This is a genomic window from Parcubacteria group bacterium, assembly GCA_016181765.1.
GTDB lineage: Bacteria > Patescibacteriota > Patescibacteriia > UBA2169 > UBA2169 > CG10-46-32.
The window spans coordinates 228,147-281,724 of the sequence record JACOYR010000001.1 but is presented as its reverse complement, the minus strand read 5'-3'; the positions used below and the strand labels follow the sequence as shown (position 1 = coordinate 281,724).

The window sequence follows — 53,578 nt, the reverse complement described above, 5'->3', positions numbered from 1 at the left end:
ACGGAAAAAACCAAATACACGGTGAACGCTTCCACATTCGTGCACAAGAACAGCCGGGACCAGTACGAGATGCGCGTGCACAAGCGCTTGGTTGACATCCTGGATCCGACTCCCAAAACCGTTGATTCACTCATGAATCTCAACCTGCCCTCTGGGGTAGACATTGAAATCAAGATGTAGATGGTGCGTGCGACCAATGATGTCCCTTCGCCTCATCGGCGAATTCAGAAGGGTGACAGTTGGTACAACGCAATCTGCGCAGGAGTTCAGACTTTTCTCTCATACAAGCATCCTCTCAAGAATCAACGTTGATTCAGCGATGTATTTGTCTTATAGAGAAGTTTGGGCTTGTGTGCCCAAACTTTTTTCATGGGATTATGAAGCTTTTCATCGGCAGAAAACTCAACATGACTCAAGCGTACGACGAGCACGGAGACGTGGTCCCGATTACCAGGATTCAAGTGGGTAACGCGGTCGTGACCCAGGTCAAGGATAAAAAGCGGGATGGCTATTCCGCGGTTCAGCTTGGGTTTAATGAGGGCCCAAAGCACACGAGCAAGCCAGTTGCCGGGCACGTTGCGGGCCGTGTTGAGCGGCCTGTGCTGCGCGAGATGCGCACTGGCGGCGCCGAGGCGTTTGAGGCTGGGCAGTCCTATGACCTTTCAAATTTTTCAGTAGGAGAGAAAGTGGCGGTTGCGGGAATTTCTAAAGGCCGCGGCTTTGCGGGCGTGGTCAAGCGCCACCATTTTGCAGGCTCCCCGAAAACGCACGGCCACAAGCACGACTTGCGCGCCCCGGGCTCCATCGGCTCAACAGACGCGCAGCGCGTGTTTCCGGGCAAGCGCATGGCGGGCCGCATGGGGGGTACGCGCGTTTCAGTCACCAACCTTGAGATTGCGGGCATTGACTTGGTATCCGGCATCCTCTCCATCCGCGGCGCGGTCCCGGGTTCGCGGAACGGCTTGGTTGAGATCCGGGCCCAGGGCGAGATGAAGCCTCCCGCGCGAGCCGAGAAGAGCGTTCCAAAAGAAGCGCCAGTTTCAGAGGAGCCCAAACAGTAAGTATGGCAACGGTCAACGTGTACAATATAAGCGGAGCGCACGCCGGAACCATGGAGCTTCCTGATGCCGTATTCGGCACGGAGGCGAACAAGGCGCTTTTGTACCAGGCAGCGCGCGTTGCGACCATCAATAAGCGGAAACCCCTCGCGCAGACAAAGGACCGGAGCGAAGTGCGGGGCGGCGGCAAAAAGCCCTGGGCGCAGAAAGGAACCGGCCGGGCGCGCCACGGCTCCATCCGTTCGCCGCTGTGGAAAGGCGGGGGCGTGACGTTCGGGCCGCGCATTGAGTCCATTACCAAGCGGGCCATTCCCTCAAAGATGCGCAAAAAAGCGCTGTGCGCCGTATTTTCAGACCGCGTGCGGGAGAATAAATTTTTTGTGGTTGAAGGTTTTGACGCGCTGGGAGCGCCTTCCACAAAAACAATGTCTTCGTTTTTCAAAACACTCAAGCTCGCATCCAAAAAAGTGCTTTTCATTTCTGACGCGGGGTTTGAGAAGGCCATACTCTCCCTGCGCAACCTTCCGCGCGCCAAGTCAATCAGGCTTGAGAATATAAACATTCTGGATCTGCTCTCGTACGGGACTGTCATGGTGGGCAGGGGATCTGTGGAAAAGCTTATCAAGCAGCTCTCATAGGCGCTATGTGGAATTTTTTGAAAAATCCATTCGCAGAAAGCGATACCAAAGCGCCCCGCAAATCGGCGCAGAAAGAGGCGGAAGCCCAGCAGAAAGTGCAGGCAGCCCGCGAGGAGCCCAAGCTTCCGAAGAAAACAGCCCGGCCCCATGCACCTGCGGTCAAACCAGGCCATGAAAAATCCGGCCATGAAAAGACGAATTTTGAAGCGGGTTTTGGCATCATAGTAAAGCCTCTTGTTTCCGAGAAAACAGCCGCCGCAGGCTCGCACGATACCTATGCGTTTTCAGTGCACCCAGGCGCCAATAAGATTGAGATCAAGAAAGCGTTTACCAAGATGTACGGCGTTCGCCCGGAAAGCATCCAGATTGCGAACGTAGGAGCGCGCGCCACGTACTTTCGGAGGATCCCGGGCGCCAAATCAGCGTGGAAAAAAGCATACATCCGCGTTCCAAAGGGAAGCACCATAGCAGTCTACGAGGGAGTGTAAATATTATGCCACTTAAGCGTTACAAACCAACTACTCCGAGCAGGCGCCACTCAAGCGTTTTGAAGCACGCGCAGGAAGGCATACAAAAGCCGGAACGCAGCCTGCTTGCGAGGCGGGCCATCCACGCCGGCCGCAATGCGAGCGGGCGCATCACGGTGCGCCACAAAGGAGGGGGCCACAAGCGCAAGTACCGCATGGTTGATTTTGTGAACCCCGTTACCGAGCGTCCGGGAACCGTGGTGGGCATCCAGTACGATCCCAACCGGAGCGCGGCCATTGCCCTCCTTGAGTACGAAGACAAATCCCGGGCGTATACGCTTGCCGTGGATAAGCTCGCCGTCGGCGACCAGCTCACGGCGAGCCGCGGCAAACAGCTTGAAATCAAACCCGGCAACCGTATGGCCTTGCGCTATATTCCGGCAGGCATTACTATCTGCAACATAGAGCTCTCTCCCGAGCGCGCCGCGACCATAGCGCGTTCGGCCGGCTCAAGCGCCACCGTGCTCTCCACGGAAGGCAACCGCGTGCAGATTAAAATGCCGAGCGGAGAGGTGCGCATATTCAGCGGCGACTGCCTTGCGACCATCGGCCAGGTGGGCAACAGCGAGTGGAATCTGGTGCGGCTCGGCAAAGCGGGCAGAATGCGCCACCGCGGCGTGCGGCCGCGGGTGCGCGGAAAAGCCATGAACGTCGTGGACCACCCGCACGGCGGCGGAGAAGGCCGCTCGCCGATCGGTATGAAGCGCGCCAAGACCGCGTGGGGCAAGCCGGCCCGCGGCGTGCCAACGCGCAAGAAGCACAAGGCGAGCAACGCGGTTATCATACGCAGACGCAAGAAATAATAACAGCAGCATATGGGAAGAAGCGCAAAAAAGGGGCCATACATAGATGAACGCCTCATAAAGAAAGTACTCGCAGCAGCCGACAAAAAGGCGGTTATTATCACCTGGGCGCGGCGGGCGACCATTACCCCGGACATGGTGGGCCGCACCTTTGGGGTGCACAACGGCAGAGCGCACGTTCCGGTTGTCGTGGTTGAGAACATGGTCGGCCATAAGCTGGGCGAGTTTTCACCCACGCGCAAGTTTACCAAACACGGCGGCCGCATGCAGAAAGAGCAGGAACAAGCTGCCGCACAGAAGGCGGCCCCGGCTCCCGCAGCAAAAGCGTAAGGCTATTGCACTTGTATGGCAGAAGTTAAAGCACAAGCAAAGTTCCAGCGAATTGCTCCCCGCAAGGTAAGGCTCGTGGTTGGCTTGCTTAAAAATTTGAGCATTGCCGAAGCCCAAAACCAGCTTAAGTCACTCCCGAAGCGCAGCGCCGGTACGGTGCTCAAGGTGTTGAACAGCGCAGTCGCCAATGCCAAAAATAACAATAAGATGAATGTTGATGATTTAGTGGTCACCCGGGCATTTGTTGATGGGGGGCCTACCTTGAAGCGGTGGATGCCGCGCGCGTTCGGCAGAGCGAGCCAGATTATGAAGCGCACGAGCCACATCACCATTATGGTGGGAGAGAAGAAAAAATTGAAGTAAGCACTCATATGGGACAAAAGATTCATCCGAAAAATCATCGCCTGGGCATCATTGAGGACTGGCAGTCCAAGTGGTTTGCGCCGCGCAATAAGTTCAGGGCTACCCTGAAACAGGACATCCAGATCCGGCAATTTTTGTCCAAAAAGCTTAAGGATGCGCGCGTTGACCTGATCGGCGTGGAGCGGAGCGGCAAGGGTCCCGAGATCATTGTCAACATCTCTACCGCCAAGCCGGGCATGGTGATAGGCCGCGGGGGAGAGGGCGCGGAAACGCTCAAAAAAGAGCTTGAACAGCACCTGGTGCTTGGATCGGGCAAGGTAAAAATCAACATCCACGAGGTGCGCCAGAGTTCTCTTTCGGCCGCGGTCATCGCGCAAAACATCGCCGCTGACCTTGAGCGCCGCATCGCATACCGCAGAGCGTGCAAGCAGTCCTTGGAGAACGTAAAGAAAGCGGGCGCAAAAGGCGTCAAGATCCGCGTGAAAGGCCGTTTGAACGGGGCGGAAATTGCGCGCAACGAAACCATCGGCTGGGGGTCTGTTCCGCTGCACACCCTGCGCGCAAACATTGATTACGCCCAGGCCACGGCAGCCACCACCTATGGGGCCATCGGCGTTACCGTATGGATATACAAAGGCGAGGTGCTCGCTCCCGAAGACAAGGCCGCCGCAAGCGGGGGCACGGATACCATTTTAAGGCAAATCAAGAAGATAACCGATAAGAAGGCTGAATCAGAATCGGGATTAGAATCAGAATCATTAGAGCCAGAATCAGAGGAATAATATGTTGGTGCCAAGAAAGGTAAAATACCGAAAATCCCAGAAACGCAGGCTACGCGGGGCTGCGGTGCGCAAGATTGAGCTCTCGTTCGGTTCGTACGGGTTGCGAGCGGTTACGTCTGCATGGGTTTCCAGCCGGCAGATTGAGGCTGCCCGCCGCGCCATGACGCGCTACGTTGCCCGCGGCGGAAAAATTTGGATCAGGATTTTCCCGGATAAGCCGGTTACCGCAAAGGGGGCCGAGGTGCCCATGGGCGCGGGCAAGGGCGCGGTTGACCGCTACGTTTCTCCGGTTAAGCGCGGCACCGTGCTGTTTGAAATGGATGGAGTGAGCCGCGAAATCGCGCAAAAGGCCATGATCCTCGCTTCCCACAAGCTTCCTCTCCGGACCCGATTTGTTGAGGCAGAAGAATAAGCAGAAGAATAATATGAAGTGGGCCGAACTAAAGAACAAGCCAAAAGAAGAGCTTCTCCATGATTTGTCCGAAACACGGGCGCGATTGGTTGATATGCGCTTTAAGGCGCACGCCGGCAGCCTCAAGCAGGTGCACCTGATTCGGCAAGCGAAGAGCGATGCAAGCCGCATCTTGACACGGCTCTCCCAATTAGTGCATACTGATGGTTCGCCGCATACTCCCGAGGTGCCGAAAGAATAAGCCGAAAGAATAATATTTCCCTATGGAAGAGACTACGCAAAAGATTACCCGCAAACGCCGCCTGAACGGAATTGTTGCATCCACCAAGATGCAGCATACGGTTGTCGTCGTCGTGAACCGCGTGAAAACCCATCCCCAGTACCATAAGCGCTACACCACAAGCAAGCACTACATCTGCGACTGGCGGGGCGCGGTGCTCGCGGCCGGTACCCTGGTCACCATAGAAGAGACCAGGCCCCTGTCCAAGACAAAGCGCTGGCGCGTTATTGCAAAGGAAGGGAGTACCTTATGATCCAGTTTATGACCATGGCGCATTCAGCGGACAATACCGGCGCGAAAAAGCTCCGGTGTATCACCGTGCTCGGCGGAAACCGCAAGCGGTACGCCCGCATCGGGGATGTCATGACCTTGGTGGTTAAAGAAGCGCAGCCCCACTCAATGGTAAAAAAGGGCGACGTGGTGACCGGGGTCCTGGTCCGCAGCAAAAAAGAACTCCGCCGGGCTGACGGATCGTACGTTCGGTTTGATGAAAACGCGGTCGTGATTTTGGCGGATAAGAAATCAAAAGAGCCGCGGGGCACCCGCATTTTCGGGCCGGTCGCGCGGGAATTGCGCCAAAAAGGGTTTACTAAAATTATTTCACTGGCGCCGGAAGTGCTTTAGCGCCGCTTTCCGCTGGCATCAACTATGAAGATCAAGAAAGGCGATACTATTAAAGTGATTGCAGGCAAAGACCGCGGGAAGTCGGGAAAAGTTCTGCAGGTTCTGCCCGCGCTCAACCGCGTGTCGGTTCTTGGCGTTAACGTGCTCACCAAGCACTTGCGTTCCAATAAGCGCGGGGTAGCGGGCCAGAAGATTGAATTTTCTTCCCCGATTGAAGCGTCAAACGTCATGCTCGTGTGCCCGCAGTGCGGAAAAGCCACCCGTGTCGGGGCGAGCGCCCGAACTACTTCAACCGCATCGCCCGCGGCAAAAATGCGCGCGTGCAAAAAGTGCAAAGCAGCCCTGTAACCCCCTATGTTCACCTCCATTGCCGCAACCTACCAAAAGAGCGTGCTTCCCAACCGGAAAGAGCTGTTTGGCGCGCACAACATCCACGCCGCTCCGCGCATTGAGAAAGTGGTGATAAACAGCCGTGTCTCGAGGGGTGGGGCGGTTGACGAAGCAAAGATTATGGACACGCTCTCGCGCATCACGGGCCAGCGCGCCATTGCCACGCGGGCCCGGCTCTCCATTTCAAATTTTAAAATCAGGGAAGGCCAGGTGGTGGGAGGGAAGGTCACGCTGCGCGGCACGCGCGCCATTGATTTCTTGGACCGCCTTCTCCACGTGACCTTGCCGCGCGTGCGCGATTTCAGCGGGCTCTCCACCAAGGGGTTTGACGGGCACGGGAACTTCACCGTTGGGTTTTCCGAGCACAACGTGTTTCCGGAGGTTGCCGGGGATGATATCGCAAAGCTGCACGGAATTGAAATTACAGTGGTCACGAGCGCCGCAAACGACCACGACGGGCTTACCCTCCTTAAGGCGCTCGGATTTCCATTCAAAAAGTAACCACACTATTACCAGAGGTACCCATATGGCACGAACCGCATTAAAAGTAAAAGCATCCCGCTCCCCGAAGTTTTCCACCCGGAAGATTCGGAGGTGTTGGAAGTGCGGCAGGAACCGGGGGTACATGCGTGATTTTGACCTCTGCCGGATCTGCTTCCGCGAGCTTGCGCGGAACGGAGAGATCCCTGGTGTGCGCAAATCAAGCTGGTAGGGAACCTCACTCCGATATTCATATAATCATATGATGACTGATCCAATCGCAGACATGTTAACCCGAATACGGAACGCAACGCGCGCCCGGCACGAGGCCGTGGTTGTTCCGTTTTCCAAGCTCAAGTTCAGGTTGGCGCAGCTGCTCTCGCGCGAAAAGTACGTTGGCGCGGTTACCGAGGCCGCGGATAGCGCCGGCAAGCCAGCCATCAGCATCAGCCTTGCGTACGATAAGGAAGGAAAATCCGCGCTTGAGCGCTTGGTCCGCATAAGCAAACCCGGACTTCGGGTGTACGCACAGTCCGACAAACTGCCCGTGGTGCTCTCCGGGTACGGCATTGCAATCATTTCCACTCCCCGGGGGCTTATGACCAGCAGAGAAGCCAAGCGGGCCGGTCTCGGCGGAGAAGTGTTGTGCGAGATTTACTAATACGAGTATGTCAAGAATCGGCAAACAACCCATTGTACTGCCCCCGGGCGTGACCAGCGCCCTGCACCGCGATTCGGTTACCGTCGCGGGCCCCAGAGGCACGCTCTCGGTAGCGCTTCCGCCCAAGGCAAAAGTAGAAGAGCGGGAGGGCGCCTTGCACGTTTCGGTTCCCAATCCCGAGGACGGCCGCCAAGCCGCGTTTTGGGGGCTTGCGCGCAGCCTGGTTGCGAACGCCGTTACCGGAGTTACGGATGGGTACGAGAAAAAACTTGAGGTGAACGGAATTGGGTTTAAGGTCCAGCTTAAAGGGAACCTCTTGGTGTTGAACGTGGGGTTTTCCCACCCGGTTGAGTTTGAGATTCCGGAAGGCATCCAGGCGCGAGTGGAAGGCAATGCGATTACGCTTTCCGGCATCCACAAGGAACTTCTGGGCGAGACAGCCGCCAGCATCAGAAAAATTAAAAAACCCGAGCCGTACAAAGGCAAGGGCATTAAGTACGCAGACGAAGTCATCCGCCGCAAGGAGGGCAAGGTGATGAAGGGATCAGAAGGATAATATGCACGCGACTAAAAAACAACTGAACGCCACGCGCCGCGCCCGCCGCGTCCGCAGCCGTTTGGGCGGCCGGAGCGCGCGCATCCGCGTTTCGCTTGCGCTTTCCGCGTCCGGCATGTTTGTCCAGTTTATTGACGATGCAAAAGGCACAACCCTCGTTTCCGGCCGCGATAAAGGCTTTTCGGGAACCAAAACCGAGCGCGCTTCTCTCTTGGGAGAGGCGCTGGGCAAAAAAGCCCTTGCCGAGGGAATCAAACAGGCAGCGCTTGACCGCGGCAGCAAAAAGTACCACGGCCGCGTGAAAGCGTTTACCGAGGCACTGCGCGCGGCAGGAGTAATTGTATAACACTATGGCACAAGAGAGACCACAGCGCTCAAGGAGAGGGGGTCCGCGCTCACCGCGCAAAGACCAGGCCCGTGATGAGTTTGACCAGGTCATTCTGGATTTGGCGCGCGTCACGCGCGTTATGGCAGGCGGCAAACGCATGCGCTTTCGGGCGTGCATCGTGATTGGCGACCGGAAGGGCAAAGTTGGCGTGGGCATCGCAAAGGGGGCGGACGTGCAGCTTGCCATCAGCAAGGCGGCCAATGACGCCAAAAAGCACTTAGTGCGGGTTGAGACCACGGACACCGGAACCATTCCGCACGAAATCCGCATCAAGGACCGCAGTTCCCAGCTTTTCCTGAAGCCGGCCCCGCCCGGAACAGGAGTGATTGCGGGCAGCGTGGTCCGCCAGATTTTTGAGTTGGCCGGAGTCCGCGACGTAGTGGCCAAGATCATGGGGACGAACAATAAGGTGAATAACGCCCAGACCCTGATGGATGCGCTCGGACGGCTGCGGAAGCCGCGGGCCCGAAAAACCGCTCTAAAGCAGGAGGCCAAGCCGGGGGAGGGATCCGAAGAGCCGACAGAAGAAAAAGGAACAGCATAGCATATGGCAGAACTTTCTCTCCACAACCTGCCGCGCCCGGCTGGACAGAAGAAGCGCAAAAAGCGCGTTGGCCGCGGCAATGCTTCGGGCAAGGGCACGTATTCGGCCCGAGGCTTAAAGGGCCAGACCGCGCGTTCGGGCGGGACGCGGGGCATCAAGCGGCGCAGCGCGTTCCAGCAGTTTTTGATCCGCACGCCCAAGCTGCGGGGTTTTAAGCGTTTCTCGCCCGAAATTGCGATTGTCAACCTCTCACAGCTCTCCCTACGCTTTAAGGACGGCGAAACCGTCAGCCAGAAATCCCTGGTAAGCCGCGGCGTGGTGCGCCGGACTCCGGGTGGCGTAAAGGTGCTCGGAAATGGTACACTGGAAAAGAAGCTTAGCGTTACCGTGCACTACGTATCGCGGTCCGCGCGCGCGGCCATTGAAAAGGCGGGCGGAAGCGTCACTATCGCGCGTAAGTAACCCATGTTTGTACAGAAGCTCAAACAGATCGTAGCCACGCGGGATATCAGGAATGATATACTGTTTGTGCTCGGCGTCTTTGTCATCTTCCGCGTGCTCGCGCACATCCCGGTCCCCGGGGTTGACGTTTCCGGGCTGCAGGCTTTTTTTAATTCCAACCAGATTCTCGGGCTCCTCAACATCCTCACCGGAGGCGGCTTGGAGAACTTTTCCGTGGTCATGCTCGGCGTGGGGCCGTACATCACCTCATCCATCATCTTCCAGCTCCTCGGCATGATCGTGCCCCAGCTTGAGGAGATGCAAAAGGAGAGCGAGGCCGGAAGGCAGAAAATCGGCCAGTGGACCAGGCTTGCCACGGTTCCCTTTGCCCTGATCCAGGCGTACGGCACCATCGTGTTCCTGCAGCGCGCGGGCACCTCCGCTGGCGCGTCCCTCTTGGGCTCCATTTCTTTTGCCCAGATGGCTATGGTGATGGCGGTGGTGACTGCAGGCACCTTGTTTTTGATGTGGCTCGGGGAGCTCGCGAGCGAACGCAAGGTGGGCAACGGCATCTCGCTCCTCATTTTCGCGGGCATTGTTGCCGGGCTGCCCACAGCGCTCTTGCGGGTGTTTTCAACCTACGACGCGTCCCAGCTCATCAACGTCATCCTGTTTGTGATTATCGCGCTCGCGACAGTCGCGGGCGTGGTGTTCATCACCGAAGGCCAGCGCAACATTCCGGTGACCTACGCCAAGTTTGCGCGCGGAGGCGCATCCGGCGGGGGTGTGCACAGCCACCTGCCCTTGCGCGTGAACCAGGCAGGCGTGATTCCCATCATCTTCGCGATTTCCATTGTGCTGTTCCCGCCTCTTGTCGCCCAGTTTTTTTCGGAGTCATCGGTTGCGCTCCTGCGGCAGGCCGCGAACCTGGTGATTGAGTTGTTCAATCCCAACGGCATAGTGTACGCGGTGGTGTACTTTTTGCTGGTGTTCGGATTCACCTACTTTTACACGGCGGTCATTTTCAAGCCGGATCAGATTGCCGAAAACCTCCAGCGCCAGGGCGGGTTTATCCCGGGGATTCGGCCCGGGCACGAAACCAGCCGCTACCTTTCCCAGGTTTCAAACCGCATCTTGTTCGCGGAATTTGGTCATCGGCGGCACCTCTCTTTTGATCGTGGTGTCTGTGGTGATTGAGACGGTCAAGCAAATCAATTCCCAGCTCATCATGAGGGACTACGAACGCTTCTAACGTTCATGCAAAAAAACAAACCAGTCATCATCCTGCTCGGGCCCCAAGGGTCGGGCAAGGGAACCCAGGGCAAGCGGCTAGCGCAAAAGCTTGAAATCCCGTATCTTGAGACGGGCAAGCTCTTGCGCGATGAAATCGCGTCCAAAAGCGCGCGCGGCAATCAGTTTGCAGAAACCGTCAATTCCGGCGGCCATCTGGCGGACCAGGACATCAGCGCGTTCATGAAAGCAAAGATGGAACAGGCGCTCTCCTCATCCGGAGGTTTTGTGATGGACGGATTTCCCCGGAGCCAGGGCCAGGCAGAGGCTTCTGACGCGGTTGCCGCGCCCTCGCACGTTATTTTGATTGACATTCCGGACCAGGAGTCAATCAGAAGGCTTTCCGCCCGCAGAGAGTGCCCGAAAGACGGGAGGGTCTATAACATGCTTACCAATCCGCCAAAGAGCGATGAGCTCTGTGATGATTGCAACACGAAACTTGTGCAGCGTGCAGATGATACGCCCGCGGGGATCCAGAAGCGCCTTGACTGGTACCACAAAGATACCAAACCCATGCTTGATCGCTACGAAGCGCAAGGCATTCTCCACCGCATAGACGGCACGCCGTCCATTGATGAAGTTGAAAAATCAGTGGGGGAGATATTTGCATGAAGCCGAAAACCGCCAAAGAAATAGAACTGCTGGCGGAAGGCGGGCATATCCTTGCCTGCATTATGAAAGATTTGGTTGCGCGGTGCGTTGCGGGCGCCAACGCATCTGATTTGGACGCGTTGGCAGAAGAGGAAATCCGCAAAGCAGGGGGCAGCCCGTCATTCAAGGGATTTGGCAAGCCTGGCGAAGAGTTCCCGAACGTGTTGTGCGTTTCCCCGAACGACATGCTGGTGCACGGCATTCCGCACAAGGATTTGGCATTCAGAGAAGGGGATTTGATCGGCCTGGACCTCGGTCTAGAGTACAAAGGTTTGTACACGGACCATGCCGTAACCGTTCCCATTGGCGATATTTCGGAAGAAGACGAGCGCCTGCTCGCGGTAACGCGCGAGTGTTTGGAACGCGGCATTGCCCAGGCTGTAGCGGGCAACCATCTCGGCGATATCGGGCACGCGGTCCAGGAGTATGCGGAAAAGCTTGGATATGGGGTCATCCGCAAGCTCACCGGCCATGCCGTGGGCTACAGCGTGCACGAAGAGCCGCGTATTCCCAATTTTGGAAAAGCCGGAAGCGGCGAAAAAATCATGGCAGGGGCAGTGCTTGCCATTGAGCCCATGATTGCCATTGGAGGCGCAGACGTCAAAACAGCGGATGACGGCTGGGGCGTGGTGACTGCTGATGGCGCGCGCGCCGCGCACTTTGAGCACACGGTCGTGGCCGCCACGAACGGGCCGCGAATATTAACCCAGTAAACTCCCCTCCTGTATTCAGGAGCGGGCTCGACCATATAATATTCCCCCTCCTGTATTCAGGAGGGGGCGAGGGGGTGGTTATGAACTACTTAGGCATTGATTACGGCGAATCCAAAATCGGGCTTGCCAAAGCCTCGGACGAGGCTCGGGTCGCGGTGCCGTTCCGGACCGTGCTGAACGACTCCGGCGCCATCCTTGAGCTGGAGCGGATTATTCTGGTTGAGGGCTTCCAGCACATTGTGATCGGGTACCCGCTCACGCTTGCCGGGGAAGAGGGGGCAGCCACCCGCGCCGTGGACGAATTCATCAAAAAACTTTCAACGCTCTCCTTGCCTATCACCAAGCAGGATGAGCGGTTCTCAACCACTGCATCAGATGATGCAGCCGAGCGCAACCATGCCCAGGCAGCGGCCTTGATCCTCGGGACCTACCTTGAGGCGCACCCAGTATAGCTATGCGGTACGTAGGGATTTTTTTGGCGGCAGCGGCGCTGGCCTTCCTTGCAACCACAGTAGTGCGCCGCGTTGCCGCGAGGCTTAACATTATTGACCGCCCGGGCGAGCCGCGCAAAATCCACTCAAAGCCCATTCCGCTCCTCGGCGGAGCGGCTATTTTCGCATCGTTCTGGCTGGTGATTGGGTCAATTATCCTGTTTTCGGATCTCTTGCCGGCGCGGTACGTAAGCGAGCAATTTTTGCTCGGGCTCTTCATCGCGGGGTTTGCGCTTATGGTCGGCGGTTTTTTGGATGACCGCTACCGCTTGCGGGCGCGGTTCCAGCTGGTTGCTCCCATCATCGCAATTTTAGTGGTCATCGGAAGCGGCATGGGCATTGCGTTCGTGAGCAATCCCTTGGGCCCCGGGCTGTGGCACTTGGACACTCTCCAGTGGGACCTGTTTGAAGCGGGCGGCCGGACCATCCAGTTCGTGCTGCTCGCTGACTTCTTCACCGTCATCTGGCTCTTGGGAATGATGTTCACCACCAAGCTCCTGGACGGGCTTGACGGCCTCGTATCGGGCATTACCGCCATCGGCGCGTTCATTTTATTCGCGCTCTCTTTGTCCGATAAGACGTTCCAGCCGGACGTGGCCTTGCTCGCCGTATCTCTCGCCGGAGCCACCCTCGGCTTTTTGTTCTGGAACGCGCACCCGGCCAAGATATTCTTGGGCGAAGGGGGGAGCGTCTGGCTTGGATTCATGCTGGGGGTGCTCGCAATCATTTCCGGCGGGAAAGTCGCCACCGCGCTTTTAGTGATGGGTGTTCCTATCCTTGACGTGGGGTGGGTCATTGTGCGCCGCGTGTTTTTGGAAAAAAAATCACCCGCAATCGGGGACTCAAAGCACCTGCACTTTCGGCTCTTGACCGCGGGGCTCTCGCACCGGCAGAGCGTGCTGCTCTTGTGGGGAGTGGCCGCGCTTTTCGGGGTTGCATCGCTGTTCGTCCAGACCCGGGGCAAGGTGTACCTCTTGACCGCGCTCGTTGCGGTCATGATTCTTTTGGGACTATGGTCGCGAAAACGCTCACATTCACTCTCATCGCCATTGCCCTAGCGGCAATGGCCGCGCTTGCGGCAAATCGGTATATGCGTGATCCATCCGCACTGCTTGAAATGTCTTCCCTGCGAGTCGGCCGCGCAACCGTGTCCGTGGAAATTGCGGATACGCGGCCGAGCCAGGTTCAGGGTCTTTCCGGGCGCTCATCACTGCCGCCGGGCCGCGGCATGCTGTTTGTGTACGGTGATGCGCGACCCAGGAATTTTTGGATGAAGGATATGCGTTTTCCCCTTGACGCGATTTGGATCGCAGGCCGCACAGTCATAGGCATACAGGAAAACATTCCCTACCAATCAGAAGACGGCTCCATAGCGCGCTTTCAATCACACAAGCCCGCTGACATGGTTCTGGAAGTGAACGCGGGCTGGGTGGCTGGGAATGGCGTCAAAACAGGGGATGTAGTGGAGCTTGACAAGGCAGGCAATTGAGCGTATACTTTTCCAATAAACGACGTAGAGCGAGAGCAGTGAAAAAGCAAGCTTTTTCACTGCAGAGCCGAGGAGTTAATGCGTAACCGTATATGATTGCAGTCATCAAAACAGGCGGAAAGCAGTACAAGGTGGCGGAGGGCGACACCATCAAAGTGGAAAAACTTGACGTGGAAGCCGGAAAAAACGTTGATTTTAACGAGGTGCTTTTGGTTGGCGAGGCAGATGGCGCCAATCTCACCATCGGGGCTCCGCTCGTTCCTGGCGCCAAAGTCACTGCTCTCGTGTTGGCGCAGGGGCGCGCCAAGAAGATTGACGTCATCAAGTACAAGCGCAAGGTGCGCTACCGCAAGAAGTACGGCCATCGCCAGGCGTACACCCAGGTCAAGATAGAAAAAATTACCGCGTAAAAACAGCCCACCGCTACCCGCGGGGCTGTTTTAGATTTCGCGCCGGCCGAGAAGCGCGTTGCTCAACGTCACGGAGTCCGCATACTCCATGTCGCTTCCCTGGGGCAATCCCTTGCCGATGCGGGTTACCTTTACGGGGTACTGTTTCAAAAGCCGAGCCAGGTACAAGGACGTGGTTTCGCCCTCATTGTTCGCATCAAGCCCGAGAATCACTTCGGTAATCGGGGGGTTTGCTTTTTCTATGCGCAGAACCAGCTCGCGGATTCTAATGTCATTGGGGGTGATGCCTTCCAGGGGGTTGATGTTGTGCCCGAGCACATGGTAGACTCCGCGGAACGCGTGCGCTTCTTCAAGCGCGATCAAGTCCAAGGGGTCGGCAACCACGCAGACGGTTCCCTGGTCCCGCCGGGGATTTGCGCAGATGGCGCAGAGTTCCGCATCCGTAAAGTTCTGGCACGCGCGGCAAAGGCTTAAGTTGTCGGCAATGCTCGCGAGCGCCTCTCCAAAATCGTGCAGCTCTTTTGCCGGAGTGCGCAATAAAAAAAACACCAGCTTTTCAGCGGTCTTGGGCCCGATGCCCGGCAGGGTCGTAAAGTGGCCCACCAGGTTCTGGATTGACGGGGGAAGGGAACTCATGGATGAAAATGGGTCATGTCCCTATTTTTTTGTCGCCCAAGCCAAACTGGTCAAACCCTCCCATGGACTGCATTTTTCTTGCCATGATGCGCTTGGTCTTTTCTATGGCAGCGGCATTCGCATCTCTGATGGCATTCTCCAGATCGCGCTTCCGGCCCAAAGAGAGCAAATCAGGCCGCACCAGAACGGCCGTGATGTCCTGGTTGCCGTCCATGGTGATGGTGACTCCGCCTTTTTCGCAGGTGACGGTTTCTTCTTTGAGCGCGGTTTGGAGAGTTTTAGCCTGGCTTCGGAGCTCTTTGAATTGTTTGAGTTTGTTGAACATACCGTGATTCTACCCTTTAGAAGGGAGGCACGTCAACTTCGTCAACAGGCGCGGCCCGGGGAGGTTCCGGAGCATGCGCGTACCCTGGGTCCGCGTGTTTTCCGGCTTTTGCGAGGTTCTGGAAGCTGACCAGCTGCTCGTTAAAGAAGAGCTTGATCACCCCGGTCGGGCCGTTGCGGTGCTTTGCGATGTGGATTTCGGCAAGGTGCCGCTCTTCGGCCGAGAGCTCCTCCGGGCGGTACTTGCGGTCCGCTGACTTGCGGTAGATGAAGAGCACCACGTCCGCGTCCTGCTCAATGGTGCCGGATTCGCGCAAATGCGCGAGGCGCGGGATTGCCGCGCCCTGCTGCTGCTCCACGGCCCGTGAGAGCTGGGAGAGCGCCACCACCGGGATGTTGAGCTCGCGGGCAATGGACTTAAGGGCGCGGGTGATTTCCGCAACCTCCTGCACGCGGTTGTCGCCGTTCCGGTTGGAGCGGCCCTCCATCAATTGCAAGTAGTCCACGATGATGCAGTCAACTCCCTGCTCCGCGGCGAGGCGGCGCGCCTTGGTGCGGATTTCCATGATGTTTACGTTTGCGCCGTCATCAATGAAGATGTTGGCCTCAGAGAGCTCTCCCATGGCGTGCCCGATGCGGGGGAAGTCGTCGTGCTCCGGTGACTGGGAGAGCTTGCCCGTGCGCATGCGCCACAATTCAACTCCTGCCTGGGTGCACAGCAGGCGGTCCACGAGCTGCTCTTTGGACATTTCCAAGCTGAAGATGCCCACACTCTTTTTTTCAACCACCGCCATGTGGCGCGCCAGGTCCATGGCAAGCGAGGTTTTCCCGACCGAAGGCCGTGCCGCGATCACCACCAAATCCGAGGCCTGCAAGCCCGAGAGCTTGTCATCCAAATCAAAAAACCCGGTGGAGATGCCGCGCAGCCTGCCGTCCCCCTGGTGCAGCTTTTCAATGCGCTCAAACGTGTCATGCAGGACGGACTTGATGCTGATGAAGTTCTGGCGCAAGGAGCGCTGGGAAATGGCGAAGAGCTTTTGCTCTGCTTGGTCCAGCACTGCGTCCACGTCATCGGATTCGTCGTACCCGAGCTGGGTGATTTGGTGGGACGCGTACAGGAGGTTGCGCAGGGTTGATTTCTTGCGCACAATGGTTGCATAGTGCCCCACGTTTGCCGCGCTCGGCACCGCGTTCGTCAAATCCATCAAATACTCCCTGCCCCCCACGAGCTCAAGCTGCTTCCGTTCGTTCAGGATGTTCGTCAAGGACAGCAAGTCAATGGGTTCCCTGCGCTCAAACAGAGAAAGCATTGCCTGGTAAATCACCTTGTGCGTTTCTTTGTAAAAATCTTCGGGTTTCAGAGCATCGCCGATGCTGATGACGGCGTTTTGGTCCAACAGCAGGGAGCCGAGCACGGATTGCTCGGCTTCCAGGTTCTGCGGGGGCAGTTTTTCGGCGGTATTGGTGGTTAGTCTTTGTTCTGCCATGTATGTATTGTATCTGTTTTGGCGTGATAGGGGAATTCACGGCCTATGCACAGTAAGTGCACATTTGTGTCGGAGCCACATATGCTCCCGATTCAGCAGGGAACCCCCGTCTATCCGACATTGCTGTCGGCCAGGCGTACCCTGGGTGAATCGTACGCATATATGGCTCCTCCTTAAATTGTCCCCAGAATCCGGTCCCGCTCCTGCTCTATCAGTGGACCTTCATATTCGCCTGAATGCGCGGTATGGCCCTCATAGGAGGGCCGCTTTTCATCCAAGTGCAAAGAGAGCTCCATGGAGATGCCCGGCTTTTCGTCATTCACGTACAGATGGAAGCGGGGATACTCATCCCCGTGGATCCGTTTGACATAGCTCACTTTTCCCTCGCGGGTCGCGTGCAGGGCATAGCCTGCTCTTCGCAGGAGGTTGCGGGAGTGGGTGGATGGGTTTTGGATGGTGAAGTTCATAATCCTGGTTCTCCCCCCTGTATTCAGGGGGGAGCTAGAGGGGGGTCATCATCCTAGTTTCTCCCCCTTTACTCGGGGTCCCCAGAAACTGCCGAAGGCATTTCTGGGGTGATATATAAGGGGGAGACTAAGAGGGGGTTGGGATTAGTATTGTATCACGTAATAAAAAAGAGGGCACGCAGCGGGATGTTGCTGCGCGCCCAGGTACCGACCAGGCATAGTGCCCGGCAGTGTCAAAACATGAACGGCGTGATTGCCTCCTCGATTCGTTCCCTTATTGACATATCCGCGTCCGGCGGAACGAACGTTTCGCCGGTTATGCGTTCAAAGAGCGCGATGTACCGTTGGGCCATCTCGATCCGAATGTCGTCGGTCAGTTCTGGCACATGGTCGTCCGAGATGCCTTGCTCTTTGAGCCAAATGCGGAGCGGCTCCTTGTCCAAGCTCTCGGGCTCCTCGTCCCTCCGGAGTCGTTCTTCGTAGGTTGCCCGCACCCAGTAGCGCGACGAATCCGGGGTGTGGATCTCGTCCGCGATCATGATGAGGCCGTCTGCAGTCTCGCCGAATTCGTACTTGGTGTCCACCAGGATGAGCCCGCGCTCCTCGGCGAGCTTCTGGCCGCGCGCGAACAGCGCGAGCGCCATTGCGGCGAGCTGATCCCAGGTATCCGGATCAACCAGGCCGTGCGCGAGCACCTCTTCGTCGGAGATGGACTTATCGTGCCCGTCCTCTGCCTTGGTGCTCGGGGTGATGATGCTGCCCATGGGCAGGGGCTGGTTCTTTACCATGCCGTCGGGCAGGCGGTGACCGCAGAAGATACGCTCGCCGTTGTTGTAGTGGGTCCAGATGGCCGTGCTTGAGCTGCCCGTGAGGCATGCCCGCACCACCATCTCCACCGGGAACATGATCAACTCCTCCATGACCACTACGTTCTCATCCGGTGCCGCGAGCACGGCGTTGGGCACGATGTCGTCGGTGCGGCTGAACCACCACAGCGCGATTTGGTTCCGGACCTGTCCGTAGAAGGGAATAGTGCCGACAATGTGGTCGTGCGCACTCTGCCGGTCTGTGGCGATGATGACGCGCCGTTCAGGCATATCCTGGCTTGCCGGCAGAGGATACATGTCGCGCACCTTGCCGCGGGTATAGTGCGTTGTCCAGCGAAACCAGGCATCTTCCAGGCAGTTCCCGAGCTGGGCTCGGATGACATCTCGTGAGATCACGGTGCGGTTCTCCTCTGGTTGGGTGCGGGACTACACGGCAGTTGCGAACGCTTCTGCCGCATCTGCGATTTGGAGCGCTTTTTCAGCGGCGCTGCCGGTGTAGGTTTCGGGGCTGCGGAACATGTCAAGCGAGCCGGCTGGGAATTCCTCTACCGCCCGCGCGAGCGCTTCATCGCCCTGTGCCCGTTCCAGAACAACATCAATGAGCGCTCGGTTCGATTGGAAGGCGATCGGCACGAGTTCGTCATTCAGAAGCCCGTGCGCGTCACCCTGGTAGCCGCCGATGAGCAGGGCCACGTAGAGCGGCTCGGCGAGTATCACATTACTCCGCAGATGCAGATTGCGCGCGCATGCTTCGGCGTCTATCGTGAGGCGCGTGATGAACGGTCGCTTGGTCGCGCGGTCCTTGCGGATCAGCGTGCTGAGCTGGTGCATGAGATTGACGAGGATGGCCGGGAAATCGCGGGCCGGGCCGCTGTTCACCAGGTCGCGCTGGTGTTCGCTGATCATGGCACTGCAGAACACCACGAGTTGCCCGATGGTCTTGAGCCACATCCCCTCGCAGTTTTCGTAGCTGATGGGATTTGTCTTGTGCGGCATGGACGAAGACCCGACTGTGCCGGCTTCCTTACGTTCCGTGATCTCACCGATTTCGGTTCGCATCAGCTGCCTGCAGTCCCTGCCAAACTGGGCGATGTTCTGCGTCACGAGCGCTGCAGAGAAAAGGAAGTAGGCGAGCGGATCCGGCGGCGCGATCTGCGTGCTGATGGGAGCGGGTTTCAGCCCAAGTTTACCCAACACCCGTTCCTCAAACGTCTGTTGGCCGCATCGCTCGGCAATGCCGAGGTGTGCCTGGGCGTTGTACGCGCCGACCGGGCCGGAAATCTTTCCGACCAGCTCGCTGGCATGCAGGTCCAGCTTCTGCGCGTTGTACACTATACGGTGGAGGATGGTCGCGAGCCAGAACCCTACGGTAATAGGCAGCGCGTGCTGGCCGTGGGTTCTGCCGATCTGGACCTGGTTCGCCAGTTCGCGGGTTCGGGCGGCAAACAGGCGGATGACTTCCAGGAGCGCGGGCCGGATTGCCTCGGCGTGCGCTTTTCGGTAGAGCCACGCCCGGCCCGTGTCCAGGGGGTCATAGCTGGTCATGGGAACATGCACCCAACGCCCTATGTTCGGATGCAAGATTTTCTGTGCCAGGCGCACCCAGGCGCGGACGTCGTGGCGCGTTTTGCGCTCCTCTTCATCCACTGCAGTGGTGGTGATGGCGCGGAGCCCGTCGCGGGCGGGAGCAGTGAGGTGCGCGTAGTCGCTATCCGGAATCACGCCAATCTCGTGCAGCACGTCCAGGGCTGCGAGTTCAACTTCAGCCAGTCCCCAGTAGAGCTTGTCGTAGCCCAGAATGGGCTGGAGTTCTGCTGGCTGGTACCGGTGATTGCCGGGGAGCTCCAGGTCAAGCCCTTCTACGTCGGTCATTTCGCTGCTCCTTTAGAGGGTTGTTGGGGTGTGAGATGGGGTTCTGTTGTCAAAGAACCAAAACAGCCTGCGCGGTCCCTCCGGCGAGCTATTGCAGGCCTTTTTTTCGGCACAGTCATCCTACCTAAAATATCCAGATAAATCAATCAAACCAGCTTGCCAAAGTCGTATTTATCTGGTATCGTAATTACGTCTTAAATTACAATAGTCCCGACTCTGACGCGCGCCCATAGCTCAGTTGGTAGAGCAGCTCCCTTTTAAGGAGATGGTCGGGGGTCCGAATCCCTCTGGGCGCACCATCGGGTCATACAAAACTCCACCTTTCATGCCCTCGCTGCGCGAGGCCATTCCAGGTTCCGTTTTGTTGCCCCTCTCAAATTTTCGCTTAACTTCACTTCGCTTAGCCCAAGCAAAAATTTGTAAAAAAAGAGAACATACAGATGCCGGAAAAAGAAATCAAAAAGATTGAGGACGTAAAAATAGTGCCACCCCCCCGCCACAAGGAGGAGTGGTACTGCCTTGGCATTGAGAGCGCCCTGGACAAGCTCGGTTCCGCAAAGCACGGGCTCACCCAAAAGCAGGTTTTAGAGCGGCAAGAAAAGCACGGAGAGAACGCGCTTCCGGAGGAGCCGCCTGTGCCGCTCCTCGTGGTTTTTATCCGGCAGTTCAAGAGCTCGCTTACGTACATCCTGCTCGCGGCGGCCGCGGCGAGCCTGGCCCTCGGAGACCGCATTGATTCGTACGTTATTTTTGCGGCAGTCGCCATAAACGTCATTGTCGGATTTTTCCAGGAGTACAAAGCGCAGCGCGCTTTGGCAAGCCTTAAAAAAATCGTCACGCACGAGGTGTGGGTGATCCGCGACAGCCAGGAGCGCAAAATTTTCTCGGCCGAGCTCGTGCCCGGGGACATTGTGGTGCTCTCGGCAGGGGATAAAATTACCGCGGACGGCAGGCTCCTGTCCGCCGAGCACCTCAAAATAAGCGAAGCCGCGTTAACCGGGGAGAGCGAGGCGGTTGAAAAAGTTGACCGCGCACTCGCGGGCGAGCTCTCGCTCGCGGACCAGCACAACATGGTGTTTGCGGGAACCGTGGTCACCGAAGGGCACGGTCGGTTCGCGGTGGCCGCAATCGGCAAAGCGACTGAAATCGGCAAAATCGCTTCCCTGGTCAAAGAAACAAAAGAGGTGCGCACTCCGCTGCAGGAGCGTTTTGATTCGTTCAGCCGCAGGCTTGGCCTCTTGGTGCTCGGACTTTCCGCCTTGTTGCTCGGCGTGGGGCTTGCCTATGAGTACAGTTTTACGGAGATGTTCGTGATTGCCGTGGCCGTGGCAGTTGCCGTGATTCCCGAAGGCTTGGTGGTTGAAGTGACAGTCATCTTGACCATCGGCATGCAGCGCATCCTCAAGAAGGGGTCGCTCGTGCGCAAGCTGGTTGCCGCGGAAACGCTCGGATCAACCAATGTCATCTGCGCGGACAAAACCGGCACCGTCACCGTGGGGGAGATGCGCGTGGTGCACACAGAAACCGAGAACCACGACGGCGTGGGCGGCACGAAAGCGGCTGATCCCAAGCGGCTCCAGGCCGGCGCGCTTGAGATCAAGCGCCTCAACCAGATTGCGGTGTACTGCAACAACGCGGTGGTCGCAAGCGCGGAGAGCGAGAAGGCGACCCAAGAGGAAGAACTGCGCGAGCAAATCGTGGTGGGCAGCCCCACGGAGCGCGCCATCCTGCTTTCCGCGGTTGACGGGGATTTCCAGGAAGCGGACCTGCACGAACCCCGGCCACGGTTTGACGAGGTTCCGTTTGATTCCCGCAAAAAGTACATGGCAACGCTCAACGCATGGACGAGCAAGCAGCGCTTGGTGTACCTCAAGGGCGCTCCCGAGCGGATCCTCTCCATGTGCGAGCGCTACCAGGACGGAGCATCAGCCAAGAAGATAACGCCCCGGAAGCGCAAGGCGTTGCTCGCGCTCTACGAGAAGCTTTCCGGGGACGGCCTGCGGCTCCTTGCCGGAGCCTACAAGGCAGTTCCGGCGGCTGTATCCACGTTTGATGAACTGCCGCGGTACAACACGGCTGCCGTGTTTACCGGATTTTGGGGGATCAAAGACCCCCTGCGCCCGGAAGCGGAAGAGACCATCAGGCGCACGGCCGCGGCTGGCATCCAAACCATCATCATCACGGGCGACAACCGGCACACGGCGCTCGCAATCGCCCGCGAGCTCGGATTCAAACCCGCGGAAGATGAGGTGATTGACGGCGAGCGGCTGGCGAGTATTTCGGATTCGGAACTTGCGCGCCTCGTAAAAAAAGCCAAAGTGTTCTCGCGCGCCACGCCCACGGACAAGCTTCGCATCATCGCGGCTCTGCAGAAGAACGGGCAGACTGTTGCCATGACCGGAGACGGGGTCAACGACGCGCCCGCGCTCGCGAAAGCGGACATCGGGGTTGCGCTCGGCAGCGGCACGGACGTCGCCAAGGAAACCGCGGACCTGGTGCTCTTGGACAATAATTTTGCCACCATTGTGGCGGCCGTGCGGGAGGGCAGGGTGATTTTTGACAACATCCGCAAAGTTACGCTCTACCTGCTCTCAAACAGCTTTACGGAGATGGCGGTCATTGTGTTCGGCATGCTCGCGGGCTGGCCTCTGCCCATTCTCGCGGCCCAGATTTTGTGGATCAACCTGGTGACGGACGGGTTTCCGGATCTCGCGCTCACCCTTGAGCCCGAAGAGCCCGAAATCATGGATGAGCCGCCGCGCGAACGGAATGAGCCGATCCTGGATTTTGAGCGCACGTTTCTCATCTTTTTCATCAGCGCCATTACGTCAGTTGCGACCCTGGGGCTCTTCTACCTCATCTGGAAGACGACCAAGGACCTGGACCGGGCGCGCACGGTGGCGTTTACGGCAATCGGGGTTGAGTCGCTCTTGTACGTGTTCTCGGTGAGGAGCCTGCGGCATTCCATTTTTGAAACAGATTTCTTCACCAACCGTTGGCTCATCGCGGCCGTGGGCGCCGGATTCGCGGTCCAGTTCATCGGCATCTATGCGCCGTTTTTCCAAACCTTTCTGCGCACGGTTCCGCTCGGGCTTTCGGACTGGCTGCTCATTCTGTTCGCGTGCGCGTGGGTTATCGCGTTGATAGAAATTGCGAAACACTGCTTTATCGCCCAGCGCCGCAGCTCGCCCAACCTATGGCAGACCAGCTGATTATTTTCGGAAGCGCGTATCTTTTTTTGTTCATTCCCGCGCTCGGGCTGTTGTTTTTCGCAACACAGCCCCGGAGCGTCCAAAAGCGCATGCTGCTGTTCGGCGGCATGCTCCTGCCAACCGCGTACCTGGTTGGCCGACTGCTGCAGCGCTTCTACTATAATCCCCGGCCGTTCGTACAGAACGATGTTGTCCCGCTTATACCGCATGCGCCGGACAATGGCTTCCCGTCGGACCATACGCTGTTCGCCGCCGCCATTGCGGCCGCGGTATTTCCGTTTAATAAAAAGCTCGGTACCGCGCTCGCGCTCATAACCGCGGTCTCGGGCGCATCGCGCGTGCTTGCCGGAGTTCACCACGGCATTGATGTTCTCGGGAGCATGGTGATTGCCGCTTTCGCGGGGTTGATGATATACTATGCAATCAAACGCTATGGAAAAGCGCGCCTATAAGCACAAGTCAGTTGAGCTTCCCTACTATGTCCGAGGGGAAAACCCCGGTCTGTTACTGCTCTCCGGCGCGCACGGGGATGAGTTTGAGGTGATTGATTCGGTGCATAAGGCCATTGACTCACTGGAACAGGCATTGCCGGATTTTTTGTACATTCCCGAGGTGAGCCCGTCCTCGGTCGCTTCGCGATCTCGGGCCAACTACCGCGACAAAGACATCAACCGGCAGTTCATTGATGGAACCGATTGCCAGGAGGCGCAGGCAGTCATGGCCCTGCTCAACCAATGCAAGATGGATACGTGCATCTCTTTCCATGAGGATCCCAGCCAAGAGCAGTTCTATTTGTACGATACAGGCGCGTTTTCGGATTTGGAGCTCTCGGCCATGCGGGATGCGGTTACCTCATGCGGCGTTGAGCTCTTTTCCGGCATTGATGATCCGGAAGACGAGTACCTCGGTTTTGAGTTTGTTGACGGGTACCGGCCGCGCACGGGTTCAGACGGCACGCCGGTGGGCCCGCTTGAGACATGGCTGATACGTCAAGGAGTGGTCAAAAGAGTGTTCGGGGTTGAGGTGCCCGGCAAAATTGATGCGCAAAAGAAAGATGAGATTGTGCGGTGTTTGTTTGAGCGCCTGGGTGTGGCATAGCGTATGCCTCGGTTCACACGGTCCAGAGACCGCGCGCACTACCATAAGCACCGCGAACAGGCGCGGCAGTTCATCAACGAAACGCTTGAGCGCGTTAATCGGCAGTACGGCTTTGCCTATAACCGCGTATCCATCCGCAACCAACAAACGCGGTGGGGGAGCTGCTCCGCGGACGGCAACCTCAACTTCAGCTACAAACTCCTGTTCCTGCCCCTTGCGCACGCGGAGTATGTGGTGGCGCATGAGCTGTGCCATCTCAAAGAGCTGAATCATTCCCCTGCGTTTTGGAAACTGGTGGAGCAAACAATTCCGGACTATTGCGCCATCAGGCGCACGCTTAAGCGCCACGTAGCCTAAATTATATGCATATCGCCAAACTCGGGCACTGTTGCCTCATCATAGAAGTAAACGGGCTTCGGATTTTAACGGATCCGGGCATGTGGACCATTGGCGAACACTCATCCGTCAGCAATGTTGACGTCATCCTCATCACGCACGACCACTCGGACCACATGCATGCTGATTCCATCAAAACGATTTTAGCAAACAACCCAAACGCGAAAGTGTACGCCAACAGCGGCACGGGCCAGTCGTTGTCAAAAGCGGGATTGTTATATGAGGCGCTTGAGGGCACATCAAAGCTATCAGTCAAAGGCGTGGAACTGGAGGCGTTTGATTGCATACATGAATCTATTTACCAGGGAATTGCAATGCCCCAGAATACGGGTTACTGGATTGGCGGTGATTTGTTTTATCCCGGAGATTCACTCACGCATCCGGGCCGTCCGGTCAACATACTCGCGCTCCCGGTGAGCGGGCCGTGGATGATGATAGGCCAGGGCATTGATTACGCCAAAAACGTCAGACCCAAAAAATGCTTTCCCGTGCATGATGGGTTTTTGAAAGACGAAATCATTGAGCTGTTCCACGGCCTGCCGCAGAAGATGCTCGCAGACGCAGGAATTGCGTTCACCCCGCTTAAAGCCGGTGAGTCAGCAGAATTTTAAGGTGCGTTTGTTGTGCAATCGTGGCTGGTGTGGTATACTGCGTGTTGCAGTAACATTGACGCTATGTTTAAGCCAGCAAAAGAAGATTTGGAGCGCCCAGTTAAAGTCAGGGATTTGATTGAGTTTAAAGATGAGCTCGGCGATTTTTTGGATGAAAAAATGGCAACGAAACAGGACTTGGTAGCATACAAAGACGAGATTATGATGGGCCAAGACAAAATTTCAAAGAAACTTGACCAAGTACTGACCGAACAGGCGTCAATCGGAGGCCGTTTGGATGAGCACGGAGAGCGGATTGAACGATTGGAGGCTCGCGCAAGCGCCTAACAACGCGCCTGTTTGATATTCGCATACCCCCCATCCGCCCATTAAGGCGGTTTTTTTGTTGGGGCCTCGTTGCAATTTTTCCCTAAAATTGGTATTCTAGAGTACATAACCACCCCCAACCCCCTCCTTATCAAGGAGGGGGAATCATCAAAATATGTACCGAACACACACATGCGGAGAACTCCGGCCGCAAGACAAAGGAAAAGAGGTAAAACTGGCTGGCTGGGTGCAGTCCCGCCGGGACCACGGGGGCGTTATTTTTATAGACCTGCGCGATAGGTACGGGCTCACGCAAGTTGCGTTTGATCCCAAGCGGTCCAAGGACGCCTGGAAAGAAGCAAACAAGCTCCGCAGCGAGTTTGTGGTGCAAGTTCAGGGCACGGTCAACGAGCGGCCCAAGGCAATGGCAAACAAAAAGCTTGATACCGGGGAGATTGAGATTGACGGGCAAGAACTGGTTATTTTGAATGAGTCCGAGACGCCTCCGTTTGAGCTTGATAAGCCCGAATTTGAGGCGAACGAGAACACGCGCCTCAAGTACCGCTTCATAGACCTGCGCCGCCCCAAACTGCAGAACATGCTTGCGCTCAAGGATAAAATGATCCGCATGATTAGGCAGTACTTCCAGGAGCGCGGCTTTATTGAAGTGCAGACCCCGATTCTCGCCAACTCTTCGCCGGAGGGCGCGCGCGACTGGCTCGTGCCTTCGCGTTTGTACCCGGGCAAGTTTTACGCGCTTCCGCAGGCGCCCCAGCAGTTCAAACAGTTGTTGATGGTCGGCGGCTTGGACCGGTATTTCCAGATTGCCCCGTGCTTCCGCGACGAAGACCCCCGGGCTGACCGCGCGTTCGGCGAGTTCTACCAGCTGGACATGGAAATGTCGTTTGTGGAGCAGGAAGACATTTTTGAGATCATGGACCCTTTGATGGTCAAACTCACGGAAGAATTATCTCAAAAAACCATCATCACAAAACCGTTCCCGCGCATTCCGTGGCGCGAGGCCATGGAAAAGTACGGAACTGACAAGCCTGACTTGCGTTTTGATTTTGAAATCAAGCCCATTACGAGTGTTGTTAAAAATTCAGGATTCAAGGTGTTTAGCGATGCCATCAAGAAAAAAGGCGTGGTGCACGCTCTGAATGTTACGGCAGGAGCCAAGTTCTCAAGAAAAGACATTGACGAGATCACGGAAGCCGCAAAAGAAAAAGGAGCCCAGGGGCTCGCGTACATTATTATAGACAAAGAACCCAAGTCGCCGATCCTCAAATTTTTGAGCGAGCCGGAAGTCAAAAGCATCATCAAAGAAGCCAAAGCCAAAGAGGGCGATATCATCTTTTTCGGGGCAGGCGAGTGGCGGACCGTGTGCGAGGCGCTGGGCGCGGTGAGAAATATGTGCGGCGCAAAATTGGGCCTCAAAGACAACACTAAAGCCGCGTGGTGCTGGATTACGGATTTCCCCATGTACGCGTACTCGGAAATAGAGGAGGGCAAAATTGATTTTGGCCACAACCCGTTTTCCATGCCCCAGGGCGGTTTGGAAGCCCTGGAAACCAAAGATCCGCTGGATGTTTTGGCTTATCAATATGACTACGTGCTCAACGGGTACGAGATTACGAGCGGAGCCATACGCAACCATCGGCCGGACATTATGTACAAGGCTTTCGCCATTGCTGGTTATTCTAAGAAAGAAGTGGACGCCAAGTTCGGCCATATGATCCGCGCTTTTGAGTTTGGCGCCCCGCCGCACGGCGGTAATGCCCCGGGCATAGACCGGTTGCTCATGGTGCTTTTGGACGCGGAATCCATCCGCGACATTTACGCGTTCCCCAAAGACGGGGCCGGCCGCGACGTGATGCTGGATAGCCCGAGCGAGGTTCTGCCGAAGCAGTTGAGGGAGTTGCAGATTAAGATCATGGGGGATTAAGACAGGGGAAACGGCGGCTGGGTGATAAAGAAGCATGTTAAAACGAAAATATGAAAGCCAAAAAATTAGCCATTTTTGAGGGCAAAAAAATTCGCCGAGTTTATGACGAAACACAAGAAAAGTGGTATTTTTCCGTGGTAGATATTATCGCAGTATTAACAGATCAGATTGATCATAAAAAAGCCAAAAGTTACTGGACGACCCTTAAAAACCGTCTAAAAGAGGAGGGAAGCGAGGTGGTCACAAAATGTGACCACCTGAAAATGCAGGCCTCTGACGGTAAATTTTACCAAACTGACGCAGCTGATGTGGAAACATTATTGCGCCTTATCCAGTCTGTTCCCAGCCCCAAAGCCGAGCCCATAAAACTCTGGCTGGCCAAGGTTGGTTATGAACGGATACAAGAAACAACGGATCCGGAAAAATCCATCAATCGCGGCCGCGTGAATTGGCAAAGAATGGGCCGGAGCGAGAAATGGATCCAGCAGAGAATGATGGGGCAGGAAATCAGGAACAAATTGACGGATTATTGGAAAAACAATGAAGTTAAAGAACAGGATGAATACGCGATTTTAACCAATATTATTCATCAAGAATGGAGCGATTTGTCGGTGAAAGAGCATAAAAGTTTGAAGAAATTAAAAACCGAGCATTTACGCGACCATATGTCGGACGCGGAACTGGTGTTTACGGCCTTGGCCGAACTTTCTACCCGCCAGATTGCCGAGACAATGGAAGCCAGGGGCTTGGAGGAAAATAAAGTACCGGCCAAGAAAGGCGGGCGGATAGCGAAAAACGCGCGTTTGGAATTGGAGCAAAAAACCGGCAGAAAAGTGGTGAGCGGGAATAATTTTAGAGCCCTAACTTGATTTTTTTTATGCTTTCCAAACTCCAGCAATTTATCCTGGAAGCGTGCGTGGAGGGAGGGGGCGCTATTGGGCGCAGCGTGGTTGACAAGAACCCGGACAAGAGCTCGTCAAAAGCCCAGGCCGAGCACTACAAGCAGGTTATCACGGCGAGCATTGAGCGTTTGATTGATCGGGGCCTGCTCATTGGCTATGGCGCCAAAACAGCGGAGAAGCTGTTTATCACCAGAATCAGATTAACGCCCGCGGGAAAGCGCGAAGCGCTTGCGGCGCGGAAAACGAAACAGCAAAAAATTCCATATGTACGAAATAAAAACAGAAGCGTTTGAAGGCCCGCTCTCGCTGCTCTTGGAGCTCATTGAACAGGAAAAACTTGACATCACGAACGTTTCGCTCGCCCAGGTCACGGAGCAGTATCTCTCTCGCGTGGAAGCGCTCGGCGAAAACCTTGCCGCGAGCGAGCTTGCTGATTTTTTGGTGGTGGCGTCCCGTTTGCTGTTCATCAAGTCCTGCATGCTCTTGCCTTCACTCCAGAACGAGGACGCGGATCCCGATTATCTGGAAGAGCAGCTCAAGATATACAAGGTGTATCGCGATGCTTCCGAGAGCGTGCGCGCAATTATCGCCAAAAAGCGCTTCAGTTTTTCGCGCCAGCCGCTCAAAATGGCGAGTGTTGAGTTTTCGCCCCCTCCCAAGCTTGCACCCCGCGATCTCGGGCTGCGGCTTTCCCGCTTGATAGCCGAGCTTGAGAAGACGTTCGTCAAAATTCCCAAGCGAACCTTAGGCCGCGTGGTTTCAATCGGCGAGCGCATTCTGCACCTCAAAGCCCTGTTTGCGTCTGTTGAGAAAACGGGATTCAGCGAATTCCTGAAATCCGCAAAGAATAAATCAGAGATTGTCGTGAGCTTTTTGGCGCTTCTGGAGCTCATCAAACAGCGCCACCTCCTGGCCGACCAGGAGCCGCACCAGGACATTGTCATTCAGAGAATCTAACATGCCGCTCGCATCAAAAATAGAGAGCCTGCTGTTCGTATCAAGCCAGCCCATCTCCATCACCCAGCTTAAGAAGCTCACGGGCGCGAAAAAGGGGGAAGTTGAGGCCGCTCTCCGCGAACTCAAATCGTCATACGGCGGAAAAAAGGGCAGCGGCATCATACTCGCGGTTTCGGGCGATGCCTACCAGCTCGTAAGCCATCCCGACAACGCAGCGCTCGTCAAGTCATTCTTGAAATCAGACGTTACGGGCGAGCTTACGGATCCCGGCCTTGAGACGCTCACCATTATTGCGTACCGCGGCCTTGTCACCAAGCCGGAGCTGGAGCAGATCCGGGGAGTGAACTGCGGATTGATTCTGCGCAACCTTCTCATCCGCGGGCTCATTGAGCGGACCTCGGAAAAGAAAGAAATGCTTCCCAAGTATCGGGTCACGCACGATTTTCTCAAGTTTCTCGGCGTTTCGTCCGCCTCCGAGCTCCCTGATTACGAGAAGCTTTCCCGGCACGAAACCTTGGATGAGGTTTTAAGATCAACCGAGGAAGAAGAGGAGTAGCATGTCGTTTGTGAGCGTGCTGTTTGCCATTGCGAGCCTGCTTTTTCCTCCGTTCCCGTTTTCGGATGCGGACGGCGCGTACGTTTCCAACGGGAGTGTCCGGGCTGACCGCGTGCGCACAACGGACGATGCCTCGCGGCCGCCGGTAAAAATTGACCGTGCATCCCTGGGCCCCCGCATAAGCGCCCGGAGCGCGATTGTGGTTGACGCTAAAAGCGGGGCTGTCTTGTACGAAAAGGACGCGTCCGCGCTGTGGCCCGTTGCGAGCATTGCCAAGCTCATGGCTGCGGTGGTGTTCCTTGAGAGCGGACCCAATCTCGGGGAGCGGCTCACCATGGTTCCGGAGGATGACCGGGAGGGGGGCAATGAATTTATCCGCCCGGGCCAATCCGCAACCGCGCGCGATTTTTTGGTGGCGAGCTTGCTTGGGAGCGCCAATAATGCGACAATAACTTTGGCGCGCAGCGCCCCTGCAGAGGCGGGCGCGTTTGTGGAGCGCATGAATGTCCGCGCCCGCGAGCTCGGCATGCGCAACACAGTGTTCACCGAGCCGAGCGGGCTTGAACCGGAAAACACGAGCACCGCAGAGGACCTGGTGAGGCTGCTTGCGGAAGCAGGGAAGCACCCGGCAATCACGGACATTATCGGCACGCACCGTGACACCATCCGCGTGTTCCCGGAGGGCGCTGCCAAGGCCGTGCTCACCACCAACCATTTGCTGGGAACCATCGTGCTTGTTGCGTACGGAAAAACCGGGCATCTGGACGAGTCCGGCTTTAACCTCGCAACCGCAGTGGACACGGCCGGCGGACACAGGCTCTACATCGTAACCCTGGGCTCCCAAACCAACGAGGATAGGGTGCAGGACGCAAAGAGCCTCGCGGTGTGGGCGCAGAACACGTATCAATGGTAATGCCATGAAAAACCCGCTTGTCATCGCAAACTGGAAAATGAAACTCGCTCCGAGCGAGGCATTGGCGCTGGCCAAAAAAGTTGCCAAGGCGTCCGCAAAATTCAAGGGTGCGGACGTGGTGCTGTGCCCGAGCTTTACGGAGCTTGCCGCGGTGTCGGACATCGTGCGCGAAAGCGGCATCCAGATGGGCGCGCAGAACTGCTTCTGGGAAGAGCAGGGCGCGTTCACGGGCGAAGTGTCCCCAAAGCAGCTTGCCTCATACGGCGTAACCACGGTCATTGTCGGGCACTCGGAGCGCCGGGCGCACTTGTTTGAGTCCGGCGAGATGATACACAAAAAAATCAGGATGCTGCTTTCGCTCGGGCTGCGCCCGGTGCTGTGCGTTGGCGAGCAGTTTGACGATAGGGCAGAGGGCCAAAAAGAGGCGGTGCTCTTGCGCCAGCTGCACGACGCGCTCAACGGCCTGTGGCTCACTCAAGCGTGCGAGCTCATCGTCGCCTACGAGCCGGTGTGGGTCATCGGGAGCGGCCAGGACATTGACCCGAACGAAATTGAGCACACGCACCAGGTGATTGAGCAATCCCTGTACGATTTATTCTCCCACCAGGCAGTTGACGAACACGTCAAAATCATCTATGGTGGGAGCGTTGATCCGGAGAACGTAGGCCGCTACACCGCCCAACCTACGGTAGACGGGGTGCTGGTGGGCACGGCTTCCCTGGACGCAACCCAGTTCTCCGCCATTATCGCCGGAGCCCTAAAAGCGCACTAACATGCTTACGATCATTCCACTTGCAGTCATTATCGCGAGCATCGGAACCATCCTCATCATTGCCTCGCGCCACCTCAAGAAAGCGGCGAGCCTGGACGTATCCAAGATCCCGGAGGAGCGCGACGCCGTGCTTAAGGCCTCGCTCTTGGAGCACCGGCTCCTGCGCAAACTGGAGGGCGTGTTCAAGTTCGCCTCGGGCATACTGCAGCCGGGCAAGGCGCTCGCAGGCTCCCTGTTCCAGAGTACACTGGAGCGCGTGCGCAAGCTGGAGCGCGCGTATCGGTTCCAGGGCACGCTTCCGGATTCAAGCAAAAAAGCGCAGTCCAAAGTCCGTGAACTTTTGGAAGAGGCGGAAGAAGCCCGGCGCGCAAAAAAGTTTTCCCAGGCAGAGTCCAAATACCTTTCAGCCATTAAAGTGGATCCGGAATCAACGGACGCCTACCAGGGATTGGGGGAGACGTACCGCGAAATGGGCGAGCTCGCCCAGGCCATAGAGACCTTTGAGTACGCAACCAGGCAGTGGCCCCAGGAGGACCGGGGGTTCGCGTCGCTCGCGCGCACGCTCCGGGAGCAGGGGAAGCTGGAAGCGGCCAAGGACCACTTTTTGCACGCGCTCTCCATCAACAACGAGGTCGTGGATTACCACCTGGATTTGGCTGACGTGTACTTGCAGCTGAATGACGCGGAAAAAGCGTTCTCAAGCCTGCAGAAGGCCCAAGCCCTGGAACCGAATAACCCCAAGGTCCTGGATCGGCTGTTCACGGTTGCGGTGCTCCTTAAGAATAAGCCCCTTGCCAAGGAGGCGCTGGAAAAAATCAAAAAGATAAACCCGGACCACGGCAGGCTTGCGGAGTTTGAAAAGAAGGTGAAGGGATTGAAATAAATATATTTAGGACTTACGCGTTTGACAAAAATAGCCGTCATTCTGGAGGCTTTGTACTCAAAGCCGATAGAATCTCCGTGAAAAACGCATAGATTCTATCGCTCAAGAGTACTTTCGCTCCAGAATGACGGCAAACGCGTAAGTCCTAATATTTTACAATCAAGCCGTTGTAGCTCAGCTGGTAGAGCAACTCCATGGTAAGGAGTAGGTCCGCGGTTCAATTCCGCGCAACGGCTCCAGTTTTCCACAGTGTGCCATTGCGCGTTGCGTTGAGCCCAAAAATGTGGTATACTAACATTAAGTCGGCTTCTTATCAAACAAAATAATATAACAAAACATGAAAGCACTTCACATGGTTGCCTTTGTCCTGGTGGTAGTCGGAGCCCTCAACTGGGGAGTCCTTACGCTTACCGGCTGGGAAGTAGGCCAGATCTTCGGCGGCATGGATGCCACGGTCTCCCGGGTCATCTACGTGCTGGTGGGGCTCTCGGGCCTCTACCTGCTCGTGAGCCACAAGGGCGACTGCAAGGCCTGCGGCAAGTAATTTTTAAGATTCTCTGGTACGCAAAAGGCCCGCCTGGCGGGTCTTTTGTATGTTAAGGGGCGGAATGGTATGCTGTGGTTATGGAAGCCCAAAAATTATCAGAACGCACCAGGCGCGCACAAAAAATGTCAGCTACTCTGAAAAAGCTGTTCCCCAGAGCGCGAATCGCGCTTGCCTACCGCACCACCTGGGAGCTTTTGGTTGCAGTCGTGTTATCTGCGCAGTGCACGGACAAGCGCGTGAACCTCGTCACCAAAGATTTATTTAAGAAGTACAAAAAGCTTGATGACTATGTGGCTGCTGATTTGCATGAATTTGAGCGGGACATTAAATCAACTGGATTTTTCCGCAATAAAGCAAAGAACATTTTGGCGGTCAGCCGCATGGTCAAAAAAGATTTCAATGGCCGCGTGCCCGGCGCCATGGAAGAGCTTTTGAAGCTGCCGGGTGTGGCGCGCAAGACCGCGAACGTCATCCTGGGCAATGCGTTCCATCATGTGGAAGGGATTGCGGTTGATACGCACGTGCGCAGGTTTGCGTTAAAATTTGATTTGACGGATTCGCGGGATCCCAAAAAGATAGAACAGGATTTGATGGAGATTCTGCCGAAGAAAGAGTGGTTCAACTGGACCTACCGCGTGATAGAATACGGCCGCCAAATCTGCCCAGCGCATCGCCATGAGTGTGTGAATCATCCCTTGTCAAAACTATATCCCAAAGCCGCGCATACCTGGCCGCGGGCGAGGTAACAAAAATATCCGCCTCAAGGCGGATATTTTTGGTGGGCCGGGAGGGATTCGAACCCCCGAAGGCACGAGGCCATCTGATTTACAGTCAGACGCGTTTGACCGCTTCGCTACCGACCCGCATCAGCACGAATGGAATAATACCAAAATAAAGGCATTTTAGCAAGCATCGTGCACTCTGTGCAAAACTCACATTGCGGAAAATCGCGGGATATGCTATGGTGTTTTATATGATGGTTGCACGAATTAAGAATCTTAACCTCTTTTCCGTTAACAGGCAATAGCCCGAGGTTTTTGATTCGTTCAATCATTCCACACAAAGACCTCGGCGCAACCGGGGTCTTTGAGTTCATTCCACGCCACACCATGGGGAGATGTGGTATGCACCTTAGCGATGCGCAGGCTGGCCTTGCGGAACAGCTCAACACTGTTACGGAGGACGTTTTGCTGCTTCAGCGGAAGATAGCCGAGCGGCAAGCACGCGGGGATGATGTGCGCGGATTCCAGCAGGCATTGGCCGCCCAGAGGCGGAAGATGGATGGGGTCCAGGAGCAACTGCGCGCAATCGTCTAGGACAGAGCCTGTCCGGACGCGGAGCCCGCCCACACTGTGGAGCGGGCTCTATCTTTTTTTCATCAGAGCTTTCCGGTGTCGCGCCGCATAAAGAGCTGGATGGTCCAGTCAATTGCCACAGCCACCCGCTTGCGCCACGTGAGGAGCTTTCCGAGGTACACGGTGCGCCACAGCCACCAGGCAAAGCGCCCGCTCAATGCAATGCCCGCAATCTCGCCGACCGCGCGCCACCTGCCCAGGGAAACCAAATCTCCCGTGTGATGGTAGCGGAACGCCTTGAGCGGCTGTTTTTTAATTGAGCGGATAATATTTTCCGCAACGCACGTGGCTTCTGCGACCGCGGTTTGCGCGTGCTGGGGCACGGGCTTTATTTCACCCGGATTGGTGAAAGACGCAACATCTCCGAGGGCAAAGATATTTTTGTAGTTGGCCAGCTGCAGATACTCATTTACCGCGTATGCCCCGTTTTTGGCGAGCGCAACGTTGCCGGCAAACGGAATGGCGTTTGGAGAAACGCCCGCGGTCCAGATCACGGCATTGGCTGGGATGCGCTCTCCGTTAGTAAGGGCGGCTGAATCAGCGGACACGCTGGCGACTCCGGTCCCGAGCCGCACGTCAATGCCTTTTTTGCGCAGGACCTTGAGCGCTTCTTTTCGGAGGCGGCTGCCAAATTGCGGAATCAGATCCGTGCCCAGCTCCACCAGCGTCACGGCTGTGTCTTTTCTGCGGAGCGCATTGCGCGTAAATTCAACCAGCTCCGCGGAAAGCTCAACTCCGGTGGCGCCTCCGCCCACCACCACAAAGCCCAGGGCGCCCGGCCTTTTCGCACTATCGGTTACAAAGTTCTTGAGCCGTACAGCGTCTTCCAGAGATTTGAGCGCAAAGCAGTGCTCTTGCGCTCCGGGAATTCCAAAAAAGTTCGCGCGAGAGCCGGTTGCGAGCGCCAGATAGTCGTAGGGGATGTCCCCGCCTGCAGTCGCGACTATGCCGCGAGCCGGATCAACCCTGGTGGCGCGGGTTATGCGGAAGAGAGTGCCAGAGCCCAGTGCGCGGTACAGGGGCTCAATAATATTCTCCTGCCTTTGGCCTCCGGTTGCGACCTCGTGCAAGAGCGGCGTGAACAGGAAGCAATCGCGTTCATTGATGACGGTCATGGATATATCCCGATCCTTTCGGAATGCGCTTTGCAGGCGTTTGTGCACATACACGCCCCCAAACCCGGCTCCCAGAATCACGATGCTTTGTTTTTTGCTTGCCATGGCTTGAGTGTACCATTTAGTTGACTTTTTGGCGATTTTTGGGTAGTATGATTAAGTATCCAGCCACCCATACCGAGCCACCCTAGCTCAGCTGGTTAGAGCAACTGTTTTGTAAACAGTAGGTCGTCGGTTCGAATCCGACGGGTGGCTCCAGCCCGGCTTTACTTTCAATCACTAACACTACCTCTATGTCCCAAGAACGATTGGCCCGGCTTGAGTGCACGGTCTGCAAGCGCGTCACGGCCGACACCCAGAAGAACAAGAAAAAGCTCACCAACCGGCTTGAGCTCAAGAAGTTCTGCAAGTGGTGCAAAAAGCACACCCTGCACAAGGAGACCAAGTAGGTATGCCCCGCATGAGGCTCCTTATCCTGCTTGCGGCCATTCCGCTCTTGGGCGTAGGCTGCTCCGAGTTTCTGGTTACGAATGCAAAAAACACGCTTTTCCGGGCCGCTGATTCCGGCTTCCGCATTATCCGCGAATCCGGGGAGGGGTTTACCCGCAATTTGACCCAAGAGCAGAAAGCCGCGGTTGATGAGTGGCTTTCCTCAAACAGACTCAACGAGTTCGGGGACGCGCAAGGCACGTTCTATGCGGGCGGGACGCCGCTCTTCAATGAGGCAACCGGGGAAACTCTTGACCGGTTCAAATACCTCTTTGAAAAGTTTCCGGAGCTCAAGCGGGTGATTGAAATGGAACTTAAAAAACAGGCCGACCAATACTAGAGCAAGTTTTTTCTTGGGCCGACCCGCCGGCTCTGACGAGGGGGCGTAGTTAAATGGTATAACTTCGGTCTCCAAAACCGATATCGTAGGTTCGATTCCTACCGCCCCTGCCAGTTGAGCAGGCTTCTAACAAACAAATCATATGCAATTCACACTCACCGAACGCGCACAACCGCTCCTCGTATGGAGCATTTGCCTGGCAGTCTTTTGGGTGGTATTTTTGTGGGGATTTTTTGAACGCGGCCCCTCTGCCTTGGGCATGAATGCCGCGGTTTTTTTGGCGCTCCTGCTCGGGCCTTTGGGAAACGTTTTTCCGGCCGAGCGCCCGATGTGGAGCAAGCAACAGTGGACATGGCTTGTTCCGTTTGTCGCCATTGCCGTAAGTTATGCGCTCTACGGAAGCCCAATCATTAAGGCGATTACCATTCCCGTTGCCCCGTTGCTGTTCGTGGTTTTTGTGACGTATGCCCTGCTCGGGGACCGTGCCGCGAGATGGGGATGGGGATTTGCGCAAACATTCGCGGGGCGCGCGTTTGCGTGGCTCGGGACCCTGGGAGCCGCAATCCGCGAGTACAGCCGGGTGTTGTTCGGCAAGGGAAGCTCAAACACGGCTCGCCGCGCAATTGCGGGCGTTATACTTTTATTAGTGATTGTGGTTATGGTGATACTGCCCCTGCTTTCCAGCGCTGACCCGCAATTCAAAGCCCTGGTCAAGCCGTTGCTTGATTTCCTGGGCCGCTTGGCTGAAATTGAAACGCTGTGGCGCGTGGTGGTTGGCGTGGTCATCGCATTGTTCTCTCTGGCGCTCGGGCTTGCATGGCGCTCACGGCCCGAGGTGCGCGAATCGCATGAAAACAAGCGCGTTGACGCGATTGTGTCGGGCATTGTGGTTGGGGGCATATTCCTGGTGTACGCGCTGTTCCTCATCATCCAGATTAAGCGCTTGTGGGTTTCCGAGCTGCCCATTGATTTTTCAGAAACCGAAATCCTCGTCAAGAGCGGGTTCTGGCAGTTGCTTGCCCTCTCAATCATCAACGCCCTTATTTTCCTGGCCACATACGCAAGAACGAACACGTTGGTCCAGCGCTTGCTCGCGGCGTTTGCCATTGCATCCTTGCTTTTGGTGTTTTCCGCGGCATGGCGCATGGCGCTGTATGTAACGCTCTATGGATTCAGCTATGAGAAGTTTTTCGCGGCATACACCGTGCTCTTCTCAATTATTTTGTTCGGGTGGCTCGTGTTCCAGTTTTTCGGCAGCAAGCGGCGCGATTTGGTGAAGTTTGCGGCATTCCTGTTCCTCTGGATGTATGCCGCATTGTGCCTGTTCCCGGTTGAGCAGTTTATTATGCGCGCGAACGTTTCCCTCGCGCAGCGTCTTGATTCGCGCATAGCGCTCCCGGAACTGAAAATGCTCTCCACGGACGTGCTGGGCTACGTTGAAGAGCGCAGTGATGACCCGCGATTTGAGGAGTGGGGTGAATGGCTTGAAGAGAACCGCGGGATTGTTGCGGAAAAGCCGTGGTACGAGTTCACGGTTTCGGATCTTGTGTACCGGGCCGGGCAATGACTTTGATGCACGAATTGGGTCAGCAGGCTTGACACGCCGTATTTTTCGTGCTATCATAGGTACTTAATCAACGTTTATGCCGCTTTTAGGCATAAACAGACTCGAACTCTTTTGTGTCATACCATAAGTGACCACCAGATTCATCGGGTCACTTAATTCAGTTATGACACAACACGACACTGTTGAACTCTCGTTCAACAACCTGGGGATTGCCCCAAAACTGCTTGCGATTCTCGCGAGCAAAAAATTCATCACCCCAACCCCCATCCAGCACCAGTGCATTCCGCACGCAATCGCCGGAAAAGACGTGGTGGGCATCGCGCAGACCGGGACCGGCAAGACCTTGGCGTTCGGCGTGCCCATGCTCCAGCGGCTTGCCGAGGAAAAAGGCCAGGCCCTGATTTTGATTCCCACGCGCGAGCTCGCCATCCAAGTGGATGAGACGCTCCATAAAATCGGCGTTTCCCTGGGCCTTAAAACCGCGGTCATCATTGGCGGGGCTTCGGCAAACATGCAGATTCGGGACCTTAAGCGCAATCCGCACGTCATCATTGCGACACCGGGCCGTTTGATGGACCACATGGAGCAGAAGGCAATCAATCTCAACCGCATCAGCATTGTGGTGCTTGATGAGGCTGACCGCATGTTTGACATCGGGTTTTTCCCGGCCATCAAGCGCATTCTCGCGGCGTGCCCGCAGCAGCGCCAGACCTTGATGTTCTCCGCGACCATGCCTCCGCAAATCGCAAGCCTTGCCTCGCAGTTCATGCACATGCCTCTGCGCATTGAAGTCGCGCCCCAGGGGACCGCAGCCGAGGGCGTTCTGCAGGAAGTGTTTGTGCTTGATAAGCAGGCAAAGCTTCCGCTTTTGGAAAAGATTCTTACGGAAAACCCGGGCACGGTGCTCGTGTTTACGCGCACCAAGTACGGCGCCAAAAAGATTACGCGCGTGGTGCACGCCATGGGCCACACGGTTGCGGAAATACACTCCAACCGTTCCCTTGCCCAGCGCAAGGATGCCATGGCAGGGTTTAAGTCCGGCACATACCGCGTGCTCATCGCAACCGACATTGCGGCCCGCGGCATAGACGTGACCGGCATTTCCTTGGTCGTCAATTTTGACCTTCCGCAGAACGCGGAGGACTATGTGCACCGCATCGGCCGCACGGGCCGCGCCGGCTTAACCGGGAAAGCGATTTCGTTCGCAACCCCGGACCAGCGCGGGGATATCAAGCAGATTGAGCGCCTCATCAAGAAAACCATTCCCATCTTGGCGCTTCCCGCGCTGCCTCGCCAGAGCGATGCAGTGATCCGCGCCGTGTATCTGGGCGGCAGGAATGATGATGAAGGAGGCGGGCGCAGGTTCGCACGTCCGCGTTCGCCCCGGCCTTCCGGCGTAAGCCGCGGGTTCAGCCGCGGACGATCCCGCTCGCGCTCCGACTCGCCATCCCGCGGCGGACGGCGCTTTGGCCGGTAAATAGTTCATTAGCGGTTTTTTATATGAACCTCCGCAACATCGCCATTATCGCCCACGTAGACCACGGCAAAACCACTTTGGTGGATGCTTTATTGCGCCAGGCGCATACCAAGCTCGCCAAAGACGTTGCCTCGGAATTGATCATGGATTCCAATGATTTGGAGCGGGAGCGGGGGATTACGATTTTTTCCAAGAATGCGTCCGTGGTGTGGCACGACACCAAGATCAACATCATAGACACGCCCGGGCACGCGGATTTCGGGGGCGAGGTGGAGCGCGTGCTTTCCATGGCAGACGGCTGTTTGCTCTTGGTGGATGCCAAGGAAGGCCCCATGCCGCAGACGCGGTTTGTGCTCAAGAAGGCGCTCTCATTGGGGTTGCGCATTATTGTGGTCATCAACAAAATTGATAAGACCGGCGCAAACCCGGACCAGGCCGTGAACAAGACCTTTGATTTGTTCGTGGAGCTGGGTGCGGATGATACTCTGCTTGATTTCCCGATTGTGTTCGCATCAGCAAAGCAGGGCAAGGCGGGCATGGAAGCGGACCTCTCTAAGATGGCGGATATCACCCCATTGTTTGAAACCATTTTGAGCAAGATTCCGGCTCCATCCGGAGATCCGGCAAAGCCGTTGCAGATGCTCATCACATCCCTTAGCCAAGATAGCTTTAAGGGTAAGATCGGGGTTGCGCGCATTTACAACGGGACCGTGAAAGCCGGGCAGGAGATTGTGCACATCAACCGCGCCAGAGAGCAGGCAAAAGCGCGCCTGACATCACTCATGACATTCATCGGCTTGGACAAGGCCGAAACTGAATCAGCGGAAGCAGGTGACATTGTGGCAATTGCCGGCATTCCGGACATCACCATTGGCGAAACCATCGCGGATACCGAAAATCCGGTTGCCCTGCCGCTCTTGGACGTGGACCAGCCAACCGTGAAAATGCAGTTTCTGGTGAACAATTCTCCCATGGCAGGCAAGGAGGGGGACTACACCACCTCGCGCCAGGTGCGCGAGCGCTTGTACAAGGAACTGCAGACCGACATGGCGTTGCGCGTGGAAGATGCGGACGACGGCACCTGGGTGGTATCCGGCCGCGGCGAGCTGCATTTGGCTATTTTGATTGAGCGCCTGCGCCGCGAAGGGTATGAACTGCAGGTGGGCCGTCCCCAGGTGATTACGCACCAGGAACACGGCAAAACATTGGTGCCGTACGAGTGGGCGACCGTAGAGGTGCCGGAGGAGCACGCCGGAGTGGTCATTGAAAAGCTGGGCAAGCGCAACGGCATCATGCAGGAGATGAAAGTGGAGAACGGGGTTACGTTCATGGAGTTTTTGATTCCCACGCGCGGGCTCTTTGGCTACCGCAGCGAGTTCCTCACGGACACGCGGGGCCTGGGCATCATGCACAGTGTGTTTTACGAGTACGCGGAAGATGCTCCAAATTGGCGCGAGCGGGAGCAAGGCTCTTTGGTTTCCATGGAAGCCGGGGCAACGAATTTGTACGGCCTCACCAACATCCAGAAGCGCGGCACCCTGTTCTTGGGGCCGCAGATCCAAGTGTACAAGGGCCAGGTCATTGGCCAGCACTCGCGGAGCGGTGATTTGCACGTCAACCCCACTAAGGCAAAAGAGCTCTCCAACATGCGGAGCAAGGGAGAGGGGGTGAGCGAGCACTTTGCGGTTCCCCGCATCATGGATTTGGAAGCGGCCTTGCAGTACATCGGGGATGATGAGCTGGTGGAGGTGACGCCGCAGAACATCCGCATCCGCAAAATTGTTTTGGATGAGACCGAAGCGAGGCGCAAAGCGCGGGGCATGGGGTAACTATTTCAGTAAAAAAAGAACCCCGGACATCCTCCATATGTCCGGGTGGTTCGTGGCGAAAGGGCAGTGTGATTGGGGCTTTAAGTGCTGAACCATCGGTCCCAATCCGGCCGGGAGACAAAGTACGTCCGCCGGGTCCCAGTGGGATAGGTGACGTGCAGGAAGCACGCAACGGAAATGCCGCTATTCATGGCTTTGACGGCGGCTTTGGCCTGCATGTGGAGCATCATCAGCTGCAGGAAGTCAACTCCGCACGCGCTTGCTTTGCCGCACTGCGCATGGCTGTAGAGGGCAACAGTGTTGATGCCTTTCAGCCCCCGCGCGTCCCGGATCTCCTCCAGGAAGATCTGGTGTTCGCCCGGGTGCTTGTTGGCTGGCGAACCCGCAACCAGGCGGATGGCGCCGCCGTGCCAGCCGAGCGGGTGGATGCGCGGGTCGCTGCATTGGCCTTCTTGCATCCGTAGCTGGTGGCTGAAGATGTCAACGAAGTGGTCCCCATCCGGGCAGGTAACCAGTATCACTCCGTTGCTTTGGTCCAGCCGGTGGCTTTCAACATCTTGCAGAACGCCTGCATCCCGCAACGAACGAACAATGGCTACGTCATTTTCCGATAGTGCGTGCATGCGCCCTCCCCAAGGCAAAAGCACGGAACGTGGAAAGTACAATATCACCGGCAGCGTTTTAGGGGCAGTGCCCGCAAAACGCTGCTGGTGATATTAGCGCGCAGTGCCCGGTGCCTGGTTGCGCGGCGGAACTACGGTCAAGAGGCGGGTGTTCAAATCCACGATGCTTGCGAGCAGATGCAGGTGCGGCTTGATCTCGGGCACGGCTTCGTAGATGGCGTCCAGGGCAAAGTCCGCAAACGAACGGGCCTTTTCAATGGCGCGCAGTTTTTCAAAGCCCGCGTCCTCGCGGTACGCGGCTGAAGTCAGGAGCACGAGGCCGTCTTGTTCCGGGACGCGGCCTTTTTTTATGTTATCCAGCAGGATGCCGGCCGCGGCCACAATGGGTTCGCGCAAATTGTAGCTGTAGGGTCCCACAATCAGGGCCTTGTTCGGCAAATGCAGCCAGTCCATGCCCCGGCCCACAACCAGGACCTGCTCCCTGTGCTCGGTATTAACCACGGGCCGGTTAGAGGCTCTGATTGCGGCGATGTGGCGCTGGTTCCCCAAAAACAGGGGCACAATGTCAACAGCCATCTGCTTGCCCATGTCTGGGTACAGCTTTTCCACCCTCTGCCGCAATGCGTCTTCAGTTGCGGCCGGCTCTTCGGCCAGGTTCAGGGTTTCGCCGTTTTTTCCGTGCACTATCAGAGCCTCGTCATCGGTTTCAATGCCGACCTGGATCGGGTAGATAACCTTATGCTCTGTGCCAAAGACCCGCTCAATCTGGTTTGATAAGTCGCGCGTGTAGGCCTTGGCCGCTTCAGTGTCGTAGTTAAATCCGCGGCACCCGCGGTGCGCGTCCCCTTTGGAGTAGTGGTACGTCACCAGGATGACGCCGGAGCGGCCCTTGCTGATGGCGTAGTTCACCCAGCCGCTCGCGATCTCCCCAAAGTACGGCCAGCCGATGTCAAACATGCCGCCGATGTTGCGGAAAGGCTGGATGATGCCGGGCGGGGTCTGGGTTTGCACGGCCAGGTTGAGGCGTCCGTCCATGCACTTTAAGGCCGCGATTTCCGTGGGGTGGGTTGCGCGGTACTGGCGCCTCGCGAGCGCCGCATCCGGGCTGCAGAACAGCTCGCTCTGGCGCTTGTTGTGCTCCAAGAGGAACGTAATGATGGGATTGTTTTGATCCATAAATAATTGTTAATTATTGCCCATTTTTTAAAAAATGTCAAGGCGCTTGGAGTATTGACATGCATCCTACTGCTCCCCGCCTTTTTTTGTTAAAATGAACGCATGCTCAAGGAGTACAAAGCAAAGCGCGATTTCAAGAAAACCAGCGAGCCTGTCGGCTCATCAAAAAAACATTCATCAAAGGATCCCGTCTTTGTGGTGCACGAGCACCACGCGCGCGCACTGCACTATGACGTGCGATTGGAAATTGGCGGGGTGCTCAAATCCTGGGCAGTGCCCAAAGGCCCGCCATTAAATCCGTCGGACAAGCGCCTGGCGGTTGCGACCGAAGACCACCCCATGGAGTATGGCAGTTTTGAAGGCGAGATTCCGCAGGGGGAGTATGGCGCAGGCACGGTCACCATCTGGGACACGGGCACGTACCAAAACATCAAGCAGAAAAAAGACGGCAGCGAGATGCCTATAAAGAGTGCGGCCGCACAGGGCCAGATAGAAGTCGTGTTCGCGGGCAAGAAGCTCAAAGGGCCGTACGCCCTGGTGCGCACTGCATTCGGAGGAGAAAAAAAGAACTGGCTCATGATTAAGATGAAAGCGCGGTGAACTTTTTGCATGCGGCATTGCGCACTCAAGCCGATTTTTGGTATAGTAGGAAGAGCATACTGTTGTATAACTATTGATGATTCATCGCGGGATCAGGCTATTAGTCAGGTTGGTTTCATCGGCCCTGGTGAGCGCGCCGTTCTTTTTCGGGAACGTTTTTTTTGCGCCCGCAGTTTCCGCGGCTCCTGCCATTACTTCGGTCTCATACACTCCGGCCCCGAATGCAGTGTATGCGCGCGAGCCGGTCACTTTTACCGCGAACGTAGCTGACGCGGCCGGGCTTATCTATGTGTGGGACTTTGGAGACGGTGAATCCGCCATTGGCGATGTCGGCAATAATGGCAGGGCAACGCACCTCTATGACAAGCAGTTTGCATCAACAGCCGTCATTCGGCCCGTGCTGCGGCTCTACGCGAGCACCGGCGTCCAGCCCGCGGCCCAGTACCCGTTTGACATTGACGTCAAGCCGCTTAGGCTGCCGGATAATTATAATTCCCTGACCCTCGCGGAAAAGGCCGGTGTGCGGGATACGTGGCCATTCGCGAACGTCACCAGGGTTGACGGGCCTGGGCCCTACGCAACCGGTTCGCAGATTGACTTCCGAGCCAATGCCTCGGTCCGGGGCATCAACTCCGGTTTCTGGACGGCGGAGCAGACATTCCAGTGGCGCGTTGCGGACTCGTCGCGAACCGAGGTGAAAGCCGATAGCGTGAGCGTCACGAGCGATGCGGCCGGTGCGTTCTCTGTTATCATCCCCGTGCCAGGGTGGTATGAGATTACCCTGCGGGCGAACCAATCCAATGCGGTTGGAGGCGGTTACATTCCGGTGTATGACACAAGCTCGTACGTGTTTTTTGCAACCGACAATCCAGCAACGGTCGGAGATGCCGCGTTTTCGGTTGACGTGACGAGCGCTACAGCTCCGGGCGTCTATTCCGGCCAGGCTGAACCGTTCACGTTCGGTTCAGTCAACTACAGCGCCGATGCCGCTGTTGATGGCGGGGTGCCGCCGTTCACCTACATCTGGAACTACCCCAATGACGTGCCCACTGATGAGCAGCCTAATGACTTCATTACCTACGAAGTGGCGACCTTTGGCCGCACCAGCCAGCTGGATGCCCAGTTTAGGAGGAGCGGACTTAAGAACATTTACCTTACGGTGATTGATGCCACGTTCCGCACCCAGACCGACGCCATCACCCATAGCATTATCAACACGAACGCGCCCGCGGGCACCACCCCGTTCTCTCCGACCCTGAACATTGCGTCCGCACCATCGCCGCTCCTCGTCACTTTGGTTGAGTCAAACAACAAATCACTCACCATCCAGATTGGCACCGGGCTCGCTCCTCCTGCTCCGCAGACGTACGTGTTCCGCGCCACTGCCTCAAACGGCACGCCTCCGTACCAAATCCAGCTTTCCCCGGCTAACCGGACCACCGCGCCGTGCACCTCAACCGCAACCACTTTGGAGTGCGAATACTCATTTAGCGCATACGGGACGTTTGATGTGGTAGCGACCGTGAGTGACGGCTCAAGCCCTGCCCAGGAAGAGAGCTTTCAGCGAAATGTGGTGATTCAACAAGAAAGCGCGGGTGATTCTTGTGCAACCGCGCCTTCGCTATGCACTAACGAATCCTCATGCACGTCATTCGGATTTGTGTGGTGCGGCAACCAGTGCCGGGCTTCATCCGCTGATTGCGGTGTCGGCGGCGGCAACATCGGCGCCGACACCGCAATCAGCACCCCGCTTGATCCGCGCGCTTCCAACTACGGGCTCGCGAGCACGTTCTCGCGGGTGGGTATCGGGCAGTCTAATGACCTCAAGGGCTCAATCGCGGCCATCATCAATATTGTCCTCGGATTTTTAGGAGTTATCGCAGTCATTTTCATCATCTTCGGCGGGTTCAGAATGATGACAGCCGCAGGCAACGAGGACCAGACCGCGTCCGGCAAGCAGGCCATCATAGCCGGGGTCATCGGGCTCTTTGTTATATTTGCGGCATGGGGCATTGCCTCGTTCGTCATCAACAACTTTTCAAGCGCCACAGCTTGACAATAGAGGGGCGTGTGCTATAATTACGAATACAATCCGAACCCTAGATATGCGTGTTCGGATTTTTTAGCAGTAAGCAAAATGCATTATGCAAGACGAAACTACGCTCATGCCGGACGCGGGCAGCGACGAGGCCCAAGTTCCCGCAGCGCCCATGGCTCCCCAAGATGGGGATGAAGGATCCGAAGACTCGGATCTTGAGGCGGAAGCAGGCGGCGGTTCAGAAGAGGCAGGCGATTCCGAAGGTTCCGAAGCCGCGATGTAACTGCATTGAAACCGAAAACAAAAACCCAGCCGATTCGGCTGGGTTTTTGTTTTCGTTGAGCAGGGCGCTAAAAGGTGCTATCATTGAGCCATATATGAAACTCTACAACACGCTCACCAGAAAAAAGCAGGCATTCAAACCCCTCAAAAAAGGGAGTGCCAGGCTGTACACGTGCGGCCCCACGGTGTACCACTACGCGCACATCGGAAACTTGCGCTCGTACGTGTTCGCGGACGTTTTGGAGCGCACGCTTGCGTTTGAGGGGTTTGCGGTTAAGCGCGTCATGAACATCACGGACGTGGGGCACTTAACCAGCGACGCCGATTCCGGGGAAGACAAAGTGGAGAGAGAGGCAAAGAAGGAGAAAAAGTCAGTGTGGGATGTTTCGCGTTTCTATGCAGATGCGTTTTTCAGGGACTGCGCGGAACTCAACATCAAGAAGCCCAGCCGCGTCGTCAGAGCCACGGACACGGTTAAAGACCAGATCAAGCTCATCCAACTGCTGTTCAAAAAAGGCTATGCCTACGAGACCGAGCAGGCCGTGTATTTTGACATTTCCCGGTGTAAGGCATACGGAAAACTTTCCGGCCAGTCTTTGGAAGAAAAGCGGGTTGCGGCGCGTGGTGAAGTTGTGGAAGACCCGGACAAACGCCACCCCGCTGATTTTGCCTTGTGGTTCAAGAGAGCTGGTCGCCACAAAAATCACGCCATGCACTGGGCATCGCCCTGGGGAGACGGGTTTCCGGGCTGGCACATTGAGTGCTCGGCCATCTCGTCAAAATACCTGGGCCAGCCGTTTGACATCCATACCGGCGGCATTGACCACATCGGAACGCACCACACTAATGAAATTGCCCAGTCAGAAGCGGCATACGGCAAGCCCCTCGCCAAGGTCTGGATGCATAACGAATACTTGGTGATTGACCGCGCCAAGATGTCAAAGTCAAAGGGGGCGTTCATAACCCTCGCGGACGCCAAGAAGCGGGGTTTTGAGCCCCTCGCATTCCGGTACTTGGCGCTCACCACACACTATCGTTCCCAGCTCCACTTTTCGTGGGAAAGCCTTGGGGCGGCACAGCGCGCATTGCAGAATCTTTGGGAAGAAATCACTCGCACGCGCACCGCCAAAAAAAGCAAAAGCGCGGATTCATACCTCAAAAAATTCAAGCAGCGCTTGAGCGATGATCTGGACACTCCCCGGGCCCTTGCCGTGCTCTGGGAGGCGGCCAAAGACCCCGGCCTTGATCAAAAAAGCCTGCTCTCTTTTATCAAACAGGCGGATGCAACACTCGGGCTTGATCTCATCAAACAGTCAAAGCGCTTGGCGCGCGAGCAGAGCAGCATTCCCGCATCAATCAAGGAACGTGCGGAAGAGCGCTGGAAACTGAAAAAGATGAAAGAATTTGGAAAATCAGACAAGATTAGGCTAACATTAGCCAAGCGCGGCTATGAAATTCAGGATCAAGAACAGGGATACGCTATAAAAAGGGTTAAGAATCAATAGTATTATCCACAGCCTCTGTTTTGAAAAGTTTGCTTTTTGCCCCATTTTTGCTAAGTTTTATATGTCATATCACTAACTAATTTAGGAGAATGATCCTATGTCAAAACTGACAAAAGCCCAGACGCTTGCCGCAGTTGCCGAGAAAACAGGCATGAGCAAGAAGGAGGTGGGAGATTTCATGGACAAGCTCGTTGAGCTCGCGTACCACCAGGTCAAATCAAACGGCGAATTTACGCTTCCGGGCGTAGGCAAGCTCGTGAAAGTGCACCGCGCCGCGCGCATGGGCCGCAACCCGGCGACCGGGGCAACGATCAGCATTCCGGCAAAGACAGTCGTTAAGTTCCGCGTTGCCAAGGCAGCCAAGGACGCAGTGCTTTAGTCCTTGATCGTGTTGTTCGCAAAGAGCCTCCATAGCGGAGGCTCTTTTGTTTGTTTTGTGGTATAATCGCAGTGTATGAAGTTTTCGTACAAAGAAACATCGCACATCAGTGAGCGGGACGCGGCCCGCGCCGGGCATGAGCTTTCCGGGTACCTGGAGGAGTTGCGCGTGGCTGCGGCTGATGCGTCATACGCAAGCAATGAGTCGTGCCTGCACCTTCCGTCCGATGAAACGCTCCGCGCCGAGGTGAGCCGCCTTGCACACGAGAAATCATCCCGTAGACTGCATGAGGTTATGGTGGTCGGCATTGGCGGCTCAAATTTGGGCACGTGGGCAGTGTATGATGCGTTAAAGCCCGGGGGCGTTCCCTTGTCATTTTTTGATACTGCGCATGTGCGCCTCTTGAAGGAAGCCTGCCAGCGCATGCGCGCAATCTACCGCAAGAAAGGTCGGGTGCTCATTAACGTCATAAGCAAATCCGGCACCACCAGCGAGACCATGATGAACGCGCGGGTCTTGATTGACTGCCTAAAGTCGTTGACCAAGCACTGGCGCGAGTCAGTTGTGGTGACCACGGAGCCGCAATCTTTGCTTGATCATTGGGCGCGAGCCCAGGATGTCCCGTCCCTGCCCAACCCTCCAAACGTGGGGGGGCGCTGGAGCGTGTTCAGTGCGGTTGGCTTGTTTCAGTTGGCACTTGCCGGGGTAGACATCAAAAAACTGCACAAAGGGGCAGTGCGCGCCCTGCGGCGGTGCTTGTCAAACGACGAAGAGCACAACGCCGCTTTACAATCAGCAGTTGCCATCCACCATGCCATGAAAAAGGGCGTGGCTATCCATAACACGTTCATCTTCAACCAAGACTTGGAGCGCGTCGGCAAGTGGTACCGCCAGCTGGTGGGGGAATCGCTGGGCAAGGAGCGCGACCTTTCCGGCCGCATTGTGCACGCAGGCATCACCCCGCTCGTCACTATTGGCTCAACGGACCTGCATTCAGTATTTCAACTCCTGCTTGGCGGGCCCGAGGATAAGTTCACCACGTTCGTAAAAGTCCGCGCCAAACAAGACATCAGCATCCCGCGCGTGGACGAGGAGTTTGACGCGATTGTTCCAGAGCTGAACCGCAAGTCAGTGGGCGAAGTCATGGACGCGATTTACACGGGCACGGTCCGGTCATTTGCGGACCGCAGCCTCCCGTTTGTTGAGGTTGAGCTGGAGCGCCTGGATGAAGAATCATTAGGGGAATTTTTGCAGTTTAAGATGGTGGAAACCATGCTCCTCGCACGCCTGATGCGCGTCAACGCGTTTGACCAGCCGAATGTGGAGGAGTACAAGGTAATTACGCGGGAACTGCTGCATTGATATATTGGCCCGGGCGTGCTATACTTGTGGTTATGGATTTTAACCATCAAGATTCAAATCAGCCGCTTACCGTGGGCCAGTTCCAAGAGCATGTGGAGACGTTGACGAAAGTCGTTGCCACAAAGCTTGATGTACACGAACTTGGGCAACAATTAAGAGAAGAAATGTCTGAAAAGTTTGATAAGGTATTAAACAGTGTTGATGCTATGGCAAAAAACGTGCAAGCCATCCGGGACGAGCAGATCATGAAAGTCGGCCGGGATGATAGGCAGGACCATGATATTACGAGCCTTAAAGCTCGCGTTATAGGTGTTGAGCGGAGAGTTGGCATAGAGCCGGTTTAGGAAGTAAATAGTGAATTTTGGTTACAAAACAAGGATTTTTGTCGCTGTTTGACAGAATTCCTGTTTTGTGATATGTTTAGTGTCTAAAACAGACACTGATTTTTGACAATAAATGGCCATAAAAGGCCAAAAGATAAGGTAGTTTCGCGTTTTTCACCCCTCAATCCGTGGGAGGATAATCATGAGGGCTTTTCGTATGTGCGCCACGCTCGCGGCGCTCGCAGTGGTCATCATCGCCGGATGCGGCGATGATGACCACAGTCCCCTGGGTCCGGCGGTGGATGTCCGGCCCGCGGGCAAGATGGCCGCGCCGGACACCACGGCACCGGTCGTGGTCATCGCGGATGACACACCGGCCGGCGAGGTCCGTATGGACGGCTCCGGCCGCCTGTACATCGGCATGAAGGCGTTGGATGCCGGAGGCATCAAGCTCCGGCATGCCAATCCCTGCACCCTCAAGGTGCGGTGCGCGGACGGGTCGCAGGCGGTAAGCGCCCGCGGCTTGTCGCCGGTGTCCGACACGTCGGACACGCTCTGGTTCTGGGGGTACTGGGACGCGTGTCCCGGGAACACCGCTGGTTCGCCGCAGGCCGTCAATCTGACGGTTTCTGTGGTGGACATGGCCGGGCATGTGGGCGCGGACAGCCGAACGTTTGTCCAGCCTGTGTACGTGCCGCCCCCGCAGCCCGCGCCACAGCCCCAGGCCGTGCTGGCGAGCTACACGGAGCCGGAGCCCGCCGCAAAGGTCGTGAGCAACCCGGTTGCCGCGACCTGTGAGAAGTGCAATTCTTCGTCTGTACAGACCGGCGGAACCGGTAGCGCGAATCCAAAGCCGCCGCCCGCAGACGTGCCCAACATAGCGCTCATCGTGGACGGCGTGCGGCAGGTGCCGGACAATGAGGAGGTATCGGCTGGTTGGGAGGTGCGGCTTTGTAGGGAGGGCATCCCGTGCACTGACAGCTTCTGGAAGGTGTTTGGCCAACACCCTCTTGCCACAGACGGGGTGGATGAAATCCTCGCCAGAGATTTTGAAGAAGGGGTGCCGGCGGATATAGTATATCCACCGCTTCCACCCGGAGAGAACAGGTTGTTTTTGTTGATGTTGGGGAATCAATACCTCATTCGAGATATTCGCGGGATGGAGTCCGACGAATCAGTCTTTCGATTCTATATTCAGCATGCCCCAGATCCATTGACTACACTGACTTGGAATCTGTCTCGTCTTTCGGAAGTCGCAACTGGCGAGGTAGTGAATGCCTACACTGGCGACCGCCTCGCGGACATTCGGGACGGCGAGGTAACTATCTATCCGCCGCTCGACAAGGTCGACTTCATCGTCCGCCGGGGACAGCAAATCGGCCCGACGAATCCAGTGCCGCACCCGTCCGCGCCACAGGGTAGCCTGGTCGTGGAAGCGGTTCCTGCTTCGGCACAGCCGCGGATGCGGATCGTGGATGCGAGCACTTACTCGGAGGATATGTTCAAGTTCCGGCTTACGCCATGGAGGGAGCCAGCGGACGCGACACGGCTTATCCTGGTGCATACGGTTACGTTTCCATTCGGGAGCGATGCGTCCGCGGCTCGGTCCACGCTCTTCAACTACGAGTTGTGGAACGGCGCCACGCAGGTGGGGCCGACCATCGCGGCGGCGCAGGTTCTGGAGCAGAGCAGTACCGAGGTCACGGAGTATCTTGACTTCAACCTCGGCGCTGCGGGAGCCTATCATCTGCCCGAGGCGGAACAGACCGAGTTCACCGTAAGGTGCAGGATCAACGACTGGCCCAGTGCGCTTTCTGGAAGTGTGCACCGCTTCTCGCTCGTGCCGGATCCGCTCGGAGACGGGACGAGCGCGATAACCGCGCGCGGCGCGTCGTCGGGCGCGGTCTTGGTCGGGCCCGACCAAGAGATTGTCGGCAACTGGGTCATAGTCCGGCGATGGCACCCAATGGTCGAGCGGCTCCCGTTGCCGACCACCACACTTCTAGGAGGCGCCTCCAGCCAGATTGTCGGAGCGTACTGGCGGGTGGGTGCGCGCGGCGATTGGGGTGGGTTGGCTATCAACACCTACCACAAGAAGATCACCTTCCGCGTTTCCTGGACCGATGACACGCCGAGCTTCCAGCTTGCGCTCGACAACTTCAAGCTGTACCGGCGGGTGCCCGAGTGGATCGAATCCGGGTTCAGCCTCATGGATCCGTCTGAGTACGCTATCTACGACGGCCGGGGCACCAGCCAAGAACACCTATTGAGCGCTGGTGGCACTGCCAAGCTCAACCTGGACAACTTTCCAGGGTCCTACGCAGACGTCGTGCTCATGTTCGGAGACCATACCCGTGACTTTGCGGGTGAGGAGCCGGTATACGAAAGGAACCTTCCGCAGTACCAGCTCAAGTTTGACGTCGCGAACGCGCACCAGGGCGCCTCGTCCGACGCTGACGTGATCTCCGTGACCATGCTCGGCGACGAAGGTGGGCTCGTGGTCACGGGTGATCTGGAGTCGGATCCAGTCAGCGTGGTGAAAGTTGGCGGAACGGATGCCAACTTCGTCTGGTCCGATTACTCTTCGGACACTGGCGCGCACAGCAGTGCGGTTCCGAGTACCGGAAGCAACGACTGGACCAATGGCTATCTCGTTGCGGGGAGCTACGCTGAAGACAGCTTCCTGCCGCTGGATCGTTGGGTCCTTACCAAGTAACCGGTTCAGCGCCGACGGCTGAACCGGAACGCTCTTTCACGAAGCGCCGCATCTTTTCACTGTTCTATGGTGGAGGTGCGGCGCTTTTCTTTTTGAGAGCTCATGGAAATTCCGTGTTGGTTTTTCAGAACAAAAATGGTATACTACACACATGAGCAAGGAAAAACAGCCATCAAAACTTCCGTCATTTTTCAAGCCCATCCTGTGGTCGTATGACGTCGGTCGGCTTGATGCGACGCGCGACAAAAAGACGATTATCACGGCGGCCGTCAACTATGGGAGCTTGCGGCACTGGCGGTGGATTGCCAAGCGGTACGGCCGCCGGGGGGTTGGCCGCGTGCTTGCAGGAGTGCCGCGAACCGCGCTTCGCGCGCACGTTCGGCCTTTGGCTGGCATTATTTTTTCTGTCAAATCATACCGCTATGCACCACGAGGCGCTCACAAAAAAGGCCGCAGAACTGTTTCCAAAGCTCGGTGAGTTTAGGGGGTTCTATCTTGCCGGGGGCACGGCGCTCGCGCTGCAAATCGGGCATCGCGTTTCCGTTGATTTTGATTTATTCACCCATGCCCCCATCCGCAACTCGTTGCTGCAGAAAGTTAAAGACGTATTTTTTGATGATGCGGTGCGCGATTTAGTGAACAATCGCGATGAGCTCACCGTGATCATTGCCGGCGTTAAGTGCACATTTTTGCACTATCCGTATGCGATCAAACAAAAAACCGTTTCCTACCGGGGCGTTCAGTTGCTGGCGGTTCCTGATATTGCAGTCACCAAAGCATACACCATCGGAAGGAGAGGCGATTTTAAGGACTACTTTGACTTGTACTGCATACTCAAAGAGAAACGCGCCGCGCTTGGCAGCGTTATGCGGCGGGCCGCGCGGGTGTATGGCGATGATTTCAATGATCGGCTCTTCCTTGAGCAGCTGGTGTACCTTGATGATGTAAGCGAGACAAGCGTCGTGTTCCTAAAACGTGCGGTCACTAAAGCGGGGTTGAGCAGATTTTTTGAAGATGCGGTGAAAAAACAGAGAGTGCGATTGTAGCACGTGCTATGAAAATAAAAGGTGTTCGCCGGGGAGGCGAGATAAAGCAATTTCCAAAAGCACCCAAGCTGCGCCACCTCATTGGCCCGAGTTTTATCCTGCTCGGACTCGGGCTCGGCAGCGGAGAAGTGATTCTCTGGCCGTACCTTGCCTCAAACTACGGCCTTGGCATTATCTGGGCCGCGGTCTTGGGCATCACGTTCCAGTTTTTTATGAACATGGAAATTGAGCGCTATGCGCTCGTCAAAGGCGAGAGCGTGTTTGTGGGCTTTAACCGCATGTGGGCTGGATTGCCGTACTGGTTTATGCTGTCCACGTTCGTGG

68 protein-coding genes, 5 tRNA genes and 1 pseudogene (2 of these 74 only partly in view) are annotated in these 53,578 nt (G+C 56.5%); 64 read left to right on the top strand and 10 right to left on the bottom strand.

The features are described from left to right. From rpsJ to rplU, 27 genes and pseudogenes are all read left to right on the top strand, one after another. Positions 1 to 180 carry the 3' end of a 30S ribosomal protein S10 gene (gene rpsJ, locus HYT31_01535; GenBank protein MBI2050468.1) on the top strand. The gene continues 198 nt to the left of window position 1, outside the view, so the window shows 180 of its 378 coding nt (coding positions 199-378); the start codon falls outside the window, past its left edge; it ends in the stop codon at positions 178 to 180. Positions 181 to 374: 194 nt separating this feature from the next. After that, entirely contained in the window at positions 375 to 1,061 is a 687-nt protein-coding gene (rplC, locus tag HYT31_01530; protein MBI2050467.1) for a 50S ribosomal protein L3, read from the top strand. Positions 1,062 to 1,063: 2 nt separating this feature from the next. Beyond that, on the top strand, positions 1,064 to 1,696 hold the full coding sequence (rplD, locus tag HYT31_01525; protein MBI2050466.1) for a 50S ribosomal protein L4: 633 nt from the start codon (positions 1,064 to 1,066) through the stop codon (positions 1,694 to 1,696). 17 nt (positions 1,697 to 1,713) lie between these two features. Beyond that, positions 1,714 to 2,184: a 50S ribosomal protein L23 gene (locus HYT31_01520; GenBank protein ID MBI2050465.1), complete on the top strand. Its 471-nt coding sequence runs from the start codon at positions 1,714 to 1,716 to the stop codon at positions 2,182 to 2,184. A gap of 5 nt (positions 2,185 to 2,189) precedes the next feature. After that, on the top strand, positions 2,190 to 3,026 hold the full coding sequence (rplB, locus tag HYT31_01515) for a 50S ribosomal protein L2 (protein ID MBI2050464.1): 837 nt from the start codon (positions 2,190 to 2,192) through the stop codon (positions 3,024 to 3,026). Between the two features lie 12 nt (positions 3,027 to 3,038). Beyond that, on the top strand, positions 3,039 to 3,356 hold the full coding sequence (rpsS, locus tag HYT31_01510) for a 30S ribosomal protein S19 (GenBank protein MBI2050463.1): 318 nt from the start codon (positions 3,039 to 3,041) through the stop codon (positions 3,354 to 3,356). 15 nt (positions 3,357 to 3,371) lie between these two features. After that, complete coding sequence (gene rplV, locus HYT31_01505) at positions 3,372 to 3,719, top strand: 50S ribosomal protein L22 (protein MBI2050462.1); 348 nt, start codon at positions 3,372 to 3,374, stop codon at positions 3,717 to 3,719. Positions 3,720 to 3,727: 8 nt separating this feature from the next. After that, positions 3,728 to 4,501, top strand: coding sequence for a 30S ribosomal protein S3 (rpsC, locus tag HYT31_01500; GenBank protein MBI2050461.1), 774 nt, complete (start codon positions 3,728 to 3,730; stop codon positions 4,499 to 4,501). Between the two features lies 1 nt (position 4,502). After that, positions 4,503 to 4,913 (top strand): 50S ribosomal protein L16, encoded by a 411-nt coding sequence (gene rplP, locus HYT31_01495; GenBank protein MBI2050460.1) that lies wholly within the window; start codon positions 4,503 to 4,505, stop codon positions 4,911 to 4,913. Between the two features lie 13 nt (positions 4,914 to 4,926). Next, positions 4,927 to 5,154, top strand: a complete 228-nt coding sequence (gene rpmC, locus HYT31_01490; GenBank protein ID MBI2050459.1) for a 50S ribosomal protein L29 — start codon at positions 4,927 to 4,929, stop codon at positions 5,152 to 5,154. A gap of 22 nt (positions 5,155 to 5,176) precedes the next feature. Then, entirely contained in the window at positions 5,177 to 5,446 is a 270-nt protein-coding gene (gene rpsQ / locus HYT31_01485; protein MBI2050458.1) for a 30S ribosomal protein S17, read from the top strand. After that, on the top strand, positions 5,443 to 5,817 hold the full coding sequence (gene rplN / locus HYT31_01480) for a 50S ribosomal protein L14 (protein ID MBI2050457.1): 375 nt from the start codon (positions 5,443 to 5,445) through the stop codon (positions 5,815 to 5,817). Before rpsQ ends, rplN begins: the two co-directional genes overlap by 4 nt. Before the next feature lie 24 nt (positions 5,818 to 5,841). Further along, complete coding sequence (locus HYT31_01475) at positions 5,842 to 6,165, top strand: 50S ribosomal protein L24 (protein MBI2050456.1); 324 nt, start codon at positions 5,842 to 5,844, stop codon at positions 6,163 to 6,165. 6 nt (positions 6,166 to 6,171) lie between these two features. Then, entirely contained in the window at positions 6,172 to 6,708 is a 537-nt protein-coding gene (gene rplE / locus HYT31_01470; GenBank protein MBI2050455.1) for a 50S ribosomal protein L5, read from the top strand. Between the two features lie 25 nt (positions 6,709 to 6,733). After that, positions 6,734 to 6,919: a type Z 30S ribosomal protein S14 gene (locus HYT31_01465; protein MBI2050454.1), complete on the top strand. Its 186-nt coding sequence runs from the start codon at positions 6,734 to 6,736 to the stop codon at positions 6,917 to 6,919. A 33-nt stretch (positions 6,920 to 6,952) separates the two neighbouring features. Continuing rightward, on the top strand, positions 6,953 to 7,348 hold the full coding sequence (gene rpsH, locus HYT31_01460; GenBank protein ID MBI2050453.1) for a 30S ribosomal protein S8: 396 nt from the start codon (positions 6,953 to 6,955) through the stop codon (positions 7,346 to 7,348). 7 nt (positions 7,349 to 7,355) lie between these two features. Beyond that, positions 7,356 to 7,904, top strand: coding sequence for a 50S ribosomal protein L6 (gene rplF / locus HYT31_01455; protein MBI2050452.1), 549 nt, complete (start codon positions 7,356 to 7,358; stop codon positions 7,902 to 7,904). Position 7,905: 1 nt separating this feature from the next. After that, positions 7,906 to 8,250, top strand: a complete 345-nt coding sequence (locus HYT31_01450; protein ID MBI2050451.1) for a 50S ribosomal protein L18 — start codon at positions 7,906 to 7,908, stop codon at positions 8,248 to 8,250. Between the two features lie 4 nt (positions 8,251 to 8,254). Continuing rightward, entirely contained in the window at positions 8,255 to 8,836 is a 582-nt protein-coding gene (gene rpsE, locus HYT31_01445) for a 30S ribosomal protein S5 (protein MBI2050450.1), read from the top strand. 3 nt (positions 8,837 to 8,839) lie between these two features. Continuing rightward, positions 8,840 to 9,298, top strand: a complete 459-nt coding sequence (gene rplO, locus HYT31_01440; protein MBI2050449.1) for a 50S ribosomal protein L15 — start codon at positions 8,840 to 8,842, stop codon at positions 9,296 to 9,298. A gap of 3 nt (positions 9,299 to 9,301) precedes the next feature. Beyond that, positions 9,302 to 10,529: pseudogene (secY, locus tag HYT31_01435) on the top strand (preprotein translocase subunit SecY). A gap of 5 nt (positions 10,530 to 10,534) precedes the next feature. Next, on the top strand, positions 10,535 to 11,179 hold the full coding sequence (locus HYT31_01430; GenBank protein MBI2050448.1) for a nucleoside monophosphate kinase: 645 nt from the start codon (positions 10,535 to 10,537) through the stop codon (positions 11,177 to 11,179). Then, positions 11,176 to 11,931 carry a type I methionyl aminopeptidase gene (map, locus tag HYT31_01425; protein ID MBI2050447.1) on the top strand — a complete coding sequence of 252 codons (756 nt, stop codon included), beginning with the start codon at positions 11,176 to 11,178 and terminating at the stop codon, positions 11,929 to 11,931. Before HYT31_01430 ends, map begins: the two co-directional genes overlap by 4 nt. 80 nt (positions 11,932 to 12,011) lie before the next feature. Further along, positions 12,012 to 12,383, top strand: coding sequence for a Holliday junction resolvase RuvX (ruvX, locus tag HYT31_01420; protein ID MBI2050446.1), 372 nt, complete (start codon positions 12,012 to 12,014; stop codon positions 12,381 to 12,383). A gap of 2 nt (positions 12,384 to 12,385) precedes the next feature. Next, positions 12,386 to 13,480, top strand: a complete 1,095-nt coding sequence (locus HYT31_01415) for an undecaprenyl/decaprenyl-phosphate alpha-N-acetylglucosaminyl 1-phosphate transferase (GenBank protein MBI2050445.1) — start codon at positions 12,386 to 12,388, stop codon at positions 13,478 to 13,480. Then, positions 13,435 to 13,911, top strand: a complete 477-nt coding sequence (locus HYT31_01410; GenBank protein ID MBI2050444.1) for a DUF192 domain-containing protein — start codon at positions 13,435 to 13,437, stop codon at positions 13,909 to 13,911. The genes HYT31_01415 and HYT31_01410 overlap by 46 nt, the downstream gene beginning before the upstream one ends. A gap of 92 nt (positions 13,912 to 14,003) precedes the next feature. Next, entirely contained in the window at positions 14,004 to 14,321 is a 318-nt protein-coding gene (gene rplU / locus HYT31_01405) for a 50S ribosomal protein L21 (protein ID MBI2050443.1), read from the top strand. 30 nt (positions 14,322 to 14,351) lie between these two features. Here the strand turns inward: rplU and recR are convergent, their stop codons facing one another. The 6 genes from recR to HYT31_01375 form a co-directional block, all read right to left on the bottom strand. After that, positions 14,352 to 14,957 (bottom strand): recombination protein RecR, encoded by a 606-nt coding sequence (gene recR, locus HYT31_01400; GenBank protein MBI2050442.1) that lies wholly within the window; start codon positions 14,955 to 14,957, stop codon positions 14,352 to 14,354. 13 nt (positions 14,958 to 14,970) lie between these two features. After that, complete coding sequence (locus tag HYT31_01395; GenBank protein ID MBI2050441.1) at positions 14,971 to 15,282, bottom strand: YbaB/EbfC family nucleoid-associated protein; 312 nt, start codon at positions 15,280 to 15,282, stop codon at positions 14,971 to 14,973. A 16-nt stretch (positions 15,283 to 15,298) separates the two neighbouring features. Continuing rightward, on the bottom strand, positions 15,299 to 16,768 hold the full coding sequence (dnaB, locus tag HYT31_01390; protein MBI2050440.1) for a replicative DNA helicase: 1,470 nt from the start codon (positions 16,766 to 16,768) through the stop codon (positions 15,299 to 15,301). 173 nt (positions 16,769 to 16,941) lie between these two features. Further along, entirely contained in the window at positions 16,942 to 17,235 is a 294-nt protein-coding gene (locus tag HYT31_01385; protein MBI2050439.1) for a hypothetical protein, read from the bottom strand. Positions 17,236 to 17,468: 233 nt separating this feature from the next. Then, complete coding sequence (locus HYT31_01380; protein MBI2050438.1) at positions 17,469 to 18,458, bottom strand: phosphoribosylaminoimidazolesuccinocarboxamide synthase; 990 nt, start codon at positions 18,456 to 18,458, stop codon at positions 17,469 to 17,471. Between the two features lie 30 nt (positions 18,459 to 18,488). Then, positions 18,489 to 19,934: a hypothetical protein gene (locus HYT31_01375; GenBank protein ID MBI2050437.1), complete on the bottom strand. Its 1,446-nt coding sequence runs from the start codon at positions 19,932 to 19,934 to the stop codon at positions 18,489 to 18,491. A gap of 223 nt (positions 19,935 to 20,157) precedes the next feature. Here HYT31_01375 and HYT31_01370 point away from each other — a divergent pair. The 18 genes from HYT31_01370 (at position 20,158) to nth (ending at position 33,778) form a co-directional block, all read left to right on the top strand. Beyond that, positions 20,158 to 20,233: transfer RNA gene (locus tag HYT31_01370), tRNA-Lys, on the top strand. 141 nt (positions 20,234 to 20,374) lie between these two features. Then, positions 20,375 to 23,146 carry an HAD-IC family P-type ATPase gene (locus HYT31_01365; protein MBI2050436.1) on the top strand — a complete coding sequence of 924 codons (2,772 nt, stop codon included), beginning with the start codon at positions 20,375 to 20,377 and terminating at the stop codon, positions 23,144 to 23,146. Next, positions 23,131 to 23,598, top strand: a complete 468-nt coding sequence (locus HYT31_01360; GenBank protein ID MBI2050435.1) for a phosphatase PAP2 family protein — start codon at positions 23,131 to 23,133, stop codon at positions 23,596 to 23,598. The genes HYT31_01365 and HYT31_01360 overlap by 16 nt, the downstream gene beginning before the upstream one ends. Continuing rightward, on the top strand, positions 23,564 to 24,244 hold the full coding sequence (locus tag HYT31_01355) for a hypothetical protein (protein ID MBI2050434.1): 681 nt from the start codon (positions 23,564 to 23,566) through the stop codon (positions 24,242 to 24,244). The genes HYT31_01360 and HYT31_01355 overlap by 35 nt, the downstream gene beginning before the upstream one ends. Before the next feature lie 3 nt (positions 24,245 to 24,247). After that, positions 24,248 to 24,601 (top strand): M48 family metallopeptidase, encoded by a 354-nt coding sequence (locus HYT31_01350; protein ID MBI2050433.1) that lies wholly within the window; start codon positions 24,248 to 24,250, stop codon positions 24,599 to 24,601. Between the two features lie 5 nt (positions 24,602 to 24,606). After that, on the top strand, positions 24,607 to 25,251 hold the full coding sequence (locus tag HYT31_01345; protein MBI2050432.1) for an MBL fold metallo-hydrolase: 645 nt from the start codon (positions 24,607 to 24,609) through the stop codon (positions 25,249 to 25,251). A gap of 63 nt (positions 25,252 to 25,314) precedes the next feature. Then, on the top strand, positions 25,315 to 25,578 hold the full coding sequence (locus HYT31_01340; GenBank protein MBI2050431.1) for a hypothetical protein: 264 nt from the start codon (positions 25,315 to 25,317) through the stop codon (positions 25,576 to 25,578). Between the two features lie 154 nt (positions 25,579 to 25,732). Then, entirely contained in the window at positions 25,733 to 27,502 is a 1,770-nt protein-coding gene (aspS, locus tag HYT31_01335; GenBank protein ID MBI2050430.1) for an aspartate--tRNA ligase, read from the top strand. 50 nt (positions 27,503 to 27,552) lie between these two features. Next, positions 27,553 to 28,371, top strand: coding sequence for a hypothetical protein (locus HYT31_01330; protein ID MBI2050429.1), 819 nt, complete (start codon positions 27,553 to 27,555; stop codon positions 28,369 to 28,371). 8 nt (positions 28,372 to 28,379) lie between these two features. Then, a complete protein-coding gene (locus HYT31_01325) occupies positions 28,380 to 28,697 on the top strand; it encodes a hypothetical protein (protein MBI2050428.1) in 318 nt (105 codons plus the stop codon). Beyond that, on the top strand, positions 28,669 to 29,361 hold the full coding sequence (locus tag HYT31_01320) for a segregation/condensation protein A (protein MBI2050427.1): 693 nt from the start codon (positions 28,669 to 28,671) through the stop codon (positions 29,359 to 29,361). Before HYT31_01325 ends, HYT31_01320 begins: the two co-directional genes overlap by 29 nt. Position 29,362: 1 nt before the next feature. Beyond that, positions 29,363 to 29,917, top strand: coding sequence for an SMC-Scp complex subunit ScpB (scpB, locus tag HYT31_01315; protein MBI2050426.1), 555 nt, complete (start codon positions 29,363 to 29,365; stop codon positions 29,915 to 29,917). Between the two features lies 1 nt (position 29,918). Further along, complete coding sequence (locus HYT31_01310) at positions 29,919 to 30,830, top strand: D-alanyl-D-alanine carboxypeptidase (GenBank protein MBI2050425.1); 912 nt, start codon at positions 29,919 to 29,921, stop codon at positions 30,828 to 30,830. Between the two features lie 4 nt (positions 30,831 to 30,834). Continuing rightward, positions 30,835 to 31,602 carry a triose-phosphate isomerase gene (locus HYT31_01305; GenBank protein MBI2050424.1) on the top strand — a complete coding sequence of 256 codons (768 nt, stop codon included), beginning with the start codon at positions 30,835 to 30,837 and terminating at the stop codon, positions 31,600 to 31,602. Between the two features lies 1 nt (position 31,603). Beyond that, a complete protein-coding gene (locus HYT31_01300; protein ID MBI2050423.1) occupies positions 31,604 to 32,485 on the top strand; it encodes a tetratricopeptide repeat protein in 882 nt (293 codons plus the stop codon). A gap of 163 nt (positions 32,486 to 32,648) precedes the next feature. Continuing rightward, positions 32,649 to 32,724 (top strand) — tRNA-Thr (locus tag HYT31_01295). Between the two features lie 98 nt (positions 32,725 to 32,822). Further along, a complete protein-coding gene (locus HYT31_01290) occupies positions 32,823 to 33,029 on the top strand; it encodes a DUF378 domain-containing protein (GenBank protein MBI2050422.1) in 207 nt (68 codons plus the stop codon). Positions 33,030 to 33,109: 80 nt separating this feature from the next. Beyond that, entirely contained in the window at positions 33,110 to 33,778 is a 669-nt protein-coding gene (gene nth, locus HYT31_01285; protein ID MBI2050421.1) for an endonuclease III, read from the top strand. 30 nt (positions 33,779 to 33,808) lie between these two features. On the opposite strand, the gene HYT31_01280 is transcribed toward nth, so the two are convergent. Then, positions 33,809 to 33,895 (bottom strand) — tRNA-Tyr (locus HYT31_01280). A gap of 261 nt (positions 33,896 to 34,156) precedes the next feature. On the opposite strand from HYT31_01280, the gene HYT31_01275 reads away from it, so the two are divergent. Then, a complete protein-coding gene (locus HYT31_01275; GenBank protein ID MBI2050420.1) occupies positions 34,157 to 34,348 on the top strand; it encodes a hypothetical protein in 192 nt (63 codons plus the stop codon). A gap of 62 nt (positions 34,349 to 34,410) precedes the next feature. Here HYT31_01275 and HYT31_01270 read toward each other — a convergent pair whose 3' ends face one another. Then, positions 34,411 to 35,607, bottom strand: coding sequence for an NAD(P)/FAD-dependent oxidoreductase (locus HYT31_01270; protein MBI2050419.1), 1,197 nt, complete (start codon positions 35,605 to 35,607; stop codon positions 34,411 to 34,413). A 76-nt stretch (positions 35,608 to 35,683) separates the two neighbouring features. Between HYT31_01270 and HYT31_01265 the strand changes: the two genes are divergently transcribed. From HYT31_01265 to typA, 7 genes are all read left to right on the top strand, one after another. Then, a tRNA-Thr gene (locus tag HYT31_01265) sits at positions 35,684 to 35,760 on the top strand. A 35-nt stretch (positions 35,761 to 35,795) separates the two neighbouring features. Next, a complete protein-coding gene (rpmG, locus tag HYT31_01260) occupies positions 35,796 to 35,951 on the top strand; it encodes a 50S ribosomal protein L33 (GenBank protein MBI2050418.1) in 156 nt (51 codons plus the stop codon). Between the two features lie 11 nt (positions 35,952 to 35,962). Then, positions 35,963 to 36,331, top strand: coding sequence for a hypothetical protein (locus HYT31_01255; GenBank protein MBI2050417.1), 369 nt, complete (start codon positions 35,963 to 35,965; stop codon positions 36,329 to 36,331). A 39-nt stretch (positions 36,332 to 36,370) separates the two neighbouring features. Next, a tRNA-Trp gene (locus HYT31_01250) sits at positions 36,371 to 36,444 on the top strand. A gap of 29 nt (positions 36,445 to 36,473) precedes the next feature. Beyond that, positions 36,474 to 37,898, top strand: a complete 1,425-nt coding sequence (locus tag HYT31_01245; GenBank protein ID MBI2050416.1) for a DUF4173 domain-containing protein — start codon at positions 36,474 to 36,476, stop codon at positions 37,896 to 37,898. Positions 37,899 to 38,061: 163 nt separating this feature from the next. After that, entirely contained in the window at positions 38,062 to 39,375 is a 1,314-nt protein-coding gene (locus tag HYT31_01240; GenBank protein ID MBI2050415.1) for a DEAD/DEAH box helicase, read from the top strand. 23 nt (positions 39,376 to 39,398) lie between these two features. After that, positions 39,399 to 41,204, top strand: a complete 1,806-nt coding sequence (typA, locus tag HYT31_01235; GenBank protein ID MBI2050414.1) for a translational GTPase TypA — start codon at positions 39,399 to 39,401, stop codon at positions 41,202 to 41,204. 80 nt (positions 41,205 to 41,284) lie between these two features. On the opposite strand, the gene HYT31_01230 is transcribed toward typA, so the two are convergent. Both HYT31_01230 and HYT31_01225 read right to left on the bottom strand, forming a co-directional pair. Then, entirely contained in the window at positions 41,285 to 41,827 is a 543-nt protein-coding gene (locus HYT31_01230) for a hypothetical protein (protein MBI2050413.1), read from the bottom strand. A 93-nt stretch (positions 41,828 to 41,920) separates the two neighbouring features. Beyond that, entirely contained in the window at positions 41,921 to 43,003 is a 1,083-nt protein-coding gene (locus tag HYT31_01225) for a hypothetical protein (protein ID MBI2050412.1), read from the bottom strand. A 102-nt stretch (positions 43,004 to 43,105) separates the two neighbouring features. Here HYT31_01225 and HYT31_01220 point away from each other — a divergent pair, with 102 nt between their 5' ends. The 11 genes from HYT31_01220 to HYT31_01170 all read left to right on the top strand — a co-directional run. Then, positions 43,106 to 43,603 (top strand): DNA ligase, encoded by a 498-nt coding sequence (locus HYT31_01220; protein MBI2050411.1) that lies wholly within the window; start codon positions 43,106 to 43,108, stop codon positions 43,601 to 43,603. A 76-nt stretch (positions 43,604 to 43,679) separates the two neighbouring features. After that, a complete protein-coding gene (locus tag HYT31_01215; GenBank protein ID MBI2050410.1) occupies positions 43,680 to 45,659 on the top strand; it encodes a PKD domain-containing protein in 1,980 nt (659 codons plus the stop codon). 88 nt (positions 45,660 to 45,747) lie between these two features. Then, a complete protein-coding gene (locus HYT31_01210) occupies positions 45,748 to 45,924 on the top strand; it encodes a hypothetical protein (protein ID MBI2050409.1) in 177 nt (58 codons plus the stop codon). Between the two features lie 82 nt (positions 45,925 to 46,006). Beyond that, positions 46,007 to 47,428: a cysteine--tRNA ligase gene (locus HYT31_01205; protein MBI2050408.1), complete on the top strand. Its 1,422-nt coding sequence runs from the start codon at positions 46,007 to 46,009 to the stop codon at positions 47,426 to 47,428. Between the two features lie 97 nt (positions 47,429 to 47,525). Further along, on the top strand, positions 47,526 to 47,807 hold the full coding sequence (locus tag HYT31_01200) for an HU family DNA-binding protein (GenBank protein MBI2050407.1): 282 nt from the start codon (positions 47,526 to 47,528) through the stop codon (positions 47,805 to 47,807). Positions 47,808 to 47,882: 75 nt separating this feature from the next. Further along, positions 47,883 to 49,169: a hypothetical protein gene (locus HYT31_01195; protein MBI2050406.1), complete on the top strand. Its 1,287-nt coding sequence runs from the start codon at positions 47,883 to 47,885 to the stop codon at positions 49,167 to 49,169. A gap of 32 nt (positions 49,170 to 49,201) precedes the next feature. Then, positions 49,202 to 49,513 carry a hypothetical protein gene (locus tag HYT31_01190; protein MBI2050405.1) on the top strand — a complete coding sequence of 104 codons (312 nt, stop codon included), beginning with the start codon at positions 49,202 to 49,204 and terminating at the stop codon, positions 49,511 to 49,513. Positions 49,514 to 49,709: 196 nt separating this feature from the next. After that, positions 49,710 to 52,208, top strand: a complete 2,499-nt coding sequence (locus HYT31_01185; GenBank protein MBI2050404.1) for a hypothetical protein — start codon at positions 49,710 to 49,712, stop codon at positions 52,206 to 52,208. Positions 52,209 to 52,359: 151 nt separating this feature from the next. Beyond that, complete coding sequence (locus HYT31_01180; GenBank protein ID MBI2050403.1) at positions 52,360 to 52,686, top strand: hypothetical protein; 327 nt, start codon at positions 52,360 to 52,362, stop codon at positions 52,684 to 52,686. After that, on the top strand, positions 52,631 to 53,254 hold the full coding sequence (locus HYT31_01175; protein ID MBI2050402.1) for a nucleotidyl transferase AbiEii/AbiGii toxin family protein: 624 nt from the start codon (positions 52,631 to 52,633) through the stop codon (positions 53,252 to 53,254). The genes HYT31_01180 and HYT31_01175 overlap by 56 nt, the downstream gene beginning before the upstream one ends. Before the next feature lie 8 nt (positions 53,255 to 53,262). Beyond that, positions 53,263 to 53,578, top strand: the beginning of a protein-coding gene (locus HYT31_01170; protein ID MBI2050401.1) for an Nramp family divalent metal transporter. 1,094 nt of this gene lie beyond the right edge of the window; 316 of the gene's 1,410 nt are visible here — the first part of the coding sequence; the start codon lies at positions 53,263 to 53,265; its stop codon lies beyond the right edge, outside the window.

Bases quoted from the DNA above. Each gene is read 5' to 3' on its own strand.
- rplD (MBI2050466.1), top strand. From the start codon at position 1,064: ATGGCAACGGTCAACGTGTACAATATAAGCGGAGCGCACGCCGGAACC.
- rplB (MBI2050464.1), top strand. From the start codon at position 2,190: ATGCCACTTAAGCGTTACAAACCAACTACTCCGAGCAGGCGCCACTCA.
- rpsS (MBI2050463.1), top strand. From the start codon at position 3,039: ATGGGAAGAAGCGCAAAAAAGGGGCCATACATAGATGAACGCCTCATA.
- rplV (MBI2050462.1), top strand. From the start codon at position 3,372: ATGGCAGAAGTTAAAGCACAAGCAAAGTTCCAGCGAATTGCTCCCCGC.
- rpsC (MBI2050461.1), top strand. From the start codon at position 3,728: ATGGGACAAAAGATTCATCCGAAAAATCATCGCCTGGGCATCATTGAG.
- rplP (MBI2050460.1), top strand. From the start codon at position 4,503: ATGTTGGTGCCAAGAAAGGTAAAATACCGAAAATCCCAGAAACGCAGG.
- rpmC (MBI2050459.1), top strand. From the start codon at position 4,927: ATGAAGTGGGCCGAACTAAAGAACAAGCCAAAAGAAGAGCTTCTCCAT.
- rpsQ (MBI2050458.1), top strand. From the start codon at position 5,177: ATGGAAGAGACTACGCAAAAGATTACCCGCAAACGCCGCCTGAACGGA.
- rplN (MBI2050457.1), top strand. From the start codon at position 5,443: ATGATCCAGTTTATGACCATGGCGCATTCAGCGGACAATACCGGCGCG.
- HYT31_01475 (MBI2050456.1), top strand. From the start codon at position 5,842: ATGAAGATCAAGAAAGGCGATACTATTAAAGTGATTGCAGGCAAAGAC.
- rplE (MBI2050455.1), top strand. From the start codon at position 6,172: ATGTTCACCTCCATTGCCGCAACCTACCAAAAGAGCGTGCTTCCCAAC.
- HYT31_01465 (MBI2050454.1), top strand. From the start codon at position 6,734: ATGGCACGAACCGCATTAAAAGTAAAAGCATCCCGCTCCCCGAAGTTT.
- rpsH (MBI2050453.1), top strand. From the start codon at position 6,953: ATGACTGATCCAATCGCAGACATGTTAACCCGAATACGGAACGCAACG.
- rplF (MBI2050452.1), top strand. From the start codon at position 7,356: ATGTCAAGAATCGGCAAACAACCCATTGTACTGCCCCCGGGCGTGACC.
- HYT31_01450 (MBI2050451.1), top strand. From the start codon at position 7,906: ATGCACGCGACTAAAAAACAACTGAACGCCACGCGCCGCGCCCGCCGC.
- rpsE (MBI2050450.1), top strand. From the start codon at position 8,255: ATGGCACAAGAGAGACCACAGCGCTCAAGGAGAGGGGGTCCGCGCTCA.
- rplO (MBI2050449.1), top strand. From the start codon at position 8,840: ATGGCAGAACTTTCTCTCCACAACCTGCCGCGCCCGGCTGGACAGAAG.
- HYT31_01430 (MBI2050448.1), top strand. From the start codon at position 10,535: ATGCAAAAAAACAAACCAGTCATCATCCTGCTCGGGCCCCAAGGGTCG.
- map (MBI2050447.1), top strand. From the start codon at position 11,176: ATGAAGCCGAAAACCGCCAAAGAAATAGAACTGCTGGCGGAAGGCGGG.
- ruvX (MBI2050446.1), top strand. From the start codon at position 12,012: ATGAACTACTTAGGCATTGATTACGGCGAATCCAAAATCGGGCTTGCC.
- HYT31_01415 (MBI2050445.1), top strand. From the start codon at position 12,386: ATGCGGTACGTAGGGATTTTTTTGGCGGCAGCGGCGCTGGCCTTCCTT.
- HYT31_01410 (MBI2050444.1), top strand. From the start codon at position 13,435: ATGGTCGCGAAAACGCTCACATTCACTCTCATCGCCATTGCCCTAGCG.
- rplU (MBI2050443.1), top strand. From the start codon at position 14,004: ATGATTGCAGTCATCAAAACAGGCGGAAAGCAGTACAAGGTGGCGGAG.
- recR (MBI2050442.1), bottom strand. From the start codon at position 14,957: ATGAGTTCCCTTCCCCCGTCAATCCAGAACCTGGTGGGCCACTTTACG.
- HYT31_01395 (MBI2050441.1), bottom strand. From the start codon at position 15,282: ATGTTCAACAAACTCAAACAATTCAAAGAGCTCCGAAGCCAGGCTAAA.
- dnaB (MBI2050440.1), bottom strand. From the start codon at position 16,768: ATGGCAGAACAAAGACTAACCACCAATACCGCCGAAAAACTGCCCCCG.
- HYT31_01385 (MBI2050439.1), bottom strand. From the start codon at position 17,235: ATGAACTTCACCATCCAAAACCCATCCACCCACTCCCGCAACCTCCTG.
- HYT31_01375 (MBI2050437.1), bottom strand. From the start codon at position 19,934: ATGACCGACGTAGAAGGGCTTGACCTGGAGCTCCCCGGCAATCACCGG.
- HYT31_01365 (MBI2050436.1), top strand. From the start codon at position 20,375: ATGCCGGAAAAAGAAATCAAAAAGATTGAGGACGTAAAAATAGTGCCA.
- HYT31_01360 (MBI2050435.1), top strand. From the start codon at position 23,131: ATGGCAGACCAGCTGATTATTTTCGGAAGCGCGTATCTTTTTTTGTTC.
- HYT31_01355 (MBI2050434.1), top strand. From the start codon at position 23,564: ATGCAATCAAACGCTATGGAAAAGCGCGCCTATAAGCACAAGTCAGTT.
- HYT31_01350 (MBI2050433.1), top strand. From the start codon at position 24,248: ATGCCTCGGTTCACACGGTCCAGAGACCGCGCGCACTACCATAAGCAC.
- HYT31_01345 (MBI2050432.1), top strand. From the start codon at position 24,607: ATGCATATCGCCAAACTCGGGCACTGTTGCCTCATCATAGAAGTAAAC.
- HYT31_01340 (MBI2050431.1), top strand. From the start codon at position 25,315: ATGTTTAAGCCAGCAAAAGAAGATTTGGAGCGCCCAGTTAAAGTCAGG.
- aspS (MBI2050430.1), top strand. From the start codon at position 25,733: ATGTACCGAACACACACATGCGGAGAACTCCGGCCGCAAGACAAAGGA.
- HYT31_01330 (MBI2050429.1), top strand. From the start codon at position 27,553: ATGAAAGCCAAAAAATTAGCCATTTTTGAGGGCAAAAAAATTCGCCGA.
- HYT31_01325 (MBI2050428.1), top strand. From the start codon at position 28,380: ATGCTTTCCAAACTCCAGCAATTTATCCTGGAAGCGTGCGTGGAGGGA.
- HYT31_01320 (MBI2050427.1), top strand. From the start codon at position 28,669: ATGTACGAAATAAAAACAGAAGCGTTTGAAGGCCCGCTCTCGCTGCTC.
- scpB (MBI2050426.1), top strand. From the start codon at position 29,363: ATGCCGCTCGCATCAAAAATAGAGAGCCTGCTGTTCGTATCAAGCCAG.
- HYT31_01310 (MBI2050425.1), top strand. From the start codon at position 29,919: ATGTCGTTTGTGAGCGTGCTGTTTGCCATTGCGAGCCTGCTTTTTCCT.
- HYT31_01305 (MBI2050424.1), top strand. From the start codon at position 30,835: ATGAAAAACCCGCTTGTCATCGCAAACTGGAAAATGAAACTCGCTCCG.
- HYT31_01300 (MBI2050423.1), top strand. From the start codon at position 31,604: ATGCTTACGATCATTCCACTTGCAGTCATTATCGCGAGCATCGGAACC.
- HYT31_01290 (MBI2050422.1), top strand. From the start codon at position 32,823: ATGAAAGCACTTCACATGGTTGCCTTTGTCCTGGTGGTAGTCGGAGCC.
- nth (MBI2050421.1), top strand. From the start codon at position 33,110: ATGGAAGCCCAAAAATTATCAGAACGCACCAGGCGCGCACAAAAAATG.
- HYT31_01275 (MBI2050420.1), top strand. From the start codon at position 34,157: ATGCACCTTAGCGATGCGCAGGCTGGCCTTGCGGAACAGCTCAACACT.
- HYT31_01270 (MBI2050419.1), bottom strand. From the start codon at position 35,607: ATGGCAAGCAAAAAACAAAGCATCGTGATTCTGGGAGCCGGGTTTGGG.
- rpmG (MBI2050418.1), top strand. From the start codon at position 35,796: ATGTCCCAAGAACGATTGGCCCGGCTTGAGTGCACGGTCTGCAAGCGC.
- HYT31_01255 (MBI2050417.1), top strand. From the start codon at position 35,963: ATGAGGCTCCTTATCCTGCTTGCGGCCATTCCGCTCTTGGGCGTAGGC.
- HYT31_01245 (MBI2050416.1), top strand. From the start codon at position 36,474: ATGCAATTCACACTCACCGAACGCGCACAACCGCTCCTCGTATGGAGC.
- HYT31_01240 (MBI2050415.1), top strand. From the start codon at position 38,062: ATGACACAACACGACACTGTTGAACTCTCGTTCAACAACCTGGGGATT.
- typA (MBI2050414.1), top strand. From the start codon at position 39,399: ATGAACCTCCGCAACATCGCCATTATCGCCCACGTAGACCACGGCAAA.
- HYT31_01230 (MBI2050413.1), bottom strand. From the start codon at position 41,827: ATGCACGCACTATCGGAAAATGACGTAGCCATTGTTCGTTCGTTGCGG.
- HYT31_01225 (MBI2050412.1), bottom strand. From the start codon at position 43,003: ATGGATCAAAACAATCCCATCATTACGTTCCTCTTGGAGCACAACAAG.
- HYT31_01220 (MBI2050411.1), top strand. From the start codon at position 43,106: ATGCTCAAGGAGTACAAAGCAAAGCGCGATTTCAAGAAAACCAGCGAG.
- HYT31_01215 (MBI2050410.1), top strand. From the start codon at position 43,680: ATGATTCATCGCGGGATCAGGCTATTAGTCAGGTTGGTTTCATCGGCC.
- HYT31_01210 (MBI2050409.1), top strand. From the start codon at position 45,748: ATGCAAGACGAAACTACGCTCATGCCGGACGCGGGCAGCGACGAGGCC.
- HYT31_01200 (MBI2050407.1), top strand. From the start codon at position 47,526: ATGTCAAAACTGACAAAAGCCCAGACGCTTGCCGCAGTTGCCGAGAAA.
- HYT31_01195 (MBI2050406.1), top strand. From the start codon at position 47,883: ATGAAGTTTTCGTACAAAGAAACATCGCACATCAGTGAGCGGGACGCG.
- HYT31_01190 (MBI2050405.1), top strand. From the start codon at position 49,202: ATGGATTTTAACCATCAAGATTCAAATCAGCCGCTTACCGTGGGCCAG.
- HYT31_01185 (MBI2050404.1), top strand. From the start codon at position 49,710: ATGTGCGCCACGCTCGCGGCGCTCGCAGTGGTCATCATCGCCGGATGC.
- HYT31_01180 (MBI2050403.1), top strand. From the start codon at position 52,360: ATGAGCAAGGAAAAACAGCCATCAAAACTTCCGTCATTTTTCAAGCCC.
- HYT31_01175 (MBI2050402.1), top strand. From the start codon at position 52,631: ATGCACCACGAGGCGCTCACAAAAAAGGCCGCAGAACTGTTTCCAAAG.